We start from the raw sequence: 45,041 nt of genomic DNA, 5'->3' as shown, positions 1-45,041 counted from the left end.
TTGTTTTGGGCGCGAGAAAAGTCCGCCAAGCATCGACATGCTCCTGAGCATACCGTTGGGGAAATCAATACAAAGTGTTTCTGCATTTTTGGTATGGTGCAGCACATTTTCACAAGGACTGATCTTTCACCCGCAGGACGCGGCGTCGCCCTTCTTCAACGAGATGCTGTAGAAATGCCTGAAGCCATACCGATCAAAGATCACGAAAAAGAAAACCGCCTGGTCAACAAGCGCCTGCTCGCCTGCGCACTGTTGGTGATTGGCATCACGTGCGCCCTGGTAGGCCGCATGTACTTCCTGCAGGTCGTACAGTTCGACTATCACTCCACGATTTCTGAAAACAACCGCGTACACGTCCTGCCCATCACGCCGACGCGCGGCTTGATCTATGACCGTAACGGCGTAGTGCTGGCCGACAACCGCCCCAGCTACAACCTGACCATCACCCGCGAGCGTACCACTGATCTCAAGGGTGAGCTGGACGCCATCGTCAACCTGCTGCATCTGCCGGCCGAAGACCGCGCCGTGTTCGACAAAGCGCTGAAGCAGGCACGCCACCCCTTCGTCCCCGTCACCTTGTTCTACGAGTTGACCGAAGAACAGATCGCCGTGCTGGCCGTGAACGAATTCCGTTTGCCCGGCGTAGACGTCGAGCCGCAGTTCGTTCGCCACTATCCGTTAGGCGCGCACTTCGCCCACTCCATCGGCTACGTTGGCCGGATCAACGAAAAGGAATCCAAGTCCCTCGACTCGGTGGAGTACCGCGGCACACAGTCCATTGGCAAGACTGGTATCGAGCGTTTCTACGAATCCGAACTCCACGGCCACGTCGGTTATGAGGAAGTCGAGACCAACGCCCAGGGCCGTGTCCTGCGCGTGCTGAAGCACACCGATCCAATCCCCGGCAAAAACATCGTGCTCAGCCTCGACATCCACCTCCAGGAAGCCGCTGAGGAAGCCTTGGGTGATCGTCGTGGTTCGGTGGTCGCCCTCGACCCACAGACCGGCGAAGTACTGGCCATGGTCAGCAAGCCGAGCTTTGATCCGAACATGTTCGTCACCGGCATCAGCTTCAAGGAATACGCCGCACTGCACGATTCCATCGACCGGCCGCTCTTCAACCGCGTACTGCGCGGGCTCTATGCGCCGGGGTCGACGATCAAGCCGGAGGTGGCCATCGCCGGACTCGACAGCGGTGTTGTCACCGCCCAGACCCGCGTGTTCGACCCCGGCTACTACCAACTGCCCGACTTCGACCACAAATACCGCAACTGGAACCACAGCGGCGACGGTTGGGTGGACATGGACGCTGCCATCATGCGTTCCAATGACACCTACTTCTACGACCTGGCGCACAAGCTCGGCATCGACCGCCTGCACGATTACCTGGCTGAATTCGGCCTTGGCCAGAAAGTCTCCCTCGACATGTTCGAGGAATCCGCCGGCCTGATGCCATCCCAATCCTGGAAGCGCGCCACACGTCGCCAGCCCTGGTTCCCCGGCGAAACCGTGATCCTTGGCATCGGCCAGGGTTATATGCAGGTCACCCCACTGCAACTGGCCCAGGCCACCGCGTTGATTGCCAACAAAGGTGTGTGGAATCGCCCGCACCTGGCCAAGACCATCAACGGCGTGGCGCCAGTGGACGAAAACCCGATGCCTAACGTGGTCCTCAAGGACCCGCGTGACTGGGAGCAAGTCAACCACGGCATGCAACTGGTGATGCACGACCCGCGCGGTATCGCCCGCGCCGCGGCACAAGGCGCGCAATACCGGATTGCCGGCAAGAGTGGTACGGCACAAGTGGTGGCGATCAAGCAGGGCGAGCGTTACAACCGTAACAAGACCCTGGAACGCCATCGCGACAACGCTTTGTTCGTCGGCTTCGCACCCGCCGAACACCCGAAAATCGTGATCTCGGTGATGATCGAAAACGGCGAGGCGGGTGGCCGGGTTGCCGGCCCTGTGGTGCGACAGATCATGGATGCCTGGCTACTCGACCAGGACGGCCACCTGAAGCCTCAATACGCGACGCCGGCCAAAGCCCCCGGCGACCCGCACGTCTGACTCACACTTTCCATTCGGCCCACTGTTCTACGTCCTCATGTGCCAGCCATGGCACATCGTGGGCGGTCCAGATATGCGAAGTGGGGCGCATGCCCGGGTCATCATCCAACGTCGCTACCCGTACAATCACATGGGGTTGATGCCCACGCTCGGCCATCAGATGTGATCCGCAGCGCGAGCAGAAATGCCTGAACTTACCCGGCGAAGATTCATACGACGATAACAGCGCTTCACCCTGGGTCCAGCGGAAGTGCTCGCGCATCACACCGGCAGTCGCAACGAACGCCGCTGCGTGGACCTTGCGACAGCTCTGGCAATGGCAGAGGCTGATGGGCATATCCAGGCTGTCCACCTGATACTGCACGGCCTTGCAGGCACAACTTCCATGGAGCTGTTGAGTCATGGTGCTTCACCTCAAAGGGGAGGGGAGCAATCTACCGTTCGCCGCCGCGCTGCGCATCACCAGTGATACAAATCATTGCCCTTATTCCGGCATTGGTCTAAATTGCGAAGCGTTCTCATTCGCGCGCAATATTATTATGCCTTCGTCTGCTGTGCCTCATTCCCCTCACGAACCTGTTGGCCAACTCTACGGTGACCACCACCGCTGGTTGGTGAGCTGGCTGCGTGCGCGCCTGGGCTGTTCCCATCAGGCCGCAGACCTGGCCCAAGACACCTTTATCCGTTTGTTGCTGGCTGAGCGCACCCAGCCTTTGGCCGCTGAGTTGAAAGAGCCGCGGCATTTTCTGGTGACGATTGCCAAGCGCGTGATGATCGACAGTTTCCGTCGCAAAGCCCTTGAGCAGGCCTATCTCCAGGCCTTGGCCGAACAACCCCAGGCTTATGCCATTTCTCCAGAAGAGCGGTTACTGGTCATCGAAACCCTGCAACGCCTGGACGCCATGCTCGATGGCCTTGGGTACAAGGCCAAACGCGCCTTCTTGCTCTCGCAGTTGCAGGGGATGCCTTACAAGGAAATCGCCGAACAGCTACAGGTGTCGGTGAGTTCAGTGACCAAATACATTGCCAACGCCACCGAGCATTGCCTGATCTTCGCCCTGGAGCATTGACGGTGGCCCGCGATCCGCAACATCAGGCCCTCAGCGCGGCCGCCCACTGGGTCGCCCGTTTGGCCGCCGAGCCCGGTGATCCCCAGTTGCACGTGGCGTGGCTCACCTGGCGCGACGAAAGCGCGCTGAACCAATGGGCCTGGCAGCGCGTAGAAGCCCTGCGCAGCCAACTCCAATGCCTGCCGGGTGCAGTCGCCGTCAATGTGCTGGACGTCGCCGCCGACCAGTCCCTGAGACTGGGGCGCCGCGCATTGCTCAAGGGCGTGGTGATCGGTGCCGGCGTGAGCGCCATCGGTTGGTCCGGCTATCGGCAGGCACCGCAATGGATGGCCGATCAACACACCACCACCGGCGAGCGCCACAGCCTGCGCCTGGACGATGGCACCCAACTGTCCCTCAACACCGCCAGTGCCGTGGATATCCACTACACCGCCGAACAACGTTTGCTGATTTTGCGTGCCGGAGAAATCCTCGTGGAAACCGCCCCCGATCCTCGGCCGTTTCGGGTGCGCAGTGCCCACGGGGAGATGCGTGCGTTGGGCACGCGCTTTGACGTGCGCCAGTTCGACGACTTCACGGCGATGAGCGTATTGCAGCACGCGGTGGCGGTACGTCTGAGCACAGATCCGGCAGAGACGGTGGTCACCGCCGGCCAGACCGTCACCTTCGATACCCAACGCATGCTCGCCCTGCGGCCAAACGACCCCGGAACAGGCGCCTGGGCGCAGGGGCGGCTGATCGTCGACAATTGGCGGCTGGACCGCCTGGTGGCCGAGTTGGCACGGTACCGCCCTGGCTACCTGGGATGCGCCACGGAAATCGCCCACCTGCCGGTCTCCGGTGCGTACTCCCTGGACGATATCGACCTGACCCTCAACGCCCTGACCTACGCGCTGCCGGTGCGCCTAGCGTCACGTACTCGCTATTGGACGACATTGGTCCCGCGCGCCTGAAATCGAAAATAATTCTCAACACCCATTGTCGATTTGCCGCCCCTCGTTCGACTCCTCCTGCAAACCCCCTTCATTTGTTTCGAACCCTCAGGAGTCAACATGCGCGCAGGGCAAACCTCAGTCGCCAATCAACCGCTTCGCTCATTTCGCAAAAAGCCTTTGCAGGTCGCGTTGCTTGGCGTGTCGCTGATGGTGCAGGCCGGGCTGCTGGCCCCCTTGCTGGCGAGCGGCTCCAGTGCAATGGCGGCCAGCCAGCAACAGGCGTTCGCCATTGCGCCCGGCCCCCTGGGTTCGGTGTTGAGCCGTTTTGCCAGCGAGGCGGGCGTGGTGTTGTCGTTCGATTCCGGTCTCACTGCCGGCAAGCAAAGCGCAGGCCTGGAGGGCACGTATAGCGTCGAGCAAGGTTTCTCCCGGCTGCTGGCCGGCAGCAACCTGGCCATCGCCGTCAACAGTGATGGCAGTTACCGCTTGGCGCCCCAGGCCAGCGGCAGTGCCTTGACCCTCGGCGCCACCAGTATCAACGCCGAAGGTTTAGGTCTGACCACCGAGAGCACAGGTTCCTACACCACCGGAGCGACCAGTACTGCGACAAAGTTACCTCTGTCCCTGCGCGAAACGCCGCAGTCGGTCAGTGTGGTCACCCGCCAACTGATGGATGACCAGCACCTGTCCACCCTCAGCGAGGTGCTGACCTTCACCCCCGGCATCAGCAGCAACCATCGTGACAGCGAGCGCTACTCCTTCTACTCCCGCGGCTTCGAGATCCAGAACTTCCAGTACGACGGCGTCCCGTCGCAAATCGCCAATGAATCCCAGCAATATATCGGCCCACTTTCCGACATGGCCCTCTACGACCGTGTCGAAGTCGTACGCGGTGCTACCGGTTTGATGAGCGGCGCAGGCACGCCGTCGGCCACCATCAACCTGGTGCGCAAGCGCCCGACCAAAGACTTCCAGGCCCACCTCTCGGGAGAGGCCGGCGCGTGGGACCGTTACCGCTCCGAAGTCGATGTGTCCGGCCCGCTGACCGACACCGGCAATGTGCGCGGGCGCTTTGTCGCGGCGTACCAGAAGCAGAAATCCTTCGTGGATTGGTACAAGCAAGACAAGCGTGTCATGTATGGCGCGCTCGATATCGACCTGAATGACACCACCACCCTGCGCACCAGCCTGGATTACCAGAACAACGACGCCAACGGCACCAGCTACGGCCATATCCCGTTGTTCTACAACAATGGCCGCCAGACCAATTTTTCCCGCTCCTTCAACCCGGCTACACGTTCCAGCTACATGGACAACACCAGCTACACCTTCACCAGCATGCTGGACCATAAACTCGACAATGACTGGAGCCTGAAGACCGCCTACAGCCATCAGTATTCCTACCGCAAAGGGCAGGGCGCTTCCGCCAGTGGCGGCTATCCGGACCCGGTCACCGGCCAAGGTGCCGGGGCATTCATCTACCGTCTCGACAGCTACCAGACCCAGGACATGCTTGACGTGTATGCCAACGGCCCGTTCCAGTTGGGTGGCCGTGAGCACGAGTTGGTAGTGGGTGCGAGCACGTCGCGTACCCACCTGAACTTTCCCAACTACAGCAGCACCCTGGCCGGCCAAGACAATGACTATGGCGACGTGGACAACATCTTCACCTGGGATGGCCGGCAGTATGGGCGCCGTTCCTACAACGAAGTCGGGGGCGCAGTGACCACCCTGCAACAGACCGGCGTGTATGGCGCGCTGCGTTTGAAACCGATCGACCCGCTGACCCTCATTCTCGGCACCCGCCTCAGTTGGTGGAAGCAACTCGATGAGGTGACGCAATACGTGCCCTACTCGAAAAACACCGATAAAACCAAGAAGACCGGTGTCGTGACGCCATACGCCGGCATCATCTACGACCTGAACGACACCTACTCGGTCTACGCCAGCTACACCAGCATCTTCCTGCCGCAGACGTTCTACAAAACCGCCAGCGGCGGCTCGCTGGCCCCGCTTGAAGGGGACAACTACGAGATCGGCCTCAAGGGCGAATTCTTCGACGGTGCGCTGAACGCGAGCATCGCCCTGTTCGACATCGAGCAAAAGAACACCGCTGCCGATTCGGGCAACGATGCCACTGGCAAGACCGTCTACAAAGCCATCGCCGGCACCACCACGCGCGGCATCGAGACCGAGATTTCCGGTGAGGTGGCCGCAGGCTGGAACGTATTCGGCGGCTACACCTACCGCGAATCCCACGCCAAGGACGGTGAACGCGTACAGGTCAACCAGCCGATCAACCTGTTCAAGTTCGGTACCACCTACCGCCTGCCGGGCGCCCTGGATCGCCTGACCGTGGGCGGTAATGTCACCTGGCAAAGCGAGATGTACGCCACCACGCAGATCAACTACACCGGGCCGTACTACAAGGCGGTACAGGACCCCTTCGCCGTGGTCGGACTGCTGGCCAACTATCAGGTGGACGAGCATCTGTCCGTGGGACTGAACGTCAACAACCTGTTCGACAAGAAGTACTACGACGGCATGGGCACGTTCAACTCGGGCTCCTACGGCGAGCCGCGCAATGCGATGGTCAACGCCAAATGGAAGTTCTGAGATAAGTAGCAACACCAATGCGTGACCGAAAAGGTTGCGCATTGGTTGATGTCGCCTACCTTCAATGGAGGAGGTGACTTATGCACGTATTGGATCGAATAGAACGAAAAGTCCTGCTCAATGCTTCACGTAAACAGGTGTGGGAAGCCCTTGTCGATGCCGAGCAATTCGGCCGCTGGTTTGGCATTGCCCTCAAGGGCCAGAGCTTTGTCGCGGGCGAAACCGTCGAGGCGCCGATCACTTATCCCGGTTACGAGCATGTGATCTGGAAGGCGAGGATCGAACGCATCCTGCCGCAAACGTTGTTCTCTTTCTGGTGGCACCCTTTTGCGGTGGAGGAGGGGGTCGATTACGACAAGGAAACACCGACCCTTGTGGAATTCACTATCGAGGATCGCGCACCGGGCATTTTGCTACGGGTGGTTGAATCCGGGTTCGACAACATCCCCGAGGCCCGTCGTCAGAAAGCCTTCAAGATGAATTCGCGGGGCTGGGATGAGCAAATGGGCAATATCGAAACCTATCTCGGCCAAGCCCGTCGCGCCTGAGCCAAACGGGCATCATCACTGATGCCCACCCTTATGATGTTCAGCCTTCGTGGGCCGTGGTGATTTCCAGGGTATCGGTGAAGGTCACCAGCACGCTTTGCCCGACCTTGAGGTCTTTCAGCCCGGCGCGGACCTGCGGTTTCTCCACGTTCAACACTTTTGTCACGCCAGCAGGGTTTTCCAGGGTGACCTGGTTTTTCTTCAGGTCGATATGGGTGATCTTCAACTGCACCTGCACCTGGCGGAAAGCCGCACCGCCCGGGTTGGGGTTGTCGGCGGTCGCACGAATCACACCGGTCTTTTCGCTGGCATCCGGGGCGCTTTTATCCACGTCGGTGTCCAGCACCGCCGCGACCGAGTGGGTGGTCAATACCTTGACCTGGTCGCCGACCTTGAGGTTGCCCAGGTCCTTGGCTTGATCACTGAGTTGCACGTGCACGGGGTTGCCCTCGGCACCTTCGAGCACCACTTGGTGCTTGTCGGCATCCACCCCCAGCACCTTGGTGGTCACCTCGTCGGCTTCAAGGGATTTGGACAGCGGGATGTCGGCAGCGTAGGCGGCGAGGTTGCCGGCCGACAGCAACGTGACCAGGGCAATGGCTTGGCGCAGCGAGCGAGATAGTTTCATTGAAAGGACTTCCATGTTTGAGGAGCCCTGAGTCTAGTGGAGGGTCGCGGATCCACAACCGCGCAACCGCCCAGGTGTTTTAGCGATTGCAATACGCCATAGCCTCCGCAGATAATGAGATGAATTATCATTAACGCCTGGCAGCTTGCGTGTCCCTACCTACTGATCCCAAAGTCTTGTTGGCTACGCTCTATGACGACAACCATCGCTGGCTGCGCGCGTGGTTGTACCGTCAATTGAAGTGCCCTCAGGATGCGGCAGACCTCACGCAAGACACCTTCATTCGCCTGCTGGATGCGCGCCAGCTCACCCAGCTCGACGAACCCCGGGCATTCCTGAGTACCGTGGCGCGGCGTTTGCTGTTCAGCTTCTGGCGGCGCAAACGCCTGGAGCAAAGCTACCTCGACAGCCTGGCGCTGTTGCCCGAGTGCTACACACCGTCCGAAGAAGACCTCGCTGTCGTGCGTGAAGCCCTGGAAAGCATCGACCGCCTGCTCAACGGCCTGCCGGCCCGGGTGCGGCAGATCTTCATCCTCAGCCGCCTCGAAGGCCTGACCCAACCGATGATCGCCCAGCAACTGGACGTGTCCCTGGCCACCGTCGAGCGCGACCTGCGCCGCGCTTTCCTGCATTGCCTGGCCGAATCGGCAGACCTGACATGACCCGCCCAAACGTCGACAGCACCACCCGCGCCGCCGTCGATTGGCTGCTGCGCCTGGAGGCGAGCGGCGAAGACCCGGATGTGCGCCAAGCCTTCGACACCTGGCTGCACGCCAACCCGCAGCACGCGGCGGCCTGGCAGCAGGTCGGCAGCCTGTTGCAGCAACCGATTGCCGATCTGCATCGCGTCGAAGCCCACAGCCCTGGTCAACTGCGCGCGGCCTCCAAGGCCTTGATGACCCCTGATTCCCCCTCGCGCCGCAGCGTCCTGCGCAGTGGTTTGGCCCTGCTGGTCTTCGGCGCCAGCGGCGCGGCGATTGTGGATCGCAACCAGCCGCTCAATGGCTTGTGGGCCGACCTGCGTACCGGCACCGGCGAGCGCCGGACATTCGAGCTGGCCGACGGCAGCCGCCTGAGCCTCAACGCGCGCAGCTCGGTAGACATTCAATTCACCGCCCAGCGGCGCGTGGTGCGCCTGCGCGAAGGCCAGGTGTTTGCTGACGTTGCCGCCGACGCCAACCGCCCGTTCGTGATCACCACCGCCGAGGGCGAGGTCCAGGCCCTGGGCACGCAGTTCATGGTCAGCCAGGCGTCCGCCGGCAGCCTGGCGTCGGTGCAGTTGCACAGCGTGCAAATCACCACCGCTGGCGGCAGCCAACGGCGGGTTGAGGCGGGGCAGGCCGCCTGGTTCAACGCCAGCGCCGTGCGCCCCGTGGCATTGAGCATGGCCGGGCGCGTGGATTGGCGCGACGGCCGGGTCGATATTCGCGACGAACCGCTGGGCCTGCTGATCGATGCGCTACGCCCTTATGGCCGTGGCGTCCTGCGCATCAGCCCGCAAGCAGCAGCGTTGCGGGTGTATGGGGTGTACCCGTTGGACGATGCCGAGCAAACCCTGCAATCCCTCGCGCAGACCTTCCCGCTGCGTATCCGTCGCTACGGCCCGTGGTTGACACTGATCGACGTGCAATAACGAAAAAACTCACTCGGCATGAGGGGATCATGGATCTCGCGAGTCAGGGTTAGAGAACGTCAACCTGACCACGAGTATCCACCCCTTATGGCACCCCAGATGATCCGTCCCAGCCTGCTGACCTTGGCCATGGCCCTGGCCGTTATCGGCCAACCCGCCGTGGCCCAGGACAACACCCACGCTTTCGATCTGCCCGCTGCCGCCCTGGGCGACAGCCTCAGCCGCCTGTCCCGCGAGAGCGGGCGCACGTTGTCCGTCAACCCGGCTCTGCTGCAAGGGCGCCGCGCGGCGGCCGTCCACGGCCAGTTCACCGCCGAGCAGGCCGTGCAGCAAGCGTTGGCCGGCAGCGGGTTGGGCTTGATCATCACCGAGAACGGCACGTGGAGCCTGTACCTGCTGCCTGAAGGCGGAGCCCTGAACCTGGGCCCCACCAACATCACCGGGCAGTTGGCGGAAAATGCCTGGGGCCCGGTGGACGGTTACGTCGCCACCCGCAGCGGCACCGCCACCAAGACCGACACGCCGATCATGGAAATCCCGCAGACCGTTAACGTGGTCACCGCCGACCAGATCGCCGTGCAAGGCTCGCGCAACCTGACCCAGGCCCTGCGCTACACGCCGGGCGTCGACACCAACGGCTACACCGACCGCAACACCATCGCCGATGAAGTCGCCAGCCGTGGTTTCGCCCCCACCTTGCTCTACCTCGACGGCGCCTACCTGCCGTACGCCGGCAGCCTCGGCGGCGCGCCGCAGATCGACCCCTACACCCTGGAGCGCATCGAAGTGCTCAAGGGCCCGGCCTCGGTGCTGTATGGGCAGAACCAGCCGGGCGGGATGATCAACATGGTCTCCAAGCGGCCCACCACCGAAGCCCGGCACCAGGTCAAATTCGGCGTGGGCAGCTACGAACGGGTCAACGGCGCGCTGGATTTCAGCGGCCCGATCGACGAGGCGAAAACCCTCAGCTACCGCCTGATCGCCTTGGCCCGCGACGGCAACGAGATGGTCGATCACGCCACCGACAGCCGAACCTTGCTCGCCCCCAGCCTGACCTGGGCACCGAATGACGACACTGCGCTGACTGTCTACGCCCAGCTGCAGCGCGACAAATCCCTGGCCGACTACCAGGCGCTGCCGGCCATCGGCACGCTGTACCGCAACTCTCAAGGCAAGCGCATCGACCGCAACACCTTTCTCGGCGACTCGGACTGGAACAACTACATCCGCGATCAATACGTGCTGGGCTACGACTTCACCCACGCCTTCAGCGACAACCTCGAATACCGCCAGACCGCGCGCTACACCGACGTCAACGACCGCTACAAGGGCTTCTACCTGGGCGGTTTCGTACGCCGCGCCGACAACAGCATCGACGACACCCGCGCCACCCGCACCAAGCTCGACTGGAACCAGCACAATTCGGCTTACACCCTCGATAACAACCTGCAATTCAAGTTCGCCACCGGCGCCCTCGACCACACCTTGCTCACCGGCGTCGATTACCGCCAGTTCACCCGCAAGTACCAGGGCTACAACCTGTACGGCGTGGAAATCATCGACCTGTACAACCCCACCAACTACCACACCCTCAGCCAGCCCACGCTGACCACCAAGTGGGACAACACCATCAAGCAGACCGGTGTGTACGCCCAGGACCAGATCAAGCTGGACCGCTTTATCCTCACCGTTGGCCTGCGCGAAGACTGGGCCGAAGTGGAAAACCGCGACCTGCTGGCCAACAGCACCGAAGGCCACAAAGACAAGAAACTCACCCGCCGCATCGGCCTGACCTATCTCACCGACTTCGGCCTGGCGCCCTACGTCAGCTACGCCGAATCGTTCTTCCCCACCATTGGCAGCGAGGCGCCGCAGCGCGGTGGTTCGCCGTTCAAACCGGTGGAGGGCGAGCAGTACGAAGCGGGGATCAAATACCAACCCAACGACAGCGCGTTGTTTACGCTGTCGGTGTTCCAGATCAAGCAGAAAAACGTGCTGACCGGTGACCTGGAGTATCAGGAATACCAGCTGCAAGCCGGCGAAGTGCGCTCACGGGGCGTGGAGTTCGAAGGCAAGGCGCGTGTGGGGCAGGTGGAGTGGATCGGCGCCGTGTCCTACCTGGACTCGTTCTACACCAAGAGCAACTACGGCGAGGAGGGCAACCGCAACGAATCGCAGGCGCCTTGGACCGCCAGCACCTGGGTCGATTACCACTTTGCCGGCGACGCCTTGGCCGGCCTGACCGTGGGCGGCGGCGCGCGCTATACCGGCAAGAAATACGGCAACTCGGCCAACACCTTCAAGACACCGTCGTTTGTGGTGTATGACACCACCATCAACTACGACCTCGGCCGTGTCAGCCCCACCCTTAAAGGCGCAGAAGCCAGCCTGAACGTGCAGAACGTGTTTGATCGTGAGTACGTGTCGGCGTGCAACTACGCGTTTGGTTGCTACTACGGACAAGAACGCACTGCATCAGTAGAAGTGTCCTACGACTGGTAACCACTGCGGCAAGGGAACTTACTGTGGTGAGGGGGCTTTTTGTGGCGAGGGAGCTTGCTCCCGCTGGGCCGCGAAGCGGCCCCGCTTTTTATTCAAAAAGCTGGGACTGCTGCGCAGTCCAGCGGGAGCAAGCTCCCTCGCCACAGTTGCTTTTACTCTTTCAACTTACGCGGTGGCCTTTAGAAATCCACCGACGCAGACAACTTGGCCACCCGCGGATCACCCTGGCTCAGGAATCCACCTTGCGCCGATTCCCAGTACTTGGCATTGGCGACGTTTTCTACCGTGGCGCCGACGGTGACATCACGCTGCGCCACCTTGAAGTTGTAGCGCGCACCCACATCGAAGCGGTTCCACGCCGGCAGGCTGAGGTTGTTGGCCGCATCAGCGTACTGCCCGCCGGTGCGCAGCATGCGCCCGTTGAGGCTTACGCCTTGCAGGCCCGGTACATCCCAATCCACCCCAGCGTTGAGCTGGAACGAAGGCACGCCGATCGCACGGTTGCCGTCATTGGCGCCATTTTGCGTGTCCTTGAGCTCGGTCTTCATCACTGTCACACCGCCGAGCAAACGCAGGCCGCTGACCGGTTCGCCGAACACGTTGAGCTCCACGCCCTTGTTGATTTGCAAGCCTTCGCGCACGTAGCGCGCAGTGGTCGCATCGACGACTTCGGAGTAACCGGCCCCAGGCTGCTCGATACGGTAAACACCCAGCGTGGCGCCGTAGGTGCCCATGTCCACCTTCACACCTGCTTCAATCTGCTTGGAGCGCGCTGGCGCATAGGCTTGGCCGCCGCCAATGATCGTCCTTTCACCCAATTTCAGCGGCGACGTCGGCCCCTGCGCCAACCCTTCGATGCGGTTGGCGTACACCGACACATGCTCCCACGGCTTGAACACCAGGCCGTAGACCGGCGTGGTGATCGACTCGTCGTAGTTCGCCGTGCGCGTGCCGCTCGCGTAGTTGTAGCCCTGCACCACCATCTGCTGGCGACGCGCGCCAACGGTCAGTAACAGGCGGTCATCGAAGAAGCCAAAGGTGTCCGAAACGGCCGCGCTGCGCACAAAGGTCTTGGCGGTGATTTCCGGGTCGCTGAAGTCGGTGCCCGGGGTGTTGCGTGGGTTGTTCAAGGCCGGTGGCGCGCCGGTCACCGGGTTGTAGATATTGGTGATGGTCTTGCCGCTGGCAAACACATAGGCGTTGCGCGCCTGGGTCCAGGTCCCGGCCAGGCCGAAGTTGAGACGATGGCTCACCGCGCCGGTCTGGAACTTGCCATTGAGGCCCGTCATCAGGCTGCTGTTGTCTTCTTCGTGGGCAATGGTCGAGCCGCTGGCGGTGGCGTTGCCGAGGTTGTCGGTCAGGGTCACCGACGAGTAACGCCCCATCTCGCGGGTGTGCTTGACCCCGCCTGCCGCGTACGCCGTCCAGTTGTCGCTCAGGTCGTACTCGGCACGCAGCATGCCCAGGGTGTCTTCCAGGTTGGTACTGCTCCAGCTCGGCGCGTAGTTGGTGTCGGCCGAAGGCGCATCCGGGATGTGGGTGGCGGTGCCGGTGAACACCGAGTTGCGCCCGCCGTTGATATGCTCCTTCTGGTACACAAAGTCGCCGGACAAACGCAGCGCATCGCCACGGTAGTCCAGGCCAACCGCAAACAGCTTCGAACGCTGGTTTTCATCATCGATGCCGGTATCGCCTTCGCGCTGGGACAGGTTCACCCGTGCGCCAAACTGATGGTCTTCACCAAAACGCTGGCCAATGTCCAAGTGCTCGCCCACCCGACCATCGCTGCTGATGTCGCTGCTGAAACGGCGCAACGGCAGATCATCGGCGCGCTTGGGTTGCAGGTTCACGCCGCCGCCAATCCCCGAACCGGTGGGGCTCACGCCGTTGATAAAGGCATTCGGGCCCTTGAACACTTCAACCCGTTCCAGGGCGTCGGTTGAGATGATCTGGCGCGGCAGGATGCCGTACAGACCGTTGTAGGACATATCGTCGCCGTTCAGGGGCAAGCCGCGAATCATGAAGGTCTGCGCCTGATTGGCATACCCCGACGCCTGGCGCACGGATGAGTCATTGAGCAGCACATCGCCGACGGTTTCGGCCTGCTGGTCGCGAATCAGTTTCTCGGTATAGGAGGACATGCTGAACGGCACGTCCATGATGTCCTGGTTGCCCAGCACCCCCAACTGGCCACCGCGTGCCACCTGGCCGCCGGCGTACACCGGGGGCAGGGCGCTTGGCGCGGGTGCGTCGGCGCTGATGTTGGTGGCGCCCAATTCCAGGGTATTGCCGTCCTGACGGTTGTTCGCATCCTGCGGGGTGGCTGGGGTGGCGGCATGAGCAGTGATGCTCAGGGAGCAGCACAGGGCGAGCAGGGTCGGACGAAACGGAATAGGGAAGGGCATGGGCGATCCAGTGAGGAAAAGGGCAACAAATGTTGCGCGTCCTCGCTGCGCGGATACGACTCCGGTGCGAATGATAGTGATTGTTATTAACGTCACGCAACAAATATTTACTTTCGCGGTCTGCGTGCGCACATAGCCGAGTAGAATCACGCCCTGAAAGCGATTCCTGAGGTGCGGTACGGTGGATTTACAGCAGGGTTTTGTCCTGACCCGGCATTGGCGCGACACCCCGGCGGGCACGGAGGTCAGCTTCTGGCTGGCCACCGACCAAGGCCCCAGGCTTGTGCGCCTCCCCGTGCAGACCTCGGTGATGTTCATCCCCGAAGCCCACCGCAAGCCGCTCGACTGGCTGCTCAAGGGCGAGCGCGAGATCGAACTGCGCCCGCTGGAACTGTTGGACTTCCATCACCGCAAGGTCCTGGGCCTCTACACCCGCCAGCACCGCCAGGCGATGGACGTGGAAAAACGCCTGCGCGCCGCCGGTGTCGACGTCTACGAAGGCGACGTGCGCCCGCCCGAGCGCTACATGATGGAACGCTTCATCACCGCGCCCGTGTGGTTTGGCGGTACGCCCGATGCCAACGGTGTGTTGATGGATGCGCAGATGAAACCCGCGCCCGACTACCGCCCAGCGCTCAAACTGGTGTCCCTGGACATCGAGACCACCGCCAAGGGCGAGCTCTATTCCATCGCCCTCGAAGGCTGCGGCGAGCGTCAGGTGTACATGCTCGGCCCGCCGAACCAAACCACGGCGGTGGACTTCAAGCTCGACTACTGCGACACCCGCGCCCAACTGCTCGAACGCCTCAACCACTGGCTGGCCACCTTTGATCCCGATGCGATCATCGGCTGGAACGTGGTGCAGTTCGACCTGCGCGTGCTCCACGAACACGCCCAGCGCCTCAACGTGCCGCTGCTGCTCGGGCGTGGCGGCGAAGCCATGACCTGGCGCGAACACGGCAGCCGCAACCACTACTTCGCCGCAGCGGCGGGGCGCTTGATCATCGACGGTATCGAGGGCCTGCGTTCGGCGACATGGAGCTTTGAATCCTTCAGCCTGGAAAACGTCGCGCAAACCCTGCTCGGCGAAGGCAAGGACATCTCCACGCCATACCAGCGCATGGACGAAATCAACCGCATGTTCGCCGAGGACAAACCCGCCCTGGCGCGCTACAACCTCAAGGACTGTGAACTGGTCACGCGGATTTTCGCCAAGACCGAACTGCTCACCTTCCTGCTGGAACGCGCCAGCGTCACCGGCTTGCCGGCGGACCGCAATGGCGGCTCGGTCGCCGCGTTCACCCATCTGTACATGCCGCTGATGCACCGCCAGGGCTTTGTCGCGCCGAACCTGGGGGACAAACCGCCCCAGGCCAGCCCCGGCGGATTTGTCATGGACTCGCGCCCCGGCCTCTACGAATCGGTGCTGGTGCTCGACTACAAAAGCCTCTACCCGTCGATCATCCGCAGCTTCCTGATCGACCCAGTGGGCCTGATCGAAGGCCTCAAGTACCCCGACGACAGCCAGTCGGTCGAAGGCTTTCGCGGTGCGCGTTTCTCGCGCACCCGGCATTGCTTGCCAGCCATCGTCGCGCGGGTGTCCGAGGGCCGCGAAGAAGCCAAGCGCGAACACAACGCGCCGTTGTCCCAGGCGCTGAAAATCATCATGAACGCCTTCTACGGCGTGCTCGGCTCCAGCGGTTGCCGCTTCTTCGACACGCGGCTGGCGTCGTCCATCACCATGCGCGGGCACCAGATCATGCGCCAGACCCGCGCCCTGGTCGAAGCCCAGGGCTTTGAGGTGATCTACGGCGACACCGACTCCACCTTCGTCTGGCTCGGCAGCAAGCATTCCCAGGAGGACGCCGGGCGCATCGGCCGCGCCTTGGTGCAGCACGTCAACGACTGGTGGCGCGAGCACCTGCGCAGCGAGTTCGGCCTGCAAAGCGCGCTGGAACTGCAATACGAAACCCACTTCAGCCGCTTCCTCATGCCGACCATTCGCGGCGCGGAGGAGGGCAGCAAAAAACGCTACGCCGGCCTGGTCACGCACAGCGATGGCCGCGAAGAAATGGTCTACAAAGGCCTGGAAACCGTGCGCAGCGACTGGTCGCCCCTGGCCCGCCAGTTCCAGCAGGAACTCTACCAGCGCATCTTCCATCGCCAGCCGCACCAGGATTACATCCGTGACTACGTGCAGCGCACCTTGAGTGGCGAATTCGACGAGTTGCTGATCTACCGCAAGCGCCTGCGCCGCCAGCTGGACGACTACGAACGCAACGTCCCGCCCCACGTGCGCGCCGCGCGCCTGGCGGACGACTACAACGACCGCCTCGGGCGCCCGCGCCAGTACCAGCGCGGTGGCTGGATCAGCTACGTGATCACGGTCAACGGGCCGGAACCCCTGGAAACCCGCCAGGCGCCCATCGACTACGACCACTACGTCACCCGGCAATTGCAGCCGGTGGCCGATGCGATCCTGCCGTTTGTGAATGACGATTTCGGCACTCTGGTCGGCGGGCAGATGGGCCTGTTTTAAAACGCTTGATTCGACGCGCTGCGAACCTGCACTCTGGCCGCTGACGACCACCCGACGGCGCAGCCACCATGACCCAGCTCACCCTGACCGGCACCACGGTCGAACTCCAGCCCCTGCTACCGCAACATGCCAGCGCCTTGCTCGACGCCGCCGCCGATGGCGAGTTGTGGAACCTCAAGGTCACCAATGTGCCCGGCCCCGATACCGTCGAAAAATACATCGACACGGCGCTGGCCGGACGTGACGCGGGCACGGTGATCCCGTTCACCATCGTGCGCCGCGACAGCGGCCAGGTGGTCGGCAGCACGCGGTTCTGGAAGGTCGATCGGGTCAACCGCAAGCTGGAAATCGGCCACACCTGGCTGGCGCAATCCACGCAAAAAAGCGCGATCAACACCGAAGCCAAACTGCTCCTGCTGACCTACGCTTTTGAAGTCCTCGACTGCGTGCGCGTGCAATTCACCACCGACGAACTCAACGAAAAATCCCGCGCCGCGATCCTGCGCCTGGGCGCCGTGCAAGAAGGCATTGTGCGCCACGAACGCATCATGCCCGACGGGCGCAAGCGCAATTCGGTGCGCTTCAGCATCATCGACTCGGAATGGCCGCAGGTGAAAGTGCACTTGCAGGCCAAACTGCAACGCTAGGAGACCAGGCACATGTACACGCTCTACGGCATAGACGAATCCGGCTCGTGCATGATCGAAATCGCCCTGCAACGTTGCGCGGTGCCCTGGCGCCGGATCGACGCCGCGTCATGGGCCGAGGGCGCCGGCAGTGACGAACTGGCGCGCATCAACCCGCTCAAGCAAGTGCCCACGTTGCTCACGCCCGATGGCCAGGTACTGACAGAAAGCGCGGCGATCCTGATCCACCTCGGCCTGGAGTTTCCCGCCGCCGACCTGCTGGCCGGCAACCGCGCGCAGATCATCCGCGGCCTGGTGTACATCGCCGCCAATTGCTACTCGGCCATCGGCATCATCGACTACCCGCAACGCTGGCTCGGCAACGTCAATGAAACCGTGCAGGCGCAACTGGTCACCGGCACGCGGCGCTACTTGCATCAGGCCTGGGTGGTGTTTGCCGATCAGTTTGCCGGGCAGTTGTTCGGCCCCAATGACACGCCGAATGCACTGGGCCTGATGGCGGCGGCGGTGTCGCGCTGGGATGAGTCGCGGGAGGCATTGAACGGCCTGGCCCCGGGCTTTGCTCAGAGCCTGGCGCAGGTGGACGCCGATCCCGTGGTAGCGCCCGTGTTTGCCCGGCATTGGCCGCAGTGGAACGTCACCTGATGTTTCCGCAATCAGTGGAAACAATCACCGCGCAAGCGCCTCAACCCCTTGCGTAGCGGGCGTCCTGACCTACGCTTTCTTAAAGTGGTGTAGGAATCATCCTTGAATTTGACTGTCGCAGACATGAAACTCAAGAACCCTGCATGGAATTAGAAGGAGGTGCGCATGCTCATCCGGTCGCTGACCCTGGCTACCTTGATGGTTTTTACGGGGCCGCTGTTGGCCGCTGATGATACCAACCCACTCAAGCAGGATGTGGGCAAAGCCCGTCCGCTGGTAGTGGTGGAGCTTGATTCCGGTAACGCCACTTTGACGACACTCAAGAAGCAACTTGACGAGCCTGCCAACAAGCAAGCGTTCGAAGAACGCAACATGGTGTTCTACACCGTGAAGTTCGGCAGCATCGGCGCCGAAGGGGAGAAGTTCGCCAAGGACGCGAAGGACAACAAAAAACTCACGCCGCCAGAAACCAATGCACTGATCCGCGCCCTCAAGCTGGGTGCCGGTAGCGGCACCAAGGTCATCCTGGTGGGTAAGGATGGCGAGAAGAAACTCGAGAAGACCGTGCCACCGGATACCCTCGACCTGAAGGAATTCTTCAGCACCATCGACCAGATGCCCATGGCGGAAAAAGAAACCGCCGCCGCCGCAGAACCCGAGCCGGCGGCCCCCGCGCCCGCCAAAGGCGCCAAACCGGCCAAGGCCGGCAGCAAGCCTGCGCCGCAACAACTGGACGATTGATCCACACCAGGAGCCGGCTCCCCCGGCTCCTACCGCAGACACCTTGCGAAACATATGATAACCGTTATCATTTGCGCATCATTCTTTGTGCGCGCCTCCCATGTCTTCGACTCCTGCGGTAAGCCCTACTGACCTGGCCACCCTGTACCAGCAGCAACACCGTTGGTTGCAGCAATGGCTGTGGCGTCGCCTGAATTGCTCGCAGAGTGCCGCGGACCTGGCCCAGGACACCTTCCTGCGGCTGCTGGCGAAGAATCAGGCGATCGAGGTGCAGGCACCGCGCAGTTTTCTGGCGAAGGTGGCGCAGAGCGTGCTGTCCAACCACTTCCGTCGGCAAAAGCTGGAGCGCGCCTACTTGCAGGCCCTGGCCCTGTTGCCGGAAGAATCCGCCCCCAGCGCCGAAACCCAATGGATCCTGCTGGAAACCCTCACCGCCCTCGACGAAGTGCTAAGCCGCCTGGCCTTGCCGGTGCGCCAGGCGTTCCTCTGGTCGCAGCTCGACGGCCTCAGCCATGGCGAGATTGCCGAGCGCCTCGGCGCCAGCATCGCCACGGTCAAGCGCTACATCATCAAGGCCGGCGCGCAATGCATCCTGCTGGACAGCCAGCAACCATGACGCTGTCCCTGGAAGCCGCCGAGCAGGCGATGCATTGGCAACTGGAATTGCAGGCGCCCGACGTCAGTGAGCAAACCCGTGCGCAATGCCAGCGCTGGCGCGAACAAGACCCGGCCCACGAACTGGCCTGGCAGCATTCCCAACGCTTTTTCCAGCGCATGCAAGACGTGCGCGCGCCGGCGCATCAGGCCCTGGTCAGCGCTGCATTGCGGCCGGCCTTGTCTCGTCGCCAGGTGGTCAAGCACCTCGCCGTGCTGATGGTGGCGGGCGCCACGGCGTGGAGCGCCAAAGACAGCGAACTGCTGCAACACTGGACCAGCGACTACAGCACCACCGTCGGCGAGCGCTGGCGCATCGATCTGGCGGACAACACCCAGGTGCAACTGAACACCGACAGCGCCATCGACGTGCAATACACCCATGAGCGGCGCCAGATCCACCTGTTGCGCGGCGAAATCCTGGTGGACCCCAACCCCGCCGACAGCCGCCCGCTGTGGGTGCAGACCGCCGAAGGCCTGACCCGCGCGGTCAGCGGACGTTTCAGCGTGCGTCAGCGTGACGGCTTCACCCAGCTGGGCGCAGACCAGGGCGCATTGTCGGTGCAGATCCCGTCGCGCAGCCTGGTGTTGCAGCCCAGCGAACTGATCAGCTTCGATGCCCACACCGTGCTCGCCCGTCGCCCACAACGGGACGGCGAGCTGGCCTGGCTCGGCGGCATGATCGTCGCCCAGGGCATGCGCCTGGAGGACTTCCTTGAAGAATTGAGCCGCTATCGGCGCGGGCGCTTGGCCTGTGATCCGGCGGTGCGCGGCCTGCGGGTGTCGGGCACCTACCCGCTGGCCGACACCGACCGCATCCTCGCCGCCCTGGCGCAGACCCTGCAATTGGATGTGCAGCATTTCACGCGGTTCTGGGTCACCCTCAAGCCGCGCCAGCACCTCGTGTGAATTTATTTTGCGGCAAAGTGAGCCGTTTGCCGATCTCACGAGACTTGTATTCCCAGACACTACCTTCACTGGGGAAACAGGCATGCAGCCACGCACAACGTTGAAAACATCACTGGCCCTTGCGGTCATGCAAGGCATCGCCACGCTCACGCTCGCCACGCCGTTGCTGCTGGCGTCGGCCTGGGTGCAGGCCGCGCCGCAGATCGACTTCGACATCCCGGCTGGTTCGCTGGCCGGCGCACTCAACCGGTTCGGCCAGGCCAGCCAGATCCTGCTGTCCTACCCGGCGGCGCTCACCGACGGCAAGACCAGCCCCGGCCTGCATGGGCGCCATGACCTGGACAGCGGCCTGGCAATCCTGCTCAGCAGCAGCGACCTGCAAGCCGTGCGTGGCAGCGGCAATAACTATTCGCTGGAACCACGCCCGGCGGGCGGCGCCTTGCAACTGAGCACCGTGTCCATCTCCGGCAAGGCGCCGGGTTCGACCACCGAGGGCACCGGTTCCTACACCACGCAATCGTCCAGCAGCTCGACGCGCCTGAACCTGACCCCACGGGAAACCCCGCAATCGCTCACCGTGATGACACGCCAGCGCCTCGACGACCAGCGTCTGATCAACCTCAGCGACACCCTCGACGCCACCCCCGGCATTATCGTGCTGCGTGATGGCAAGGGCTCGGAAAGCGATGGCTATTTCTCCCGTGGTTTCCAGATCCAGAACTTCGAGATCGACGGCGTGCCCACCGCCACGCGCATGGACAACTACACCCAAAGCATGGCCATGTACGACCGCGTCGAGATTGTGCGCGGCGCCACCGGCCTGATCAGCGGCATGGGCAACCCGGCGGCCACCATCAACCTGATCCGCAAGCGCCCGACCGCCGAGGCCCGTGCCAGCGTGACCGCCGAGGCGGGCAACTGGGACCGTTACGGCACCGGCCTTGACGTGTCCGGGCCACTGACCGAAAGCGGCAACGTGCGCGGGCGCCTGGTGGCAGACTACAAGACCGAACGTTCCTGGATCGACCGCTACAAGCAGGAAAGCCAACTGCTCTACGGCATCACCGAGTTCGACCTGACCGAAGACACCCTGCTGACGATGGGCTTCAGCTACCTGCGCACCGACGTCGACGCGCCGGCCCGCTCCGGGCTGCCCACGCGCTTTACCGACGGCGCGCGCAGCAACCTCAGCCGTTCGCTGAACACCGCGCCGTCGTGGTCCTACAACGACCATGAGCAGACCAGTTTCTTCACCGCCATCGAACAGAAGTTCGACAGCGGCTGGAGCGCCAAGGCCGAATTCACCCACACCGAAAACCAGTTCGACGAAATCTTCAACTACGTCAACGGCAGCCTCAACCGCGATGGCAGCGGCACCACCCAACTGCCGGTGCGCTTCTCCGGCACGCCGCGCCAGGACAACCTCGACCTGTACGCCACCGGCCCGTTCAACCTGCTCGGTCGCGAGCACGAGCTGATCGCCGGCGTGACCCTGTCCAAATACCGCGAGAGCGTGCCGAGCTACGGTGGCTGGAACTACGCCTATTCCGGCTCGCCGGCGGGCGCCATCGACAACCTGTTCAATTGGGACGGTAACTCGGCGAAACCGGCGTTCGACGTCACCGGCAAATCCTCGGTGGATGAAAGCCAGTACGCCGCTTACCTCAGCACCCGCCTGCGGGTCACCGATGACCTCAGCCTGATCCTCGGCAGCCGGGTGATCGACTGGAAACGTGACACCGTCACCAGCCCATACGGCGGCACCGAGACCCGCACCGACGAATCCGAAACCGGCGTCTACATCCCCTACGCCGGGGTGGTGTACGACCTCACCGACAACTGGTCGGCCTACGCCAGCTACACGAAGATCTTCAACCCCCAGGCCATGGGCGTGCATGACATCAACAACAAGGCTCTGCCGCCGATGGAAGGCAAGGGCTACGAAGTGGGGCTCAAGGGCAGCTTCTTCGACGAGAAACTCAACACCAGCCTGGCGCTGTTCAAGCTGGAACAGGACAACCTGGCGATCTGGATCGACACCCCGGGCGGCGACACCTACCGCAACGAGAAGGGCACCACGACCGAAGGCGTCGAGTTGGAGCTCAACGGTGAATTGGCCGAAGGCTGGCAAGCCTCCGCGGGCTACGCCTACGCCGTCAGCACCGATGCCGACGACAACCGCATCGTCACTACCTTGCCGCGCCAGAGCCTGAAGACTTTCACCACTTACCGCCTGCCGGGCGCGCTGGATAAGTTCACCGTTGGCGGCGGGGTGAACTGGCAAAGCAAGGTCGGCGAAGACCTGCATACCTTCAGCCAGGGCAGCTATGCGGTGACCAACCTGCTGGTGCGTTATGACGTGACGCCCAAGCTGAGTGCCTCGGTGAACCTCAACAACCTGTTTGATCGCGAGTACCTGAGCTATGCCGGCAACCACGGCATGTATGGCGCTCCGCGCAACGTGATGACAGGCGTCAAATACGATTTCTGATCTGAGCGCCTAACCCCAAGTCAGAGTGAGCTTATGTGGGAGCGGGCTTGCTCGCGAATGCGGTGGCTCAGTTAGAACATCTTTGACTGGCCCACCGCTATCGCAGGCAAGCCAGCTCCCACATTTGGATTTGCGCCAGACTGGGAATCTGGCCACACCGCCGCCCTCCTGTGGGAGCTGGCTTGCCCGCGAATGCGGTGGCTCAGTTAGAACATCTTTGACTGGCACACCGCTTTCGCGAGCAAGCCCGCTCCCACATTTGCTTCAGTTGCGTGCTGGCGCTTGCGTTTCAGTTTTCTTGCGCACCGGAAACGGAAAGTAGAAAAACCGCAAGAACGCCACCCGCTTGATCACTTCCCCAATCAGCAACGGCGCCACCACCGCCACCACCAAGCCAACGCACGCCGCCACAAACGCAGGCAGCCCCAGGCGCTCCATCAGGTCGAAGGTCTTGTGCTGGATCTCGCCATGGAAGATCAACAGGATCAACGTCGACTGGCCAATGTAGGTCATCGCCCGCGTCAGCAGCGCCGAGACCATGAGCACCCGCGCCAACGCCCAGCACAGGTACATGCCAATCACCGCCAGCAGGCTGGTCCACAACCAGTGGTCATAGCGCCGTTGCGCCAGGTCCATGGTGTCGCCCCGCCAGAGAAACACCGCCGCAAACAGCACCACCGAAATCACCAGCGTCAGCAGTGAACCCTCATGCCGGCGCAGCCAGTCGCGCAGCAGGTAGCCGAGGATGAAACACGCGCCGCTGATCAGCGTGACGTCCAGGCTGAACGGCAAACCGGGCAGCACCCAGGTGCGTTCGCCAACGGTCACCGGCAGTTGCCAGAACCACGGCAGGATCCAGGTGCCCACCACCAGAATCAGCGCTGTCAGCCCACAACTCAGCGCCAGCGGCAGGCGTTGGATCAGGCGCAGCACGCACCAGCTGAACAGGATCGCCACCCAGAAATGCGGCAGAAACCACAGCGCCTGCCACGGGATGGTGTCCACCGAGGCGTACAGCACGCCACCGATATCCGGCAGCAGCGGTTGCCCGCGCAGCACATCGCGCACGATCACGTAGACCAGCATGGTGAAGAAAAACGGCTTGAGCAGGCCGTCGGCCTTGCGCACGGCCATCTCGCCAAACGGCTGTTCCGGCTTGAACAGCACGCCGGACAAAAAGAAGAACAGCGGCAGGATGAACGACGCCAGGATCGGGTACAGCAGGTCCGGGGACGTGGCCACAAACCAGCTGTGGGCATACACGATCACCAGGATGCCGATGCCTTTGGCGATATCCATTTGAATCCAGCGATGTTTCACTCGACCTTCCTCCTTTATGCCTTGCGCCATGGCTTGAGCCACAGCCCCATGCCCAGCAACACCACGGCGCCGGCCAGGGTGCTCAGCCCCAGTTGCAGCCACACGCCGTCAATCCGAAACAGCAGCAACGCCGCCAGGCCCAGCAACAGCGTGCTCAGCAGCCATTGCCGCGCCCAGGGCAGGGCGGCGAGCAAGGACTGGCGCTGCATCAACAGCAGCGCGGTGCACAGCACGCCGGCCAATGCAGCCAGCGGAATGCCCGCCAGGCCAAAGATAAACGGCAGCGCGCCGAGCAACAGCACGTTGACCAGGCTGCCGAGCAATTCGCAGCGCAACGGCTGGCGTGTGTCGCCCGCGGCGTAGGCGTAGCGCGCCAGCAACGCGTTCCAGGCGCCGAACACCAGCGGCACGGCGAACCACGCCAGCAGCAGCGGCAGTGGCGAATCCGCCGATTGCTTGGGCAACAGCAGCGCTACCAGGCTTGGTGCCGCCGCCACCAGGCCGACACCGGCGGGCAGGGTCAACACGCTGGCGGTTTGCAGGCCGCGCTTGAGCAGGGCCAGGCGCTCGTCGCCCTGGCGACGGCTCATCATGCCCAGCAGCACCTGGTTGAGGCTCATCAGCGCAATCAGCGGCAGGTTCATCAGCTTGCGCGCGAGGTTGACCCACGTCACCGCGCCTTCCCCCAGCAGCGAGGCCACCAGCCGCTCGATCAGCGCCAGGCCCTGGCTGGCGCCGTTGCTCAACAGCAGCGGGCCGATGCGCTGGCCCAGCTCGCGCAGCGGTGCCAGCGACAGTTGCCAACGCCACGGCCGCCAACCCTGGCGCCAGACCGACGGCAGCAGCGCCAGCGGCATCAGCAGGCTGCCGGCGAGGCAGGCCAGGGCCAGTGTGTGCGGTTGGGTGGCAGTGCCGGCGAGGGCGAGGTAGGTCACCGGTGGCAGGTTGAACAGCAACGAGCCCAGCCCCGCCAGCACAAACCGCTCGCTGGCCTGCAACGGAATACTGAACAGCGCATGCAGCATCAACCCCGGCACGCACCACGCGACGATCTGCAGATTGCTGCCCGCCAGCGCCGTGGCACTCGCCGCCAAACCAGGGCCGAGCAGTTGCACCAGCCACGGCGCCAACAGCGTCAGCAACAGGCTGGTCACCAGCGCGATCAGCAGCAGCGCCGGAAACAACACCGCCAGCCAACTCAGGCGCTCGCCCTCCTGGCGTTGCAGGTACAGCGGCAGCGCGGCGGCGCTGAGCAGGCCACCGGCCAGTGACATGCGCAAGGCTTCGGGCAAAAACAGCGCGATCAGGAACGCATCACTGCGCTCGCCCGCGCCCCAGGCCGCCACCAGCAACCATTCGCGCGCAAAGCCCAGGCACAAGCCGAGCAAGGTCGCCACGGTGAGCCAGGCGGCAGAGCCGAGCATCAGGGGTGTACGCCATCAAGCAGCGGCTCAGGCGCGGCAACCTGTTTGACCTGCGGCAGGCGTGCCGGAAACAAGCGTCGAGCCTCCAGCACGTTGATCCCCACCATCAGCCAGAACAGCGCCACCATCACCACGGCAAAGCTGAAATAGTGGTCAAACAAACCACTGACCAACGCCGCCAGAATGCCCGCCGTGGTGCCCAGCCATAGGGCGTTGTCCTTGGTCAGGCGGATCGGGCCTTTGTCCGGGCGCGCTTCACGCCACCAACGGACGGTCACCGCGACAAACAGCAGCATGCCGACAATGCCGATCTTGTAGATGTAGTTCAGCCACAGGTTGGATATCCCCAGAAAGTGCGTGCCCGGCACCGGTGGATCGACCTTGAAGCCAATGCCCAGCGGATACGCCGCCACCGCCTGCGGGAACATGCGGTATTCGTCGAAGCGCACTTCGGTACTGGCGTTGCTCGACGAGAAAATCGTCGCCAGGCGGTCCTGCAACGGCGGATACGCCATCACCAGCGCCACGGTCAGCGCCGCGCCAATCATCAGCAAGCGCCCGGTGTACGGCACGCGGCGCGTGGCCATCCACAGCAGCACCAGCGCCAGGCTGACCATCGCGCCACGGCTACTGGCCAACAGCAGCGCCGCCGCGCCCAGGCATGCCACGCTGAGACCGAGGCCGCGCTTCCAGCCTTGCTCGGTCATGCCGTAGCAGAACGCCAACGGCAGCAGCAGCGCCATGATCCCGCCGATGGCATTCGGATGGGTCCACGGTGAGCCCATGCGCGAGGACATGGCTTCCAGGCCGAACTTGAGTGTGTCGAAGTTGGCGTAGTTGAACAGCCCCAGGATCGGCGCAATCCCGGCTCCCGAGCGGGTGCGCACAAACACCGCAATCGACAGCACCAGCATCGCCAGCGTGCCCAGCAGCAGGGCGATCACCAGGGCTTCACGGTGCTTGCGTTCCACCAGCAACTTGGCCGCGAGGAACACCCCCGACAGGTTCAGCAACCAGCGCAGCCAGTTGGCCAGGCCGCTGCTGTCGGCGTGGGTGATGACCTGGCCGACGATAAACGGGAACACGCTGAACAGCATCAGCCACAGCAGCATCTGGTCGGTGGGGCGTTGCGTGAAGCGCGGTGATTCGGGCAAGCGCGACAAAAATCGCTGCCACACCACCGCGCCCCAGGTCAGGGCGAGGATCGCTTCGCTGACGGTGGTGCGGATGCCCAGGTTCACCGTGGAGTACGGCATGAACGTCGCCACCAGGGCAAACAGCAGCAGGCCCCACAGCGGAAAGCGCAGGATGGTCAGCGCGCCCGCCAAGCCAATCACGGCGACAAGCGCCTTGGCCGGTGACAGCAACAACGCCAGCGCGCCGAACAGCACGCCGAAGAGGATGGGGACGAGGCTTGTCAGGTTTATTCTCACTTGAGTTCCTCGATCAGGTCGGCCAGGCGGCGGCGATAGGCGCCAGGGTTGTAACGCTCAGCCCACAGGCGGCGTTGCTCCGGCGAATCTTCGACGGGGCGTTGCGCCAGGTCCAGCATCAACTGCACCAGCGCCGGGCCATCGGTGGGCGAAAAGCGCGGCGCCGTCGGCGGGGTGATTTCATCCAGCGAGGTGCCGCTGGCCACCGCCACCGGCGTACCGACGCTCAGGGCTTCGATCACCGGCAAGCCGAAACCTTCGGCGTAAGACGGTTGCCACAGGCGCGAGGCCTGGCGGTACAGCGCGTGCAGTTCGGCATCCGACACGCCGCTCAAGGCGCGAATCCCCGGCAGCGTGCGCTGGGCCTCGGGCAGATGCTCGAGACTGCCCACCAGCACCAGCTCCGGCACCTCGCTGGACTGGCGTCGCGCCTGCTGCCAGGCGTCCACCAGGAACGGCACGTTCTTGCGCAATTCCCGGGTGCCCACCAGCAGCCAGTAGCCCTCGGGCAGTTGGCGCGCACTGAGGTCGGCGGGCAATCCGGCAAAGCCCTCGACCTGATTGGGCAGCACGCGGATCTTGTCCTTGGCGCCGGGAAACAGCCGCGCGGTTTCATCGGCGCTGTATTGCGATGGCGTCCACACACGGTCGGCGCTGCGCACCGCATAGGCGATCGATAGGCGATCACTGGTTTTGTAGATCAGCGCCTTCAGGCGGTTGGCGTGGTAGTTGTCCAAGGTGATCTGGAACAGGTCATGCAACAGCACCACGCTGCGCAAACCCTTGGGTTTGGGCGGCAGCGGCAGGCCCATGTTGAAGGTGCTGATGTACAGGTCAATGTGTTGCTCGCGCAGCGCACGCGGCAGAAAACCGGCCTCGAAGCGCAGGCGATTCTGCGGTTGGTGCATCGCGGTTTTTGCGCATCCCCAATGCGGGCAATGCGCCTGCAAACGGGTTTCATCGCCCAGGGGCGCCACGGTGAAACGCTCCAATTCAAGGTCCGGCAGCGTGCGCAGGGCGTTTTCCAGGGCGTACACCTGGCGGCTGATCCCCGATTGCGGCGAGGTGCCGACGGTGCGGTAATCCAGGCCTACACGCATGCGGGCTCCTTGTGTTTGACCGGCGCGAGGCTGGCGTACACCTGCTCCAACTGGCTGGCGGCGACGCTCCAGTCATGGGCGCGGCGCACATAGGCACGCCCGGCTTCGCCCATGGGCGCGGCGGCTTCGGGAAATTGCAGCAGGCGCACCACGGCATCGGCCAGGGCGGTGGCGGTCTGGCCGCCGAGGTAGTCCAGGCCCTCCACCAGGTCCAGGCCCGACACGCCTTGCGCGGTGCTGGCCAGCGGCAGGCCGGCGGCGAGGGCTTCGAGGACCTTGAGCTTGGAGCCGCCGCCATGGCGCAACGGGGCGAGGAACACCGAACTGCTCGATTGCAGTGCCAGCAGATCGGGCACAAAGCCCTGCCATTCGATGCGCGGATCAGGCCAGCGCGTGCGCCAACTGGCAGGCATGCCGAAGCCACACACGCTCATGCGCGCATCGGGGCAGCGCGCCCAGACCTTGGGCAGGATCTCATCCAGGGCCCACTCGATGGCGTCCACATTCGGTGCGTATTCGTAGTTGCCGAGGAACAGCACGCGGCGGCTCGCCGGGTCGGGACGGGCCTTGGCGAAGTGATCGCAATCCACGCCGTTGACCACCACCGGCACCCGTTTACCGGCGATCTTTTCCAGCACCTCTGCGTCGCTTTCGGTCACCGCCACCACCTGGGTGGCTTGGCGCATGACGCGGCGTTCCCAGCGTGCATAGCGCCATTGATCGTAGCGAATGAACGGCAGCGCCCAGCGCGGCAAACGGTCATAGGTGGCGGCGCCGAGGGCCGACTCGACGTTGTGTTCGGTCAGCACAAACGGCTGGGCGTTACGCGCCAGGGCGTCTTCATAAGGCTGGAAGGTGTAGCTGTGTTCGATCTGCACCACGTCCCATTGTTCACCCAACAGCCACTCGAACGTGTCCTGCAACTCCCCCGACAGGCCATTCACGCTGGCCAGCAGCGGGTAGGGCGCGAACAGCCCGGCCAGCAACGTTTTGACGCTGCGCAGCGGGCGGCGCGGCAGCACGATCAATTGTTCGAGAAACGCCTCCAGCACCTGGCGGTCGGCCGGCGTTACCGGGTGCTTGTCATGCAGCAGCAAGGTGATCTGATGCCCGCGCGCCGCGAGGCTGCGCAGCAGGTGAAACTGGCGCGTCTTGCCGCCGCTGGTGGCGGGCCAGGGTGAGTAGGGCAGGATCCATAAAATGCGCATGGCCGCGTCAATCCCATAACAGAATTTGCAGGGTCGGCTTGACCGTCACGGTCAGGCCGCTGGTGCCGGTCAGCGGGGTTTGCGTACCGAGCAGCGGGTCGTACAGCGTGGCGTTGGCCAGGCCTGGCAAGTGCGCGTTGCCGCCCGCGGCCGACCAGAAGAACCACAGCTTGTGGCCGTCGGCGCGGGTCCAGCCGATGCTGAACAGGCCGTCGGGCAGTGAGTCGGCAAGCGGTGGGTCGCCGGGGCTCAGGCTGGGCCCGCTGAAGTCGAGAAAGTTTTTCAGCGCGGTGTACACCGGCTTGGGGTTGGCGTCGATATCGAGCAAACCGTAGAACTGGTCCCGCACGCTGGCGCGCTGGTCGAGATCGCTGAGGGTGAACAGGAAGATCTTGTCGAAATCCATCGCGCTCATCAGCGCCAGGCGCCGCAGCACATAATCGGCCTGGCCTTGCAGGGTGATGAGGTCTTGCGCGTCCTTGGGCCCGGGGTACGTGGACCAGCCCCATTCGGTGCTCCACAGGGTCTGCACGCCGCCGTTGCGCAGGGCAGTGTTGAGAGCGCTGGTCTTGGCGATAAAGTCCAGGTTGGCCGGGTCGTTGCCTTCGGGCAGTTGGGTGTATGGGTGGTAGGAAATCACTGTGTTGAGGCTGGCCACGCCAAGGGCGCCGAGGGCGTCGAACATGGTCTGGCCGTTGGGCATTTCGCTGAAGAATGCCATGCCGGCGGCAACCACCGGCTTGCTCGGATTGACCCCGCGCAAGGCTCCAGCCGTGGCGGTCAACAGCGCGGCAAAGCCCGCAGGATCGGCCGCCGGGCGCCAGAAGCCGAGCAGGTTGGGCTCGTTCCACACCTGCCAGGCATCCACGCTAGGGTAACGCTGGGACAGTAGCGCCATGCGCGTGGCGAACACATTCGGGTCTTTGGGCGGGTACTGGTCCTGATACGGCGCACCAACCGGCGCGGTGGTGGCGAACGGCGCCGAACCCACCAGGTAGAACACCGATTTGAGCTGGTTGTCCTGCAGCTTGCCGACCAACTGATCAAGGGTCGCGATCTGGTATTGGTTCTCCACCGGCTCCAACTGGTCCCAGTGCAAATCCAGGCGCACCCATTGCAGGCCCAGGGCCTTGAGGCGGTCGATCTGCAGTTGATAGCGCGCAGGGGCGAACCACAGGAACTGCGCGTTCACCCCGAGGAAATCCTTCCACACCACCACCTTGTTGCCCTTGAGCACATGGTTCTCGGCGTCGGCCTGGCGCCCCCACATAAAGGCCGTGAGGCCCAGGGCGGCGACCACGGCCAGGGTCGCCAGGTACGTGCGTTTACGCGCCATAAGGGGCTCCGGCAATCGCCTGTTCAAAGAGCTGCTTGAATTTTTGCGCGGTCAACGGCCACAGGCGTTCGCGGCCAATTTCCCCAGCGCGTTCGGCCCAATCCCGGGCCAGCGACGGCGTGCGCGCCAGGCGCAACAGTTGTGCTGCGAGCGCCGCCACATCGCCCTGGGGATAGATCGCGCCGTTGCCGCTGGCGACTTCTTCGGCAAACGCCCGCGCATCCGAAGTGATCGCCCCGCGCCCGCACGCGGCGGCCCAGGACAACGCGCCACTGGTGCCGCGCTGGCGCCCCAGCAGGCCGAGCTTTTTCGATTCGCGATAGGGCAGCACCATCACATGGTGCGCCTGGATCGTCTGGGCAATCTCGCTGGCGGGCAGGTTCAGCCGCCAGTCGATGGAACCGCTCAGGCCGAGTGCGGAGATCTGGCTGTTCAACTGTTCCAGGTAATTGCCGCCCGCGCCAAATGCCATTTCGGCGGCGGTGCCACCGGCCAGGGTCAGGCGCACACGGTCACGCAATTCAGGGGCTTGCTTGAACACATCGGCCAAGGCTTGCAGCAGGTCTTCGATGCCTTTGCCGCGGTAGATAAAACCGAAGTACAGCAGGTGCAGGGTGTCTAGCGCCGGCAACGGCGCGGGGGCGATGGCCAGGTTGGCGTGGTTGATCACCGCGACTTTGCCGGCCGGCAGTTGCATGCGTTGGCTCAGGCAGTCGGCGCCGAGGCGGGTGAGGGTGATCAGCCGCGTCAGGCCTTGGGCGACGTGGCGTTCCTCGCGCAAGGTCAACGGGTCTGCCAGCACCACCGCCGCTTGCGGCAACGGGCTGGGCAAACGCGCCAACAGGTTCAGCGGGAAGGGCAGGTGCTCACGGCGCCAGACCATGCGCTCCGGGTCATGCACGGTGGCGGTCAGCGGCAGGCCGGGATGGGCCCGGCGCAATTCACGCAAGGCCAAAAACTCGCCGAGGCGCCCGCCGCCCAGCTCGGCGTGGACCAGGTCCACACGCTGCCAGTCGAATCGGGCGATGGCTTGTTGGATCGCCGCGCTGTTGCCATCCACGCCGGTCAACGGTGTCGCCACCGTCACGCCCAACTGCTCCAATGCCGTCTTGAAATGGTTCGCGTAGTCGGCGATGCCGTTTTTTTCCGGCGGCAAGGGAGCGAGCAGGGCGATGCGCATCAGAACGCCCCCCGGTATTTGGCGATGGTGCGCAGCACTTTGGCCGGCACTTCGAATTTGCGCCGGTTGATGATGATGCCGTCGACCTTGCCGAATGCGGTATTGAGGATCGACAGCGCATGTTCCACCACCGGCACCGTGCTTTTATGCGCTTCCACCACCAGCGCAATCAGGTCGGCGCGGCGTAGGGTGACAAACGCGTCGCGGTTGTCCAGCAGGCCCGAGGCATCCAGCAGCACCACTTCGCCAGGCTCCGCCGGGACGAGGCCGCCGACCCGCACGTTCACGCCGTTTTCCAGCAGCAGGTGGCGCAGCTGTTCGACGACAAAGGTCACGCCTTCGCCGTGTCGTGCCGAGGTCAGGCCCAGGGTCAGGCCGTTCTGCGCGATGCGGTCGGGTTTGAGCTGGCTGTACAGGCGGTAGATGCTGGCGTGGAACGCGTTGGTGCTTTGCACGGTGCTGATGTCCAGCTCCGGCAGGGTGGTCCACAGGCGCAGGCCGAACTTGCGCTCCACCAGGCCGCCGTCGTGAATGCGCTGGTCCAGCAGGTAGCACAGGTAGATCACCAGCAAGCCGACGACGATGGCAAACGGGATCGCCAGGAACAGCATTACCAGGGTTTTCGGGAAGATGCGCCCAGGGTTCAGGGTGGCTTCTTCGATCACCGCGATGTTGCTGATCTGGCTGTTGTCCAGCTCGCGGTCGATGCGCGATTTTTCCAGGTTGTCCACGTATAGCGCGTAGTTGCGCTCGGTGGTGTTCAGCTCGCGGGCCAGGCGCGCCAGTTCCGGTTCGATCTCCAGGGCTTGCTTGCGCTGGTCTTCGAGGTTGAGCAGTTGTTTTTGCTGTTGCACCAGCTGTGTGCGCAGCGCCTGGTTGTTGCTGGTCTCATCCAGCAGCACGCGCTGCAAGTGGATTTCCAGGGTGTTTGGCGCACGGTTTTCCGAGGCCTGTACGGTGTTGCTTTCGCTGGCGACCTCGGCGCGCATCGCACGGATCGACGCATCGAGGGCTTTCACCGGCGGCGCGTTGTCGGTGTAGGTGCGCATCATGTCGGCCTTTTCCAGCAGCTTCTGGTTAAGCAGGCGACGCAAGTCCTGTTGCTGCGGATTCAGTGCGATCTGGCGCACTGTGGTGACTTCCTTGGGCTGGCCCTTGAGCTGGGTGCGCGTGCTGGCGATGGCGCTGTCCGAAGAGGCGATCAAGCGTGTGGTGTTGAAGGTCTCGCCGCGCAGCACGTTGATGCGCTCGGACAAGTCTTCGAGGCGGTCGGTGATGCTCGCCGCGCCGATCTCGTTGAGGTGCTTGAGGATCTGCTGCTTGTAGCTCTGGATCTCGGTGGCGCTGGTGGCCACCTGGCCTTCGTAAAACACATAGAGGCTCTTGCGCCCCAGGGCCTGGGTGCGTTCGTTGATATAGGTCTCGACCCAATCCTTGACCACCGCCTGGGCAATTTCCGGGTCGCCCCAGGTGAAGCTGATGTCCATCACCGTGGAACCGGCGGCGTGGCTCACTTCAAAGCTCTTTTCCAGGCTGGCGGCGAGGCGCTCCACCGGGGTGGTTTTTTCGACGATGCCCACGGTTTCCAGCACTACGCGCACGCCGCCGAAAATCGCGCCGATGCCTTCCTTGACGTAGTGCTTGGTACGCTTCCAGAACCCTTCGGGCGGCGGCGCGTTTTCGATCACTTCCAAGTAGTGCTCGGCCACCGCGCGCACGATGGGGCGCCCGGTGAGCAGGCGTTCTTCATCGACAATCGGGTCGCGCTGGGTGCTGGGCATGACCAGCGCCTGGCGGTTGCTGATCTCGATCGGCAAGGTCGAATCGCGCCCCGGCTTGACCAGCAGGCGCGCGGTGGATTCGTACTTGGCCGGCAGCAGGAACGCGCCGAGCAGGATGATCACCAGCGCGGCAATCGCCGCCAGTTTGAACTCACGGCGAAAGATGAAGAACAGGCGCAGAAGATCACGAAAAGAACGGATCTCGATCATGGGATGTCGCTCCTTTAGTTATTGCCGCCGCTGGTTCGGGTGTAGTTGTAGCCAACCCCAATGGACTTGGTGAACGGGATCAGTTGGTTCATGTAGGTATCCACCCCCTGGATGCGCTCGCCCACGTTGGATTTGGGCACGAACACCACGTCACCGCGTTGCAGGTGCACCGGTTTGCGCCCGTTGGGGCCGGTCTTGAGCAACTGGCTGAAGTCGAGGAAGTACGCGCGGTAGGCGCCCTGGGCGTCTTCGCGCAGCAGGGCGACCATGCTGGCATTGCCCGCCGGGCTCACCCCGCCCGCGCCGAGAATCGCCTGTTCCAGGGTATTGGCCGTGGCGATCTGCACCGCCGTCGGGTTGTTCACCGCGCCGCCGACGATCACCGAGTTGCCCGGCGCCTGGTTGATGTTCACCGTCACCCGTGGCTCGCGGTAGGTCGGCGCGAGCTTGTTGGTCAGCTCGGCGGCGAGTTCCGAAGGCTGGCGCCCGGCAACCTGCACCGGCCCGAGGAACGGGTAGTTGATCTTGCCGTCGGTCTGCACCGTGTACAGCGTCAGCTCATAGATGGTGCTGACGTTGAACGCCGACAGCGTGGGCATCTCGCCGGCATCGCGGACGATGCGCAACTGGTCGCCGACGCGGATGCGCTCCACGGCCGGGGGCAATTGCGCCAACTGTTCGAGGGCGCGCTTGCCGTCCTCGACGGCCTTGCCATCGGGCGCGACGATGCGCGCGGGTGTATTGCAGGCGGCCAGGGCCAGCATGGCCAGGACGAGCACGGTTCGTTTCATCAAGGGGGACTTCCTGTGGGTCATGCTGCTCACCTCCAATAACCGGGAAACATGCTGATGCGCCGCTTGAGGGCGAGGGGGAGGCGGCGTTCCTGATGGCCCAGCCGATAGCCGAACAACTTGAACGCGCTGCGCACCAGGACTTCGGGGACGCGGTGCAACGCACCGGCTGCGCGCAGTGCCGCCAGCTCAGCCAGTACATAGCGTTTACCTTCACCGCCGGCATCGCCGAACGCTTCACGGATCCACGGCTCGCGGCCGTAGAACACGCCAATGTCGAAGTAGCGGTGAAACTCATCCATGAGCGTGTAATCGTGGGAGTGGTACACCTGCGCGCTGGCGGCATACCGCACCTTGTAGCCGTCGAGCAGCAGGCGCGCGGCGACGTAGGCGTCTTCGCTGCCGATTACATCGGCGGGAAAGCCGCCCACCGCGTGCAGGGCGCTGCGCCGGTACACGGAAAACGAGTCGGAACTGAAACAGGTCTTGATCCCCAGCACCGGTGCATCGGCCAGGCTTTTGCTGCGGCTCTGCGCCGGGTAGTTGAAGTGCCGTGATTGCGCGCCCAGCACCCCGGCGCCGGGGTGCGGCAATTGGCGGCCGTAGGCGACGCCGTTGAGCGGATCTTGCTGCAACTCGGCGATCAGGTTGGCAAAGGTCTCGGGGCTGGCGGGGATGGCGTCCTGGGTCATCACGATCAAGGCGTCGCCGCCCACTTGCTCGCTGGCCCAGCGCCGGGTGCCGCCGTGGTTGAAGTCGCGGGCATCGATCACCTCCACACGTGCGCCGAAATCCCGAAAGCGCGCCACGGTGTCGTCGCTGGAGGCGCTGTCGACCACCAGCGTTTCGTCCGGTTGCAGGCTTTGCATGGCCAGCGCCGGCAGCAGGCGCGCCAGGTGGCTGGAAGCGTTACGGGTCGGGATGATCAATGAAGTGCGCATGTCATTTTTTCACGTCGGCCGGGGCGCGCCCGTAGATGTCGTCGAAGCGCACGATGTCGTCCTCGCCCAGGTACTCGCCGCTCTGCACCTCGATCATCACCAGGTCGATGATGCCGGGGTTGGTCAGCCGGTGTTTGTGCCCGGCCGGGATGTAGGTGGACTCGTTGGCGTTGATCAGGAACTCGCGCTCGCCATTGGTGATCTGCGCCGCGCCGCTGACCACCACCCAGTGCTCGCTGCGGTGATGGTGCATCTGCAACGACAGCGAGCCCTGGGGCTTGACCACGATGCGCTTGATCTTGAAGCGGCTGCTTTCCTCCAGCACCGTGTAGGTGCCCCACGGCCGGGTGACGGTGCGGTGCAAGCTGTACGCCGGATGGTTCTGGCGCTTGAGTTCGGCGACGATGTAGCGCACATCCTGGCTGCGGTTGGCATCGGCGATCAGCAGCGCGTCGGGGGTGTCGACGATGATCAGGTCGCGCACGCCGACCGCGCCGGTGACGCGCTTGGGCGAGTCGATGTAGCAGTTGTGCACGTCATGCAGGATCGCCTCGCCATTGACCTGGTTGCCATGGGCGTCGCTGGGGGTGAGCTGGCGCAGCGCTTCCCACGAGCCGATGTCGCTCCAGCCGATGTCGCAGGGCACCACGGCGACTTGGCGGGACTTCTCCATCAGCGCCACGTCGATGGAAATATCCGGCGCGCTGGCGAAGCCATCCGCATCCAGTTCCCGTTGGCGCGAGGTTTTGTTTTGCAGGCTCTGGCTGTGTTCCAGGGCGGCCCTGGCGGCGGTGAGTACGTCCGGCGCGTGGCGGGCGAGTTCGTCCACCAGGGTGCCGGCCTTGAAGCAGAACATGCCCGCGTTCCACAGGTGCTTGCCGCCGTCGAGGTAGCCCTGGGCGGTGGCCAGGTCGGGCTTTTCGACGAAGCGTTTGACCCGATAACCGCTGCCCAGCGCTTCGCCTTGTTCGATATAGCCAAAGCCGGTTTCGGGGTGATCGGGCTGGATGCCGAAGGTCACCAGGTAGCCGGCCTCGGCGAGGTCGCGGGCCTGGGTCACGGCCTCGGCGAACGCCACTTCATTGAGGATCAAATGGTCGGCGGGCAGCACCAGCAGTTGCGCGGCGTCGCCGAAGTGTTCCTGTACATGCAACGCCGCCACCGCGATGGCCGCCGCCGTGTTGCGCCCGAACGGCTCCAGCAGCAGGTCGAGGGGCAAGTGCGCCTTGTTCACGCTGCGGTAGTCATCCAGGGTGCGAAACAGCAGGTCGCGGTTGGTCACCGTCAGCACGCTTTCCACGCCGGGCAGCTTGGCCGCGCGCTGGAAGGTTTTTTGCAGCAGGCTCTGGCCGTCACGCATGCGCATGAAGGGCTTGGGCATGTTCTGCCGCGACACCGGCCACAGCCGCGTGCCCGAGCCACCGGAGACGATGCAGGGGATCAATCCGTTGAGGGTGTTCATCAATAGACCTCCTTGGTGGACAGGACGGCGGGGACCGTCATGAAGACGATGTACAAGTCAAACCACACCGACCACTTGGAGATGTACTCCAGGTCGTACTCCACGCGTTTCTGGATCTTGTAGAGAGTGTCGGTTTCGCCCCGGAAACCGTTGATCTGCGCCCAGCCGGTGATGCCCGGTTTGACCCGGTGGCGCGAGCTGTACTCACTCACTGCAACTTCAAACGGCACGCCGGCGGCCTTGGTCGCGGTGGCGTGGGGGCGCGGGCCGACCATCGACATGTTGCCCAGCAGCACGTTGAACAACTGCGGCAGCTCGTCGATGCTGGTCTTGCGGATGATCCGCCCGACACGGGTGATGCGCGGGTCCTGGCGGGTGGTCTGGCGTTCGGCGGTGAAGTCGCTCTGGTCGGTGTACATCGAGCGGAACTTGAACACGCGGATTTCGTTGTCGTTGTAGCCGAAGCGGTTCTGCCGGAACAACACCGGGCCCTTGGAGTCGAGCTTGATCGCAATCGCCGTCGCCACCATCAGCGGCGACAGGCACACCAGCGCCAGGCTGGCCAGCAACAGGTCTTCCAGGCGCTTGATCACCGGCGACCAACCCCGCAGCGGCAACTGCGAGGTGTTGAACATGAGGATGCCGCCGACGTCGGTGATCTTGCTGTGGCCATAGCGCAGGGCCGCCATGTCGGGCACCAGCATCACGTTCACCGACATCTGCCGCAGGCGGTTGACCAGCCCGTGGATGCGCTGCTCGGCTGCCCACGGCAGGCAGATCATCACTTGGTTGACCTCCTCGGAGCGGATCAGCTTTTCCAGGTCGCGGGAGTTGCCCAGCAGCGGCAGGTTGCTCAATTCCTTGGGGATGCGCTCGGTGCGGTCGTCGATAAACCCGACCAGGCCCGAGCGGATATCGCCATTGCGTTGCAGGTGGTCGGCGACGTGCACGGCGGTGTCGGTAAAGCCCAGGATCACCGTGCGTTGCAGGTATTTGCCCTTGCGCATCAGGTTGCGATACAGGCGCAGCATCAGCAGCCGTTCCAGGCAGAACAGTGCCAGGCTGGCGAAGTACCAGGCGACCAGGTTGCGCGGGGTCAGCTGTGGGAAGGATTGCAGGATCTGGTACATGAACAGCAGGATGCAAAACGCCGCGGACCAGGCCTTGACCTTGGTTTTCAGGCGCAGGCGGTTGCTGAACAATTCTTCGGAGTAGATGCCCAGGGCCTGGAACAGAATGATGGTGAGCACCGCGAAAAACAGCAGCAGCCCAAGAAAATGAGGACGCAGTTCGGGGGCCACCGGGTCAATGAAATACACCAGGACGAGCGGGGGCAGAATGGCACTCAAGCCATGGATGAATTTGACGAAAACAACAAAAAATTCAACAAAACCGGCACGTGTTAAAAACAAACTGTCAACGGACGACTTCTTTCGCATACAGCATCCCTCATTGCACTCCAGACTTTCTGTTCGGCTGTTTGATCAATAAGGCAGCAGGCTGCTTAGAGGCCAGTCGAACTACGGCTACTCTGGGTAATACGCAACTATCCAATTCAAATGCGGCGCGTCATTTGACGGGATTTGCGGGGTGGTGACTTAAGGGAGTGTTTCCTTAACCTGCCTTGTCAATAAATTGACCATGGTGCGGATGTGCCGTTTAGGGCGTTTGGCTTGCAGGTCGTTCGGCATTTTTTTGACATTCCTTGTCTTAACACTCGGTCTGGGGGTGTGATTTTGAGTGTAGGAACAAATGTGAGAATTTTCCTGCCGAACGGGGAAAGCTTTTTCAAATGGAAGTAGGAAAGGGGGACAAAGAGGGGGTGGCAAGGCACGTTAAGTGCCCGGCCACCGGGACGTTCGCGGGATCAGAAGTTGCCTTTCAAACTCACCGTGAAATTGCGCGGTTCGCCATAAAAGTTGCCCCACGATGCTGTACCGACGGTGTTGTAGTAGCTTTTGTCGAACAGATTGTTGCCGTTGAGGGCGACGGTCCAAGTGTCGTCGAGGCGGTACGCCACCCGTGCATTCCACACCGCGTAACCGGCTTGTTCCAACTTGATGGTCTGCATGCGGTAGTTGCTGCTCTGGGCGTTGACGCCGGTGCCCACGCTCCACTTCGACAGCGCGCCGTCGAGTTGGTAGTCGCCCCACACCCGCAACATATGTTTAGGCACGTAGGTGTTGGATGAGCCGCCTTCGAGGGCGCTGTCGATGGTCTTCAGTGACTTGGTCTGGGTGTAGGTGTAGCCACCAGAAACCTGCAAGCGCTCAAGCAACTCACCGCTGACTTCGGCCTCCACGCCCTGGGCGCGCACCCGGGCGGTGTCGGTGTAGCAAAAGCCATCGGCGGAGGTTGCACAGAAGCTGCGGAAGTCGGTTTCAGCGCCGTTTTTCTCGATGGCGCGGAACAGTGCCAGGGAACTGTTGAGGCGGCCATCGAACCATTCGCCCTTGATGCCCAGCTCATAGTTGTCGCCGATCTTCGGCTTGAGCGCGGCGCCATCGGCGGTGGCGTAGGCGCTTTGCGGCTGGAAGATGTCCGCGTAGCTGGCGTACACCGACAGGTGTTCGTTGAGGTCATAGATCAGCGCGGCGAACGGCGTGACTTCGCCGGTTTCCTTGGAGTGCGCATCCTGCAGTGACCACTCGCCCCAGCCCAGGCTGTAGGACTGGCGACGGTTGTCGTACCAACTCACGCGGCTGCCCACGATGAACATCAACGGTTCGGCCAGGCGCAGGCGCAAGGTGGCGTAGGCGCCGTACTGGGTGGCGGTTTCCTTGATCGTGCTGCCACGGTACATGTTCGGCCAGAAGGTGTTGTCGGCCGGCTCCGGCAAATGGTGGTTGGGCGTGTAGATGCCCTGGCGCGTCGGCAGGTTCTGGATCGCGTACACATCGTCCTGGGTGCCACGGCTGCCGTTGGCGCCGAGGATCAGTTCGTGTTCCAGGCCGAAGGCTTCGAACTTGCCGTCGAGGTAGGCGTCGAGGCCGTAGTCGCGGTGGTCGTAGTCCATCAGCGCGGCGTAGGACAGGGCGGTGGGCGCCGGGTTGCCGTACTGGATGGTGCCTTCGCTGGCGGCGTACTTGGTGTCTTGCAGGTTGCGACTGTGCACGGCCGCGACCTTGAGTTTCCAGTCGTCGTTGAGCGCGTGGGTGAGGTCGACGAAGTAGGTGGCGCGGCGGCTTTGCCAGTCGTTCCAGGACTGGCCCAGGCAGGTGGAGCGGCTGAGGTTGGCGCTCTTGCCGTCGGCATAACGCGGCAGGCCGCCCCAGCACGGGGTGGCGTCGACGTCTTCGTAGCTGGCGCCGATGCCCAGGGTGGTGTCGGGGCTCAGGTCGACGTCCAGTGCGCCATAGAATGCCTGGTCCTTGCGCTTGGCGATGTCCATGTACGAGCCGCGATCCTGTTGGCTGATCGCCACACGACCACGCACGGTGCCGCTGTCATTCAGCGGGCCGCCAGTGTCGAGGTCGGCGCGATAGTTGTCCCACGTGCCGGCGGACAACGACAGGCTGGTAGTGGGCTTGGCCTGGGGCCGCTTGCGCACGAAGTTCACCGCGCCGCTGGCGGTGCCGGCACCCTTGAGCATGCCAGCGGCACCCTTGAGCACTTCCACGCGGTCATAAATCGCCATGTTGGCGCTGAAACTGTCGGCCTGGGCGTAGTCCTTGCCCATGTCCAGCGGTACGCCGTCGTACTGGTACTGGCCGAGCATCTTGAAGCCACGGGAGTAGAAATACTTGCCACCCATGGGCGACTCGTAGCTGGTGATGCCGGGTGTGCGCTCCATCACGTCGTCGATGGTGGTGACGTTCTGGTCGTCCATCAATTGGCGGGTCATCACGCTGACCGATTGCGGCGTTTCCCGCAGGCTGTGTTGGCCTTTGCCGATGGTCACCGCGCCAGTGGTGTAGGAACCGGTACCCTCGGTGGTGGCGCCCAGGCGGTCGCCGGTGATGGTGGTGGCGCCCAGGTTCAACGCGCCGCTGTCCGCCACCTGCGGCAGCAGCAACCAGGTGCTGTTGCCCTGGCGCTGGGCTTGCAGGCCTTGGCCGCGCAACAGCTGGTCGAGGGCCTGCGCGGGGTCGAAGCGGCCATTCAGGCCGGCGCTGGTCTTGCCGGCGACGCTGTTGGCGTCATACGACAGGCTGATGCCGGCCTGGCGGGCGAACTGGTCCAGGGCACTGGCCAGGGAACCGGCGGCGATGTTCCAGTCGCGGGCCTGGCTGTCACTGGCCGGTGTTTCGGCCAGCACGGCCAGGGGCAGGGCGCCGCCGCTCAGGCAGGCGCCCAGCAGGGCGGCCTGGACCGCGCGCTTGAGGGGGGAACGGGGGGAGGGGAACGCTTGCATGACCGTGGGCTGCTCCTGAAAGAAGTGGAAAAAGACTGGCCTGTTAATCGGCCTTTCCTTACAGGTCGAGCGGCAATGCGAATTCACCTCATTTATTTTTCGACGGTTTAAACCCGAGGGGTGACGGTCACCCAATAACGGCTGCGGTAGGTGACATCGACATTGAGCGATTGCGCGACCAGCGTCAGCACCTGGTCGGTATCGCTCAACTGATAGGTGCCCGACACCCGCAACCCAGCCACCGCTTCACTGCAACGCACCAGCCCGTTGCGGTAGCGCGCCAATTCACTGAGGAAATCATCCAGGCGCATGTTGTGGGCGCTGATCACGCCGTCGCTCCAGGCCCAGGGGTCGAGGCCGTTGGCGATGGGCGGGCGGATGCTGTGGCGGTCAATCAGCACCGATGCGCCGGGCGGGATCACCTGGCGGGCGCTGGCGTCATGGCGGTCGGCAAACACCGCCACGCTGCCCTGCTGCACCGCGATCAACGTGCCTTGGGCTTCTTCACGGACCAGCAAGCGTGCGCCTTGGGCACGCAAGTCAGCGTTGCGGGTCAGTACCCAGAACGGGCGACTGTCGCCGCTGGGCTGCACCACGATTTCGCCTTGGCGCAACTGCACCTTGCGGCGTTCTGCATTGAAGGTGCTATCGATTGCGGTGGCGCTGTTGAGCTGGACCTGGCTGCCGTCGTCCAGCGTCACCCGTCGCTGTTCGCCGGTGGCGGTGCGGTAGTCGGCCACCAGGGCGGGCAGCGGCGTGTAGTCGCGGCCGAACCAGGTCAACCCGGCCGCACCGGCCACCAGGCCCAGCAGTTTCAGGCTTTCACGGCGACTGATGCGTTGCCGCGCGCCGCTGAGGGTGCGGCGCCCGAGCTGGGCCGGCAGTTGGTTGAAATCGTCATTCATGGTCGCCACGCGCTGCCACACCTGCTGGTGTTCGGCGCTGCTGTGCAGCCAGCGTTCAAACGCGGCGGTGCTGGCGTCGTCGGCGACATTGAAGCGCAGCTTGATCATCCACTGGATGGCCTGGTCAACCAGGCGCGGGTCAGCATTCTGCATAGCGCAACCGATAACAGGCGTGCAGCGCCTTGGACAGGTCGCGCTCCACGGTGGCCTTGGACACGCCGAGGCGCTGGGCGATTTGCGCGCAGGTCAGGCCGTCCAATTGGGCGAGCAGGAAGGCTTCGCGCACGCGGGGCTTGAGTTGGTCGAGCAGACGGTCGATGCGCTCCAGGCTGTCGAGGATCAGCCGCCGGGTTTCTTCCGACGGCACTTCAGCCTGTGGGAAATGCGCAAGGCTTTCGAGGTAGGCCCGTTCCAGTTCGCGGCGACGGTAGCCGTCGATCATCAGGCTGCGGGCGATGCTGCTCAGGTACGCGCGCGGTTGTTGCAAGGTCTGCTGCTTGCGCGCGTTGAGTAAGCGCACAAACGTCTCCTGCGCCAGGTCGGCGGCATGCTCGCGGCAGCCGGTGCGCCGGTTCAACCAGCCGTGCAGCCAGGAGTGATGGGCCAGGTACAGTTGGCCGATGGCGGCAGGGTCCAGTGGGTGATCGCTCGACATGGGCATCCTGGCACAGCAGTCATAATTGATAATGTTTCGCATTCTAGACGTTGAATATGGCAATGAGCAATCACCGGCGCGCAATGTATCCAGCACAATTTTTTGTTTGCCCAAGGCGTGCGGATTACGCTCCAGGTTTTTCTCGGTGGAGGCTTGAGCATGATCGACCTGGCGACCCTGGCGGTTTTTTGCGGTGCGGTGCTGTTGTTGCTGTTATCGCCGGGACCAAATATGGCCTTTGTCATCAGCCACGGCGTGAGCCACGGCTGGCGCGGCGGCATCGCCTGCGCCCTGGGCATTGGCGTGGCTGACCTGCTGCTGACCGTGTTGACCGCCAGCGGAGTGACGGCGCTGGTGGCGAGTTGGCCGCCGTCGTTTGACCTGATCCGTTATGCGGGGGTGGTCTACCTGCTGTGGCTGGTGTTCAAGACCTTGCAGAAAAGTCCGCGCCTGGACACCGCTCACGCCCAGCGCATACCCCTTGGGCGCGTGAGTGTGCAAGCGATGCTCAACAGTTTGCTCAACCCCAAGGCGTTGTTGTTTTTTGTGGTGTTTTTGCCGCAATTTGTGCGGCCAGAGGCGGGATCGATCGCCGTGCAATTGCTGGTGCTTGGCGGCGTTTTGACTGTGATCGCAGCGGTATTTCACGGACTGCTGGGCGCGTTTGGTGGTGTACTGAGCCGCTTCTTTGCCAAGCGCCCGAGCAGCGCCTGGCTACAGAAATGGGGGCTGGCGACGGTGCTGACGGTGTTGGCGGTGCGGTTGGCGGTGATGTCGCGTCCCAATTGACTCACCTGCGACCTCATGATCGACGGAGATCAAATGTGGGAGCGGGCTTGCGCCCTCCCACATTTGAACTGCATTTGGCTCGATGATTAATGGGTAGGCTGTATTGTGTTCAGCGTTTATTTGAAATCACCAGAGAGAAGCAGATGTTGTTTACAGAGAGATCCTCAAGATAACAAATTATGACTTTGCCATTCGGATGAATGTCGCCTGACAGCCGATATGCGTCCCACCCACCTCGTACACCCAGCCCTCCTGGAATTTTTTCAGGACCTTTCGATGCCATGGGTTCTCCCAGAAAGCTACGCGCACTTTGCTGATTCATCTTTAGTGAAAATGGAGCCGGCAAATCTCCCGAGTAAGTCGGCTGACCGACCGTCGGAACCAGAGTGATCAGGACCTGTTCCAGGCACTTGGTTTCGTCATTGAAAACCAACTCAAGTCCATCAGCCGGGTGCATCGCTGGCCAATTACTGCCCTCAAATGGCTTTGTGAGTGGTTGATTTGGGATCTTCCGGGCGGCTATCAATTCTGCATAATTCGCCCCCAAACTCGTGACCCACAATCGAATCGTTTGCGCGTCCATCAATACCACCCCTGTTTTTCATTGATTTTGTGCATTCTGGCCCGCGCATCTTCAAGGTCAGCGTTGCTGAATCCCTCTTCGAGCATGTAGGGCTTTACTGCATCAAAATTTCGTTCTACCGCATCTCGTAAATCTGCAGCATCCGCATGTTGCTTGGCTTTCTTATTTCTCCACCCATAGGTCTCGCTGAATTTCTGGTGAACTCGAGCGGGTATGGCGATGCTTGCGGCATTTTTCATGGCTTGTTTGCGATCAGCTTCTCCCAGATGCGGATAGTGCCCAAGCAAGTAATGCTCCAGGGCTGCCTGAGAGGGCATGTGATCCAAATGCATTCCTTCTCGAAGCCGCCCATTGAACGCGCCATAAGTGTCTACTTCTAAAGGCCTGACAGCGGGCTTGGCGAACACCAAGTACAACGGCGCCACACCCGAATCAACAGGAAACGTAATGATCGTATCCTGCCAGGTCACATCCTCGGCATCCCGGCCTGGATAATGAGTGATGGCTGAATCAGGCCTTACCGCAATCGGATGAACGAG

The 45,041-nt window shown here is 63.0% G+C and carries 36 protein-coding genes; 16 read left to right on the top strand and 20 right to left on the bottom strand.

What is annotated here, in order from left to right; all coding sequences use genetic code 11:
• Positions 1-174 precede the first annotated feature (174 nt).
• Positions 175-2,067, top strand: a complete 1,893-nt coding sequence (gene mrdA, locus DBR46_RS27720) for a penicillin-binding protein 2 (protein ID WP_124529257.1) — start codon at positions 175-177, stop codon at positions 2,065-2,067.
• 1 nt (position 2,068) lies between these two features.
• Here the strand turns inward: mrdA and DBR46_RS27715 are convergent, their stop codons facing one another.
• Positions 2,069-2,470 carry a GFA family protein gene (locus DBR46_RS27715; RefSeq protein ID WP_124529254.1) on the bottom strand — a complete coding sequence of 134 codons (402 nt, stop codon included), beginning with the start codon at positions 2,468-2,470 and terminating at the stop codon, positions 2,069-2,071.
• 136 nt (positions 2,471-2,606) lie between these two features.
• Here DBR46_RS27715 and DBR46_RS27710 point away from each other — a divergent pair, with 136 nt between their 5' ends.
• The 4 genes from DBR46_RS27710 (at position 2,607) to DBR46_RS27695 (ending at position 7,236) form a co-directional block, all read left to right on the top strand.
• A complete protein-coding gene (locus DBR46_RS27710; protein ID WP_124529253.1) occupies positions 2,607-3,137 on the top strand; it encodes a sigma-70 family RNA polymerase sigma factor in 531 nt (176 codons plus the stop codon).
• A gap of 2 nt (positions 3,138-3,139) precedes the next feature.
• A complete protein-coding gene (locus DBR46_RS27705) occupies positions 3,140-4,090 on the top strand; it encodes a FecR domain-containing protein (protein WP_124529251.1) in 951 nt (316 codons plus the stop codon).
• A 99-nt stretch (positions 4,091-4,189) separates the two neighbouring features.
• Positions 4,190-6,688 (top strand): TonB-dependent receptor, encoded by a 2,499-nt coding sequence (locus DBR46_RS27700; protein ID WP_124529250.1) that lies wholly within the window; start codon positions 4,190-4,192, stop codon positions 6,686-6,688.
• A gap of 80 nt (positions 6,689-6,768) precedes the next feature.
• Positions 6,769-7,236, top strand: coding sequence for an SRPBCC family protein (locus tag DBR46_RS27695; protein ID WP_124529248.1), 468 nt, complete (start codon positions 6,769-6,771; stop codon positions 7,234-7,236).
• Positions 7,237-7,276: 40 nt separating this feature from the next.
• Here the strand turns inward: DBR46_RS27695 and DBR46_RS27690 are convergent, their stop codons facing one another.
• Entirely contained in the window at positions 7,277-7,864 is a 588-nt protein-coding gene (locus DBR46_RS27690; protein ID WP_124529246.1) for a hypothetical protein, read from the bottom strand.
• 149 nt (positions 7,865-8,013) lie between these two features.
• On the opposite strand from DBR46_RS27690, the gene DBR46_RS27685 reads away from it, so the two are divergent.
• From DBR46_RS27685 to DBR46_RS27675, 3 genes are all read left to right on the top strand, one after another.
• A complete protein-coding gene (locus DBR46_RS27685) occupies positions 8,014-8,526 on the top strand; it encodes a sigma-70 family RNA polymerase sigma factor (RefSeq protein WP_124529244.1) in 513 nt (170 codons plus the stop codon).
• Positions 8,523-9,497 carry a FecR family protein gene (locus tag DBR46_RS27680; protein ID WP_124529242.1) on the top strand — a complete coding sequence of 325 codons (975 nt, stop codon included), beginning with the start codon at positions 8,523-8,525 and terminating at the stop codon, positions 9,495-9,497. Before DBR46_RS27685 ends, DBR46_RS27680 begins: the two co-directional genes overlap by 4 nt.
• Before the next feature lie 99 nt (positions 9,498-9,596).
• Complete coding sequence (locus DBR46_RS27675; RefSeq protein ID WP_256659408.1) at positions 9,597-11,999, top strand: TonB-dependent siderophore receptor; 2,403 nt, start codon at positions 9,597-9,599, stop codon at positions 11,997-11,999.
• A gap of 179 nt (positions 12,000-12,178) precedes the next feature.
• Here the strand turns inward: DBR46_RS27675 and DBR46_RS27670 are convergent, their stop codons facing one another.
• A complete protein-coding gene (locus DBR46_RS27670; protein ID WP_124529238.1) occupies positions 12,179-14,404 on the bottom strand; it encodes a TonB-dependent siderophore receptor in 2,226 nt (741 codons plus the stop codon).
• A 181-nt stretch (positions 14,405-14,585) separates the two neighbouring features.
• Between DBR46_RS27670 and DBR46_RS27665 the strand changes: the two genes are divergently transcribed.
• From DBR46_RS27665 to DBR46_RS27635, 7 genes are all read left to right on the top strand, one after another.
• Positions 14,586-16,943: a DNA polymerase II gene (locus DBR46_RS27665; RefSeq protein WP_124529236.1), complete on the top strand. Its 2,358-nt coding sequence runs from the start codon at positions 14,586-14,588 to the stop codon at positions 16,941-16,943.
• Between the two features lie 68 nt (positions 16,944-17,011).
• On the top strand, positions 17,012-17,590 hold the full coding sequence (locus DBR46_RS27660; RefSeq protein ID WP_124529234.1) for a GNAT family N-acetyltransferase: 579 nt from the start codon (positions 17,012-17,014) through the stop codon (positions 17,588-17,590).
• A gap of 12 nt (positions 17,591-17,602) precedes the next feature.
• Positions 17,603-18,235: a glutathione S-transferase N-terminal domain-containing protein gene (locus tag DBR46_RS27655; RefSeq protein ID WP_124529232.1), complete on the top strand. Its 633-nt coding sequence runs from the start codon at positions 17,603-17,605 to the stop codon at positions 18,233-18,235.
• A 165-nt stretch (positions 18,236-18,400) separates the two neighbouring features.
• Complete coding sequence (locus tag DBR46_RS27650) at positions 18,401-18,976, top strand: DUF4174 domain-containing protein (RefSeq protein ID WP_124529230.1); 576 nt, start codon at positions 18,401-18,403, stop codon at positions 18,974-18,976.
• Positions 18,977-19,076: 100 nt separating this feature from the next.
• Complete coding sequence (locus DBR46_RS27645) at positions 19,077-19,592, top strand: sigma-70 family RNA polymerase sigma factor (protein ID WP_124529228.1); 516 nt, start codon at positions 19,077-19,079, stop codon at positions 19,590-19,592.
• Entirely contained in the window at positions 19,589-20,539 is a 951-nt protein-coding gene (locus tag DBR46_RS27640; protein ID WP_124529226.1) for a FecR domain-containing protein, read from the top strand. The genes DBR46_RS27645 and DBR46_RS27640 overlap by 4 nt, the downstream gene beginning before the upstream one ends.
• Positions 20,540-20,666: 127 nt before the next feature.
• Positions 20,667-23,030, top strand: a complete 2,364-nt coding sequence (locus DBR46_RS27635; protein WP_124529261.1) for a TonB-dependent siderophore receptor — start codon at positions 20,667-20,669, stop codon at positions 23,028-23,030.
• A 264-nt stretch (positions 23,031-23,294) separates the two neighbouring features.
• Here DBR46_RS27635 and DBR46_RS27630 read toward each other — a convergent pair whose 3' ends face one another.
• The 15 genes from DBR46_RS27630 to DBR46_RS27560 all read right to left on the bottom strand — a co-directional run bounded on the left by DBR46_RS27630 (position 23,295) and on the right by DBR46_RS27560 (position 43,130).
• Positions 23,295-24,329, bottom strand: a complete 1,035-nt coding sequence (locus DBR46_RS27630; protein WP_177414133.1) for an acyltransferase family protein — start codon at positions 24,327-24,329, stop codon at positions 23,295-23,297.
• 35 nt (positions 24,330-24,364) lie between these two features.
• Complete coding sequence (locus tag DBR46_RS27625) at positions 24,365-25,774, bottom strand: lipid II flippase MurJ (RefSeq protein WP_124529222.1); 1,410 nt, start codon at positions 25,772-25,774, stop codon at positions 24,365-24,367.
• Positions 25,774-27,201: an O-antigen ligase gene (locus tag DBR46_RS27620; protein ID WP_124529259.1), complete on the bottom strand. Its 1,428-nt coding sequence runs from the start codon at positions 27,199-27,201 to the stop codon at positions 25,774-25,776. The genes DBR46_RS27625 and DBR46_RS27620 overlap by 1 nt, the downstream gene beginning before the upstream one ends.
• 2 nt (positions 27,202-27,203) lie before the next feature.
• Entirely contained in the window at positions 27,204-28,307 is a 1,104-nt protein-coding gene (locus tag DBR46_RS27615; protein ID WP_124529220.1) for a glycosyltransferase family 1 protein, read from the bottom strand.
• Entirely contained in the window at positions 28,298-29,515 is a 1,218-nt protein-coding gene (locus tag DBR46_RS27610) for a glycosyltransferase family 4 protein (RefSeq protein ID WP_124529218.1), read from the bottom strand. Before DBR46_RS27610 ends, DBR46_RS27615 begins: the two co-directional genes overlap by 10 nt.
• A gap of 7 nt (positions 29,516-29,522) precedes the next feature.
• The gene (locus DBR46_RS27605; protein WP_124529216.1) at positions 29,523-30,851 is read right to left on the bottom strand and encodes a cellulase family glycosylhydrolase; all 1,329 of its coding nucleotides are present in this window, start codon (positions 30,849-30,851) and stop codon (positions 29,523-29,525) included.
• Complete coding sequence (locus tag DBR46_RS27600; protein ID WP_124529214.1) at positions 30,841-32,031, bottom strand: glycosyltransferase; 1,191 nt, start codon at positions 32,029-32,031, stop codon at positions 30,841-30,843. Before DBR46_RS27600 ends, DBR46_RS27605 begins: the two co-directional genes overlap by 11 nt.
• Entirely contained in the window at positions 32,031-34,022 is a 1,992-nt protein-coding gene (locus DBR46_RS27595; protein WP_124529212.1) for an exopolysaccharide transport family protein, read from the bottom strand. Before DBR46_RS27595 ends, DBR46_RS27600 begins: the two co-directional genes overlap by 1 nt.
• 14 nt (positions 34,023-34,036) lie before the next feature.
• Positions 34,037-34,813 carry a polysaccharide biosynthesis/export family protein gene (locus DBR46_RS27590; RefSeq protein WP_124529210.1) on the bottom strand — a complete coding sequence of 259 codons (777 nt, stop codon included), beginning with the start codon at positions 34,811-34,813 and terminating at the stop codon, positions 34,037-34,039.
• Between the two features lie 29 nt (positions 34,814-34,842).
• Complete coding sequence (locus tag DBR46_RS27585) at positions 34,843-35,754, bottom strand: glycosyltransferase family 2 protein (protein WP_124529208.1); 912 nt, start codon at positions 35,752-35,754, stop codon at positions 34,843-34,845.
• Between the two features lies 1 nt (position 35,755).
• On the bottom strand, positions 35,756-37,216 hold the full coding sequence (locus DBR46_RS27580) for a mannose-1-phosphate guanylyltransferase/mannose-6-phosphate isomerase (RefSeq protein WP_124529206.1): 1,461 nt from the start codon (positions 37,214-37,216) through the stop codon (positions 35,756-35,758).
• Positions 37,216-38,655, bottom strand: coding sequence for an undecaprenyl-phosphate glucose phosphotransferase (locus DBR46_RS27575; protein ID WP_124529204.1), 1,440 nt, complete (start codon positions 38,653-38,655; stop codon positions 37,216-37,218). The genes DBR46_RS27580 and DBR46_RS27575 overlap by 1 nt, the downstream gene beginning before the upstream one ends.
• A 428-nt stretch (positions 38,656-39,083) precedes the next feature.
• Entirely contained in the window at positions 39,084-41,570 is a 2,487-nt protein-coding gene (locus DBR46_RS27570) for a TonB-dependent receptor (protein WP_124529202.1), read from the bottom strand.
• Between the two features lie 107 nt (positions 41,571-41,677).
• Positions 41,678-42,628: a FecR domain-containing protein gene (locus DBR46_RS27565; protein WP_124529200.1), complete on the bottom strand. Its 951-nt coding sequence runs from the start codon at positions 42,626-42,628 to the stop codon at positions 41,678-41,680.
• Positions 42,615-43,130, bottom strand: a complete 516-nt coding sequence (locus DBR46_RS27560) for a sigma-70 family RNA polymerase sigma factor (RefSeq protein ID WP_124529198.1) — start codon at positions 43,128-43,130, stop codon at positions 42,615-42,617. Before DBR46_RS27560 ends, DBR46_RS27565 begins: the two co-directional genes overlap by 14 nt.
• A 159-nt stretch (positions 43,131-43,289) precedes the next feature.
• Between DBR46_RS27560 and DBR46_RS27555 the strand changes: the two genes are divergently transcribed.
• Entirely contained in the window at positions 43,290-43,919 is a 630-nt protein-coding gene (locus tag DBR46_RS27555) for a LysE family translocator (protein WP_124529196.1), read from the top strand.
• A 109-nt stretch (positions 43,920-44,028) separates the two neighbouring features.
• Here the strand turns inward: DBR46_RS27555 and DBR46_RS27550 are convergent, their stop codons facing one another.
• Both DBR46_RS27550 and DBR46_RS27545 read right to left on the bottom strand, forming a co-directional pair.
• Complete coding sequence (locus DBR46_RS27550) at positions 44,029-44,502, bottom strand: DUF6392 family protein (protein ID WP_177414132.1); 474 nt, start codon at positions 44,500-44,502, stop codon at positions 44,029-44,031.
• The coding region (locus tag DBR46_RS27545) for an S-type pyocin domain-containing protein (RefSeq protein WP_177414131.1) at positions 44,502-45,041 on the bottom strand (540 nt) is incomplete at its 5' end. The genes DBR46_RS27545 and DBR46_RS27550, both read right to left, overlap by 1 nt.

Origin of the sequence: Pseudomonas sp. KBW05, from assembly GCF_003852405.1 — a bacterium.
Classification (GTDB): Bacteria; Pseudomonadota; Gammaproteobacteria; order Pseudomonadales; family Pseudomonadaceae; genus Aquipseudomonas.
The sequence above is the reverse complement of the archived record's forward strand: the minus strand, read 5'-3'. Positions and strand labels throughout refer to the sequence as shown.

Coding starts and splice junctions, on each gene's coding strand:
- DBR46_RS27550 (WP_177414132.1), bottom strand. CDS start 44,502: ATGGACGCGCAAACGATTCGATTGTGGGTCACGAGTTTGGGGGCGAAT.
- DBR46_RS27670 (WP_124529238.1), bottom strand. CDS start 14,404: ATGCCCTTCCCTATTCCGTTTCGTCCGACCCTGCTCGCCCTGTGCTGC.
- DBR46_RS27715 (WP_124529254.1), bottom strand. CDS start 2,470: ATGACTCAACAGCTCCATGGAAGTTGTGCCTGCAAGGCCGTGCAGTAT.
- DBR46_RS27660 (WP_124529234.1), top strand. CDS start 17,012: ATGACCCAGCTCACCCTGACCGGCACCACGGTCGAACTCCAGCCCCTG.
- DBR46_RS27625 (WP_124529222.1), bottom strand. CDS start 25,774: ATGCTCGGCTCTGCCGCCTGGCTCACCGTGGCGACCTTGCTCGGCTTG.
- DBR46_RS27645 (WP_124529228.1), top strand. CDS start 19,077: ATGTCTTCGACTCCTGCGGTAAGCCCTACTGACCTGGCCACCCTGTAC.
- DBR46_RS27605 (WP_124529216.1), bottom strand. CDS start 30,851: ATGGCGCGTAAACGCACGTACCTGGCGACCCTGGCCGTGGTCGCCGCC.
- DBR46_RS27650 (WP_124529230.1), top strand. CDS start 18,401: ATGCTCATCCGGTCGCTGACCCTGGCTACCTTGATGGTTTTTACGGGG.
- DBR46_RS27610 (WP_124529218.1), bottom strand. CDS start 29,515: ATGCGCATTTTATGGATCCTGCCCTACTCACCCTGGCCCGCCACCAGC.
- DBR46_RS27680 (WP_124529242.1), top strand. CDS start 8,523: ATGACCCGCCCAAACGTCGACAGCACCACCCGCGCCGCCGTCGATTGG.
- DBR46_RS27590 (WP_124529210.1), bottom strand. CDS start 34,813: ATGAAACGAACCGTGCTCGTCCTGGCCATGCTGGCCCTGGCCGCCTGC.
- DBR46_RS27615 (WP_124529220.1), bottom strand. CDS start 28,307: ATGCGTGTAGGCCTGGATTACCGCACCGTCGGCACCTCGCCGCAATCG.
- DBR46_RS27595 (WP_124529212.1), bottom strand. CDS start 34,022: ATGATCGAGATCCGTTCTTTTCGTGATCTTCTGCGCCTGTTCTTCATC.
- DBR46_RS27585 (WP_124529208.1), bottom strand. CDS start 35,754: ATGCGCACTTCATTGATCATCCCGACCCGTAACGCTTCCAGCCACCTG.
- DBR46_RS27555 (WP_124529196.1), top strand. CDS start 43,290: ATGATCGACCTGGCGACCCTGGCGGTTTTTTGCGGTGCGGTGCTGTTG.
- DBR46_RS27690 (WP_124529246.1), bottom strand. CDS start 7,864: ATGAAACTATCTCGCTCGCTGCGCCAAGCCATTGCCCTGGTCACGTTG.
- DBR46_RS27565 (WP_124529200.1), bottom strand. CDS start 42,628: ATGCAGAATGCTGACCCGCGCCTGGTTGACCAGGCCATCCAGTGGATG.
- DBR46_RS27580 (WP_124529206.1), bottom strand. CDS start 37,216: ATGAACACCCTCAACGGATTGATCCCCTGCATCGTCTCCGGTGGCTCG.
- DBR46_RS27655 (WP_124529232.1), top strand. CDS start 17,603: ATGTACACGCTCTACGGCATAGACGAATCCGGCTCGTGCATGATCGAA.
- DBR46_RS27700 (WP_124529250.1), top strand. CDS start 4,190: ATGCGCGCAGGGCAAACCTCAGTCGCCAATCAACCGCTTCGCTCATTT.
- DBR46_RS27570 (WP_124529202.1), bottom strand. CDS start 41,570: ATGCAAGCGTTCCCCTCCCCCCGTTCCCCCCTCAAGCGCGCGGTCCAG.
- DBR46_RS27710 (WP_124529253.1), top strand. CDS start 2,607: ATGCCTTCGTCTGCTGTGCCTCATTCCCCTCACGAACCTGTTGGCCAA.
- DBR46_RS27575 (WP_124529204.1), bottom strand. CDS start 38,655: ATGCGAAAGAAGTCGTCCGTTGACAGTTTGTTTTTAACACGTGCCGGT.
- DBR46_RS27675 (WP_256659408.1), top strand. CDS start 9,597: ATGATCCGTCCCAGCCTGCTGACCTTGGCCATGGCCCTGGCCGTTATC.
- DBR46_RS27630 (WP_177414133.1), bottom strand. CDS start 24,329: ATGGATATCGCCAAAGGCATCGGCATCCTGGTGATCGTGTATGCCCAC.
- DBR46_RS27695 (WP_124529248.1), top strand. CDS start 6,769: ATGCACGTATTGGATCGAATAGAACGAAAAGTCCTGCTCAATGCTTCA.
- DBR46_RS27560 (WP_124529198.1), bottom strand. CDS start 43,130: ATGTCGAGCGATCACCCACTGGACCCTGCCGCCATCGGCCAACTGTAC.
- mrdA (WP_124529257.1), top strand. CDS start 175: ATGCCTGAAGCCATACCGATCAAAGATCACGAAAAAGAAAACCGCCTG.
- DBR46_RS27640 (WP_124529226.1), top strand. CDS start 19,589: ATGACGCTGTCCCTGGAAGCCGCCGAGCAGGCGATGCATTGGCAACTG.
- DBR46_RS27635 (WP_124529261.1), top strand. CDS start 20,667: ATGCAAGGCATCGCCACGCTCACGCTCGCCACGCCGTTGCTGCTGGCG.
- DBR46_RS27600 (WP_124529214.1), bottom strand. CDS start 32,031: ATGCGCATCGCCCTGCTCGCTCCCTTGCCGCCGGAAAAAAACGGCATC.